Annotated in this window: 52 protein-coding genes and 1 pseudogene (2 of these 53 cut by a window edge); 38 read left to right on the top strand and 15 right to left on the bottom strand. The window is 43.2% G+C overall.

What is annotated here, in order from left to right:
* The 18 genes and pseudogenes from rplF to EJN84_RS04425 all read left to right on the top strand — a co-directional run.
* Positions 1-129: the final stretch of a 50S ribosomal protein L6 gene (rplF, locus tag EJN84_RS04510; protein ID WP_129594305.1), read on the top strand. 426 nt of this gene lie to the left of the window's left edge; the window shows 129 of its 555 coding nt (coding positions 427-555); its start codon lies off the left edge, out of view; the stop codon is at positions 127-129.
* Positions 130-151: 22 nt separating this feature from the next.
* Complete coding sequence (gene rplR, locus EJN84_RS04505; protein WP_101486270.1) at positions 152-496, top strand: 50S ribosomal protein L18; 345 nt, start codon at positions 152-154, stop codon at positions 494-496.
* Positions 497-501: 5 nt separating this feature from the next.
* Positions 502-1,020, top strand: a complete 519-nt coding sequence (rpsE, locus tag EJN84_RS04500; RefSeq protein WP_101486269.1) for a 30S ribosomal protein S5 — start codon at positions 502-504, stop codon at positions 1,018-1,020.
* Between the two features lie 20 nt (positions 1,021-1,040).
* Positions 1,041-1,217, top strand: coding sequence for a 50S ribosomal protein L30 (gene rpmD / locus EJN84_RS04495; protein WP_129594304.1), 177 nt, complete (start codon positions 1,041-1,043; stop codon positions 1,215-1,217).
* Between the two features lie 30 nt (positions 1,218-1,247).
* Positions 1,248-1,697, top strand: a complete 450-nt coding sequence (rplO, locus tag EJN84_RS04490; protein WP_129594303.1) for a 50S ribosomal protein L15 — start codon at positions 1,248-1,250, stop codon at positions 1,695-1,697.
* 1 nt (position 1,698) lies between these two features.
* Positions 1,699-3,021 carry a preprotein translocase subunit SecY gene (gene secY, locus EJN84_RS04485; protein ID WP_129594302.1) on the top strand — a complete coding sequence of 441 codons (1,323 nt, stop codon included), beginning with the start codon at positions 1,699-1,701 and terminating at the stop codon, positions 3,019-3,021.
* A gap of 27 nt (positions 3,022-3,048) precedes the next feature.
* Positions 3,049-3,837: a type I methionyl aminopeptidase gene (gene map, locus EJN84_RS04480; protein ID WP_129594301.1), complete on the top strand. Its 789-nt coding sequence runs from the start codon at positions 3,049-3,051 to the stop codon at positions 3,835-3,837.
* Positions 3,838-3,872: 35 nt separating this feature from the next.
* A complete protein-coding gene (infA, locus tag EJN84_RS04475) occupies positions 3,873-4,091 on the top strand; it encodes a translation initiation factor IF-1 (protein ID WP_045089302.1) in 219 nt (72 codons plus the stop codon).
* Between the two features lie 69 nt (positions 4,092-4,160).
* A complete protein-coding gene (ykgO, locus tag EJN84_RS04470) occupies positions 4,161-4,277 on the top strand; it encodes a type B 50S ribosomal protein L36 (RefSeq protein ID WP_101486264.1) in 117 nt (38 codons plus the stop codon).
* Positions 4,278-4,315: 38 nt separating this feature from the next.
* The gene (gene rpsM, locus EJN84_RS04465; protein ID WP_101486263.1) at positions 4,316-4,696 is read left to right on the top strand and encodes a 30S ribosomal protein S13; all 381 of its coding nucleotides are present in this window, start codon (positions 4,316-4,318) and stop codon (positions 4,694-4,696) included.
* Positions 4,697-4,706: 10 nt separating this feature from the next.
* Entirely contained in the window at positions 4,707-5,096 is a 390-nt protein-coding gene (gene rpsK / locus EJN84_RS04460; RefSeq protein WP_101486262.1) for a 30S ribosomal protein S11, read from the top strand.
* 120 nt (positions 5,097-5,216) lie between these two features.
* Positions 5,217-5,825 (top strand): 30S ribosomal protein S4, encoded by a 609-nt coding sequence (gene rpsD / locus EJN84_RS04455; RefSeq protein WP_129594300.1) that lies wholly within the window; start codon positions 5,217-5,219, stop codon positions 5,823-5,825.
* A 4-nt stretch (positions 5,826-5,829) separates the two neighbouring features.
* The gene (locus EJN84_RS04450) at positions 5,830-6,831 is read left to right on the top strand and encodes a DNA-directed RNA polymerase subunit alpha (RefSeq protein WP_129594299.1); all 1,002 of its coding nucleotides are present in this window, start codon (positions 5,830-5,832) and stop codon (positions 6,829-6,831) included.
* Positions 6,832-6,836: 5 nt separating this feature from the next.
* A pseudogene (gene rplQ / locus EJN84_RS04445) lies at positions 6,837-7,307 on the top strand (50S ribosomal protein L17); the annotation flags it as partial.
* Between the two features lie 306 nt (positions 7,308-7,613).
* Positions 7,614-10,145, top strand: coding sequence for a DUF5916 domain-containing protein (locus EJN84_RS04440; RefSeq protein WP_129594297.1), 2,532 nt, complete (start codon positions 7,614-7,616; stop codon positions 10,143-10,145).
* A 348-nt stretch (positions 10,146-10,493) separates the two neighbouring features.
* Positions 10,494-11,264 (top strand): DUF5040 domain-containing protein, encoded by a 771-nt coding sequence (locus EJN84_RS04435; RefSeq protein ID WP_129594296.1) that lies wholly within the window; start codon positions 10,494-10,496, stop codon positions 11,262-11,264.
* A 93-nt stretch (positions 11,265-11,357) separates the two neighbouring features.
* Positions 11,358-12,452: a Nif3-like dinuclear metal center hexameric protein gene (locus EJN84_RS04430; RefSeq protein WP_129594295.1), complete on the top strand. Its 1,095-nt coding sequence runs from the start codon at positions 11,358-11,360 to the stop codon at positions 12,450-12,452.
* A 142-nt stretch (positions 12,453-12,594) separates the two neighbouring features.
* Complete coding sequence (locus tag EJN84_RS04425) at positions 12,595-13,374, top strand: zinc ribbon domain-containing protein (protein WP_129594294.1); 780 nt, start codon at positions 12,595-12,597, stop codon at positions 13,372-13,374.
* Between the two features lie 122 nt (positions 13,375-13,496).
* Here EJN84_RS04425 and EJN84_RS04420 read toward each other — a convergent pair whose 3' ends face one another.
* The 6 genes from EJN84_RS04420 to trmB all read right to left on the bottom strand — a co-directional run bounded on the left by EJN84_RS04420 (position 13,497) and on the right by trmB (position 21,013).
* Positions 13,497-15,233: a TonB-dependent receptor gene (locus tag EJN84_RS04420; protein ID WP_129594293.1), complete on the bottom strand. Its 1,737-nt coding sequence runs from the start codon at positions 15,231-15,233 to the stop codon at positions 13,497-13,499.
* Between the two features lie 24 nt (positions 15,234-15,257).
* Complete coding sequence (locus EJN84_RS04415; protein WP_129594292.1) at positions 15,258-18,248, bottom strand: tetratricopeptide repeat protein; 2,991 nt, start codon at positions 18,246-18,248, stop codon at positions 15,258-15,260.
* 51 nt (positions 18,249-18,299) lie between these two features.
* Positions 18,300-18,812: an NUDIX hydrolase gene (locus EJN84_RS04410; protein ID WP_129594291.1), complete on the bottom strand. Its 513-nt coding sequence runs from the start codon at positions 18,810-18,812 to the stop codon at positions 18,300-18,302.
* Between the two features lie 62 nt (positions 18,813-18,874).
* A complete protein-coding gene (locus tag EJN84_RS04405; protein ID WP_129594290.1) occupies positions 18,875-19,984 on the bottom strand; it encodes an Mrp/NBP35 family ATP-binding protein in 1,110 nt (369 codons plus the stop codon).
* Positions 19,981-20,250, bottom strand: coding sequence for a four helix bundle protein (locus EJN84_RS12530; protein WP_394343081.1), 270 nt, complete (start codon positions 20,248-20,250; stop codon positions 19,981-19,983). Before EJN84_RS12530 ends, EJN84_RS04405 begins: the two co-directional genes overlap by 4 nt.
* Positions 20,251-20,257: 7 nt before the next feature.
* Complete coding sequence (gene trmB / locus EJN84_RS04395; protein WP_129594288.1) at positions 20,258-21,013, bottom strand: tRNA (guanosine(46)-N7)-methyltransferase TrmB; 756 nt, start codon at positions 21,011-21,013, stop codon at positions 20,258-20,260.
* A gap of 334 nt (positions 21,014-21,347) precedes the next feature.
* Here trmB and gdhA point away from each other — a divergent pair, with 334 nt between their 5' ends.
* Positions 21,348-22,685, top strand: a complete 1,338-nt coding sequence (gene gdhA, locus EJN84_RS04390) for an NADP-specific glutamate dehydrogenase (RefSeq protein WP_129594287.1) — start codon at positions 21,348-21,350, stop codon at positions 22,683-22,685.
* Between the two features lie 189 nt (positions 22,686-22,874).
* Positions 22,875-25,772 carry a PD-(D/E)XK nuclease family protein gene (locus EJN84_RS04385; protein WP_129594286.1) on the top strand — a complete coding sequence of 966 codons (2,898 nt, stop codon included), beginning with the start codon at positions 22,875-22,877 and terminating at the stop codon, positions 25,770-25,772.
* 9 nt (positions 25,773-25,781) lie between these two features.
* On the opposite strand, the gene EJN84_RS04380 is transcribed toward EJN84_RS04385, so the two are convergent.
* Together EJN84_RS04380 and metG are read right to left on the bottom strand one after the other, a co-directional pair.
* Positions 25,782-28,292 (bottom strand): YfhO family protein, encoded by a 2,511-nt coding sequence (locus EJN84_RS04380; RefSeq protein WP_129594285.1) that lies wholly within the window; start codon positions 28,290-28,292, stop codon positions 25,782-25,784.
* A gap of 262 nt (positions 28,293-28,554) precedes the next feature.
* Positions 28,555-30,615 (bottom strand): methionine--tRNA ligase, encoded by a 2,061-nt coding sequence (gene metG / locus EJN84_RS04375; RefSeq protein WP_129594284.1) that lies wholly within the window; start codon positions 30,613-30,615, stop codon positions 28,555-28,557.
* A 185-nt stretch (positions 30,616-30,800) separates the two neighbouring features.
* On the opposite strand from metG, the gene EJN84_RS04370 reads away from it, so the two are divergent.
* Together EJN84_RS04370 and EJN84_RS04365 are read left to right on the top strand one after the other, a co-directional pair.
* Positions 30,801-31,589 (top strand): SDR family oxidoreductase, encoded by a 789-nt coding sequence (locus EJN84_RS04370; RefSeq protein WP_129594283.1) that lies wholly within the window; start codon positions 30,801-30,803, stop codon positions 31,587-31,589.
* 237 nt (positions 31,590-31,826) lie between these two features.
* On the top strand, positions 31,827-32,873 hold the full coding sequence (locus EJN84_RS04365) for an NADH:flavin oxidoreductase/NADH oxidase (protein ID WP_129594282.1): 1,047 nt from the start codon (positions 31,827-31,829) through the stop codon (positions 32,871-32,873).
* A gap of 161 nt (positions 32,874-33,034) precedes the next feature.
* Here the strand turns inward: EJN84_RS04365 and arsM are convergent, their stop codons facing one another.
* The 4 genes from arsM to EJN84_RS12215 all read right to left on the bottom strand — a co-directional run bounded on the left by arsM (position 33,035) and on the right by EJN84_RS12215 (position 35,255).
* Entirely contained in the window at positions 33,035-33,856 is an 822-nt protein-coding gene (arsM, locus tag EJN84_RS04360; RefSeq protein WP_129594281.1) for an arsenite methyltransferase, read from the bottom strand.
* Between the two features lie 11 nt (positions 33,857-33,867).
* Complete coding sequence (locus EJN84_RS04355) at positions 33,868-34,224, bottom strand: DUF3147 family protein (protein WP_238943923.1); 357 nt, start codon at positions 34,222-34,224, stop codon at positions 33,868-33,870.
* Positions 34,225-34,289: 65 nt separating this feature from the next.
* Positions 34,290-34,631 (bottom strand): ArsR/SmtB family transcription factor, encoded by a 342-nt coding sequence (locus tag EJN84_RS04350; RefSeq protein ID WP_129594280.1) that lies wholly within the window; start codon positions 34,629-34,631, stop codon positions 34,290-34,292.
* A 474-nt stretch (positions 34,632-35,105) separates the two neighbouring features.
* The gene (locus EJN84_RS12215) at positions 35,106-35,255 is read right to left on the bottom strand and encodes a hypothetical protein (RefSeq protein ID WP_165004074.1); all 150 of its coding nucleotides are present in this window, start codon (positions 35,253-35,255) and stop codon (positions 35,106-35,108) included.
* 202 nt (positions 35,256-35,457) lie between these two features.
* Between EJN84_RS12215 and EJN84_RS04345 the strand changes: the two genes are divergently transcribed.
* The 10 genes from EJN84_RS04345 (at position 35,458) to EJN84_RS04300 (ending at position 49,056) form a co-directional block, all read left to right on the top strand.
* A complete protein-coding gene (locus tag EJN84_RS04345; protein ID WP_129594279.1) occupies positions 35,458-36,267 on the top strand; it encodes a hypothetical protein in 810 nt (269 codons plus the stop codon).
* Positions 36,268-37,443: 1,176 nt separating this feature from the next.
* Positions 37,444-39,369, top strand: coding sequence for a peptide-N-glycosidase F-related protein (locus EJN84_RS04340; protein ID WP_129594278.1), 1,926 nt, complete (start codon positions 37,444-37,446; stop codon positions 39,367-39,369).
* 11 nt (positions 39,370-39,380) lie between these two features.
* Entirely contained in the window at positions 39,381-40,175 is a 795-nt protein-coding gene (locus EJN84_RS04335) for a carbohydrate-binding family 9-like protein (RefSeq protein ID WP_129594277.1), read from the top strand.
* Positions 40,176-40,221: 46 nt separating this feature from the next.
* Positions 40,222-41,928 (top strand): alpha-L-fucosidase, encoded by a 1,707-nt coding sequence (locus EJN84_RS04330; protein WP_129594276.1) that lies wholly within the window; start codon positions 40,222-40,224, stop codon positions 41,926-41,928.
* Between the two features lie 48 nt (positions 41,929-41,976).
* On the top strand, positions 41,977-43,068 hold the full coding sequence (locus EJN84_RS04325; protein ID WP_129594275.1) for a glycoside hydrolase family 10 protein: 1,092 nt from the start codon (positions 41,977-41,979) through the stop codon (positions 43,066-43,068).
* Between the two features lie 469 nt (positions 43,069-43,537).
* Positions 43,538-44,032 carry a DoxX family membrane protein gene (locus tag EJN84_RS04320; RefSeq protein WP_129594274.1) on the top strand — a complete coding sequence of 165 codons (495 nt, stop codon included), beginning with the start codon at positions 43,538-43,540 and terminating at the stop codon, positions 44,030-44,032.
* Positions 44,032-45,705, top strand: a complete 1,674-nt coding sequence (locus tag EJN84_RS04315; RefSeq protein WP_129594273.1) for a Gfo/Idh/MocA family oxidoreductase — start codon at positions 44,032-44,034, stop codon at positions 45,703-45,705. The genes EJN84_RS04320 and EJN84_RS04315 overlap by 1 nt, the downstream gene beginning before the upstream one ends.
* A gap of 41 nt (positions 45,706-45,746) precedes the next feature.
* Positions 45,747-47,216, top strand: a complete 1,470-nt coding sequence (locus tag EJN84_RS04310; protein WP_129594272.1) for a Gfo/Idh/MocA family protein — start codon at positions 45,747-45,749, stop codon at positions 47,214-47,216.
* A gap of 95 nt (positions 47,217-47,311) precedes the next feature.
* The gene (locus EJN84_RS04305) at positions 47,312-48,082 is read left to right on the top strand and encodes a 3-keto-disaccharide hydrolase (protein WP_129594271.1); all 771 of its coding nucleotides are present in this window, start codon (positions 47,312-47,314) and stop codon (positions 48,080-48,082) included.
* 68 nt (positions 48,083-48,150) lie between these two features.
* The gene (locus EJN84_RS04300) at positions 48,151-49,056 is read left to right on the top strand and encodes a sugar phosphate isomerase/epimerase family protein (RefSeq protein ID WP_129594270.1); all 906 of its coding nucleotides are present in this window, start codon (positions 48,151-48,153) and stop codon (positions 49,054-49,056) included.
* A gap of 282 nt (positions 49,057-49,338) precedes the next feature.
* Here EJN84_RS04300 and EJN84_RS04295 read toward each other — a convergent pair whose 3' ends face one another.
* Together EJN84_RS04295 and EJN84_RS04290 are read right to left on the bottom strand one after the other, a co-directional pair.
* Complete coding sequence (locus EJN84_RS04295; RefSeq protein ID WP_129594269.1) at positions 49,339-50,535, bottom strand: VLRF1 family aeRF1-type release factor; 1,197 nt, start codon at positions 50,533-50,535, stop codon at positions 49,339-49,341.
* A 458-nt stretch (positions 50,536-50,993) separates the two neighbouring features.
* Entirely contained in the window at positions 50,994-51,986 is a 993-nt protein-coding gene (locus EJN84_RS04290; RefSeq protein WP_101487984.1) for a class II fructose-bisphosphate aldolase, read from the bottom strand.
* A gap of 448 nt (positions 51,987-52,434) precedes the next feature.
* Here EJN84_RS04290 and EJN84_RS04285 point away from each other — a divergent pair, with 448 nt between their 5' ends.
* The 6 genes from EJN84_RS04285 to EJN84_RS04260 all read left to right on the top strand — a co-directional run bounded on the left by EJN84_RS04285 (position 52,435) and on the right by EJN84_RS04260 (position 57,339).
* A complete protein-coding gene (locus tag EJN84_RS04285) occupies positions 52,435-52,749 on the top strand; it encodes a DUF3467 domain-containing protein (protein WP_101487979.1) in 315 nt (104 codons plus the stop codon).
* A 42-nt stretch (positions 52,750-52,791) separates the two neighbouring features.
* Positions 52,792-53,901 (top strand): alanine dehydrogenase, encoded by a 1,110-nt coding sequence (gene ald / locus EJN84_RS04280; protein ID WP_129594268.1) that lies wholly within the window; start codon positions 52,792-52,794, stop codon positions 53,899-53,901.
* Positions 53,902-53,951: 50 nt separating this feature from the next.
* Positions 53,952-54,194 (top strand): DUF4492 domain-containing protein, encoded by a 243-nt coding sequence (locus EJN84_RS04275; protein ID WP_238943922.1) that lies wholly within the window; start codon positions 53,952-53,954, stop codon positions 54,192-54,194.
* Between the two features lie 31 nt (positions 54,195-54,225).
* Positions 54,226-55,791 carry a cytochrome ubiquinol oxidase subunit I gene (locus EJN84_RS04270; RefSeq protein WP_129594267.1) on the top strand — a complete coding sequence of 522 codons (1,566 nt, stop codon included), beginning with the start codon at positions 54,226-54,228 and terminating at the stop codon, positions 55,789-55,791.
* Between the two features lie 25 nt (positions 55,792-55,816).
* Positions 55,817-56,971 (top strand): cytochrome d ubiquinol oxidase subunit II, encoded by a 1,155-nt coding sequence (gene cydB / locus EJN84_RS04265; protein WP_129594266.1) that lies wholly within the window; start codon positions 55,817-55,819, stop codon positions 56,969-56,971.
* A 200-nt stretch (positions 56,972-57,171) separates the two neighbouring features.
* Positions 57,172-57,339: a DUF362 domain-containing protein gene (locus EJN84_RS04260; RefSeq protein ID WP_101487985.1), complete on the top strand. Its 168-nt coding sequence runs from the start codon at positions 57,172-57,174 to the stop codon at positions 57,337-57,339.
* Positions 57,340-57,536: 197 nt separating this feature from the next.
* Here the strand turns inward: EJN84_RS04260 and EJN84_RS04255 are convergent, their stop codons facing one another.
* Positions 57,537-57,671, bottom strand: partial view of an MlaD family protein gene (locus tag EJN84_RS04255; RefSeq protein WP_129594265.1) — the 3' portion only. It continues 906 nt past the right edge of the window; the window shows 135 of its 1,041 coding nt (coding positions 907-1,041); its start codon lies off the right edge, out of view — the gene reads right to left on this strand; the stop codon is at positions 57,537-57,539.

Here is a 57,671-nt window from a genome sequence, read left to right as displayed (position 1 = left end):
AAACAATTGCTTGGTCAAGTTTGTGCCAAAATTCGCTCTTTCCGTAAACCCGAACCATACAAAGGAAAAGGAGTACGTTTTGTTGGCGAACAGATACGTCGCAAATCCGGTAAAACTGCAGGTAAATAATCTAACGTAAACAGAAACGACTATGTTAACAAGAGAACAAAGAAGATTGAAAATCAAAGCTCGCGTTCGCGGAAAAGTGCATGGCACACCAGATTGTCCGCGCCTTTCGGTGTTCAGGAGTAATAAGCAAATATATGCACAAGTGATCGACGATACAACAGGCAGAACACTCGCTTCGGCCTCTTCGCTAAAAATTGAAGAAAAACTTCCGAAAAAAGAAATTGCAGCCAAGGTCGGCGATCTTATTGCAAAAAATGCCAAAGAGGCCGGAATCGAAAAAGTGGCTTTCGATAGAAACGGATTTCTTTATCATGGACGGATAAAAGAATTGGCTGATGCCGCTCGTAAAGGAGGACTTAAATTTTAACAATCATGGCAAGAATAAACAACAAAGTAAAATCGACGAACGATATAGAGTTAAAAGACCGATTGGTAGCTATTAACCGTACGACGAAAGTTACCAAAGGAGGACGTACATTTACCTTTGCCGCTATGGTTGTAGTGGGTAATGAAGATGGTATCGTAGGTTGGGGACTTGGTAAAGCAGGTGAAGTAACAACGGCTATTGCCAAAGGAGTAGAAGCTGCAAAGAAGAATCTGGTAAAAGTGCCCGTGTATAAGGGAACAATTCCTCACGAACAAACCGCACATTATGGAGGTGCAGAAGTGTTTCTGAAACCGGCATTCACAGGAACCGGTGTAAAAGCAGGAGGTGCTATGCGTGCTGTTCTCGAAAGCGTAGGGATCACCGATGTATTGGCAAAATCAAAAGGTTCGTCCAATCCTCATAATCTTGTGAAAGCTACCATTCTTGCGCTGAGTGAAATGAGAGATCCCATAACTGTTGCTCAAAACAGAGGCGTGAGTTTGGATAAAGTTTTCAATGGTTAAAAATTTGGAGGAACACTAATATGGCAACTATCAAGATCAAACAAACAAGAAGCCGAATCGACTGCCCAAGAGTTCAGAGAAGGACGTTGGATGCTCTCGGACTTACTAAAATCGGGCGTGTTGTTGAACACGAAGATACTCCGGCTATACGTGGCTTAATTGCAAAAGTAAGCCATCTGGTTACTGTGATCGATTAAATTAGTTTATAACGATAAAAATACACAATAATGAATTTATCGAATTTAAAACCGGCAGAAGGATCAACCAAAACTCGGAAAAGAATAGGTCGAGGACCCGGATCGGGTAAAGGTGGAACTTCTACCAGAGGACATAAAGGAGCTAAATCACGTTCGGGTTACAAACACAAAATCGGATTCGAAGGTGGGCAAATGCCTTTACAGCGCCGACTGCCAAAGTTCGGGTTTAATCCTTTGAAAAGGACGGAATACAGAGCTATTAATTTGGACAAACTTCAAGAGATTGCCGATTCGCAAAATGTATCGAAAATAGATATCGAGACATTGATAAATGCTGGTCTGATTTCTCCGAAACATTCGGTGAAAATACTCGGCAAAGGCTCGTTAACTGCCAAATTGGAAGTCACAGCTCATGCCTTTTCTAAATCGGCTGAAGCGGCTATTATTGCTGCAGGTGGAAATGTTGTAAAAATCCAATAAGATGAGATTTATCGAAATTCTAAAAAATATTTGGAAAATTGAAGACCTTCGTCACCGGCTTATCATTACGGCTTCCTTAGTTGCAGTGTACAGGTTCGGTTCCTTTGTGGTTCTTCCCGGAATTGATCCTGCTTTGTTGACTGTTCTGCAAAACAATGCAAGCTCGGGGCTTCTGGGTTTGTTGGATATGTTCTCGGGAGGTGCTTTTTCAAACGCCTCTATATTTGCATTGGGAATCATGCCATACATTTCGGCCTCTATCGTTATGCAATTGTTGGGCATCGCAGTTCCTTATTTTCAAAAATTGCAGCGTGAAGGCGAAAGCGGACATACAAAAATGAATCAATACACACGTTATTTGACTGTTGCGATTCTTGTACTGCAAGGGCCTGCATATATCTACGGGGCATTACAGGGAGCTATACCCGGCGGGTTTTGGGATTGGGTTCTTCCCTCTACCATTATTTTAGCCGCCGGAAGTATGTTCGTATTGTGGTTGGGTGAAAGAATTACCGACAAAGGCGTTGGAAACGGAGTCTCGTTTATCATTCTTATAGGTATCATTGCTCGTTTGCCTCATGCTTTGGTTGCCGAAGTCGATCGATTGCTCAATGCACCTGGAGGTTTGCTCGTGCTGCTACTCGAGATTCTCTTCCTGATGGTAGTTACGGCATTTGCTATCATGCTTGTTCAAGGTACTCGAAAAGTTCCTGTGCAGTATGCTAAACGTATCGTTGGTAACAAACAATATGGCGGAGTACGTCAGTATATTCCTCTTAAAGTGAATGCTGCCAATGTGATGCCTATCATTTTTGCTCAGGCAATCATGTTTATCCCCATCACGATTGCTCAGTTTACGGCGCAGGGAGGTGGAGGTTTCTTCGGATCGCTCATGAACTCAAACAGTTTTTGGTATAATTTCATCTTTGCGTTGCTGATTATCGCATTTACGTATTTTTATACTGCAATCACAGTTAATCCTACGCAAATGGCTGAAGATATGAAACGTAACAATGGATTTATTCCCGGCGTGAAGCCCGGTAAAAAAACGGCAGAGTATCTCGATACGATTATGTCGCGAATTACACTTCCGGGTTCTATTTTTTTGGCTATCATTGCCATACTACCGGTATTCGCTAATCTGATGGGAATCAACAGCCAGTTTTCTAACTTTTTCGGAGGAACCTCTTTGTTAATTCTTGTGGGGGTCGTATTGGATACTTTACAGCAAATCGAAAGTCATTTACTGATGCGACATTATGACGGATTCCTGAAGTCCGGACAAAAAATAAAAGGTCGAACCGGATCTATTGCAGCTTATTAAGACCGTAAGGAAAGTTTTCTTTGATTGATGAGAAGCGAAAGAGATATTATATTGAAAACGGACGAAGAAATCGAATTGATGCGCGATGCCAATCGTTTGGTTGGAATGACGTTGGGTGAATTGTCTAAACATATCAAGCCCGGAGTCACTACCCTTCAACTCGATAAAATCGCCGAAGAATTCATTCGCGATCATGGAGCATACCCCACTTTTTTGGGATATGGAGGGTTTCCAAATTCCATTTGTACTTCGGTCAACGAAAACATCGTACATGGAATACCCAACAATACCCCTCTAAAAGAGGGCGACATTATTTCGATTGATTGCGGCACTACCAAACGTGGATATACAGGTGATTCTGCTTATACTTTTTGCGTTGGAGAAGTAGCTGATGAGGTGAAGATGTTATTGAAAATAACTTTGGAGTCGCTTTATCTCGGAATCGAGCAAGCTCGCGAAGGTCATCGTATTGGTGACATCGGTTACACCATACAGCAATATTGCGAGAAACATGGATATTCGGTTGTTCGCGAATTAGTCGGGCACGGAATTGGCCGTGAGATGCACGAAGCACCCGAAGTTCCAAATTACGGTAGAAGAGGCACCGGCCCTATTATCAAAAATGGGATGTGTATCGCGATTGAGCCGATGATAAATATGGGAAGCAAGAATGTGGTATTCGAAAACGATGGTTGGACAGTTCGGACTAAAGACCGAAAACCGGCCGCTCATTTCGAGCATACGATTGCAATACATCACGGAAAGCCCGATATTTTATCGACATTCGAATTTATTGAAGAAACAACAAATAACTAACGAACAAACAAACAATAAGAATATTGATTTCTTTTATGGCAAAACAGGCAGCAATAGAACAAGACGGAACTATCGTCGAAGCATTGTCTAATGCAATGTTCCGAGTAGAACTCGAGAACGGACACGAAATTACCGCTCATATTTCCGGAAAGATGAGGATGCACTACATCCGAATATTACCCGGAGATAGAGTCCGTGTTGAGATGTCGCCATATGACCTTACTAAGGGAAGAATTTCATTTAGGTATAAATAAAGAACAAAAAACAGATTTTGGCTGAACAATTATTTATCCTCAGCCGGTCTAAAATAAAAAATAGAGAATATGAAAGTTAGAGCATCTATTAAAAAGCGTACGGCCGACTGCAAAATAGTTAGACGAAAAGGTCGTTTATATGTGATCAACAAAAAGAATCCCAAATACAAACAACGTCAGGGATAAAATTACTATCTTTGTAATCAAATAATTAAAAATCTTATATGGCAATAAGAATCGTAGGAGTCGATCTGCCGCAAAATAAGCGAGGTGAAATTGCACTCACTTATATCTATGGCATCGGACGCAGTGCAGCAAACAGCATTTTAACGAAAGCACAAGTTGATAGAGATATCAAGGTAAAAGATTGGACAGACGATCAGGCTGCCCGCATTCGCGAAATTATTTCCACCGAATATAAAGTGGAAGGGGACCTTCGCTCTGAAGTACAACTCAATATTAAGCGATTGATGGATATCGGATGCTATCGTGGCATTCGTCACCGTATCGGGCTACCCGTTCGCGGACAAAGCACCAAAAACAATGCCCGTACACGCAAAGGCAAAAAGAAAACTGTTGCTAACAAGAAAAAAGCTACTAAATAACAGATAAGACATGGCAAAAAGAACAGTTGCAGCTAAAAAGAGAAACGTAAAAGTGACAGCCCAAGGACAGGCTCACATCTCTTCATCGTTCAACAACATTATTGTTTCACTCACAAACGAAGACGGAGAGGTGATAAGTTGGTCGTCAGCCGGCAAAATGGGATTCCGTAGCTCAAAAAAGAATACGCCCTATGCCGCACAGATGGTAGCACAAGATTGTGCCAAAGTGGCTTTCGATCTTGGTTTGCGTAAAGTGAAAGCGTTTGTAAAAGGGCCGGGTAACGGTCGCGAATCAGCTATCAGAACGATTCACGGAGCGGGCATCGAAGTAACCGAAATTATTGATGTTACACCGATTCCGCACAACGGATGTCGTCCTCCTAAAGCAAGAAGAGTTTAATCGACAATTATTTAAGTTTCATTACATCGAAACTTGAGCTGTGATTTTGATTACAATATTCACTTCTCTGTAATCGCGGCTGCACAGTTTAGGCTTCAGTAAAAAAGTTTATTTTAAAAAATGGCAAGATATACTGGTCCAAAAACAAAAATCGCCCGTAAATTTGGCGAGCCTATTTTCGGCCCCGATAAGGTTCTTTCGAAAAAGAATTATCCTCCGGGTCAGCACGGAAATTCACGTAGAAGAAAAACGTCGGAATACGGCATACAGTTGCGTGAAAAACAACGTGCAAAATACACCTATGGTGTTCTGGAAAAACAATTCCGCCTCACATTCGAGAAGGCAAGTCGCAGCCGTGGCATTACAGGTGAAGTATTGTTGCAGCTTCTCGAAGCCCGCCTCGACAATGTCGTTTATCGATTGGGAATTGCTCCGACACGAGCTGCTGCTCGTCAGTTGGTTTCTCATCGTCATATAGTCGTTAATGGTAAAGTAGTAAATATTCCTTCCTACGAGGTGAAACCGGGGGACATTGTGGGCGTGAGAGAGAAATCGAAATCGCTCGAAGTCATCACCAATGCACTCAACGGCTTTAACCACAGCAAATATCCATGGCTCGAATGGGATAGAACCACATTCAGCGGAAAGTTGCTTCATTTGCCCGAAAGAGCCGACATTCCTGAAAACATCAAGGAACAATTGATCGTAGAATTATATTCTAAACAATAATTTCATGGCAATATTAGCATTTCAGAAACCCGATAAAGTAGTTATGTTGCAGGAGGATGCTTTCTTCGGGAAGTTTGAATTCCGTCCGCTCGAACCGGGTTATGGTATTACTATTGGTAATGCCTTACGCCGAATTCTACTTTCTTCACTCGAAGGATTTGCCATTACATCTGTCAAAATAGAGGGTGTGGATCACGAGTTTTCGACCATTCCCGGCGTTATTGAAGATGTAACAGGTATTATTCTTAATCTGAAGAAAGTTCGTTTCAAACGGATCGTGGAAGAATTCGAAACCGAAAAAGTTGCCCTTCACATTTCGGGAACGGAAGTGTTCAAGGCCGGTGACATCAGCAAGATTCTGACCGGATTCGAAGTTTTGAATCCCGAGTTGGAGATTTGTCATTTGAACAAGAAAGCCGAAATACGTATGGAACTTTCTATCAACAAGGGTAGAGGATATGTACCGGCAGACGAAAATCGCAGCTTGCTTGCTCCGGATGATGTGCAAACAATCGCCATTGACTCTATCTTCACACCCATCCGAAATGTAAAGTACGAGATCGAAAATTATCGTATCGAGCAGAAAACTGACTATGAGAAGCTCGTTTTCGAAATCTCGACCGACGGATCTATACGCCCCAAAGATGCGTTGAAGGACGCTGCCAAAATACTGATTCAACATTTCGCTTTGTTTTCCGATGACAACAAGATCATGATCGAAGCTACAGATACGGAAGACTTGGAGGAATTCGACGAAGAAGTTCTTCATATGCGTCAAATGCTCAAACGTAAATTGTCTGATCTGAATCTTTCGGTACGCGCTCTCAATTGCCTCAAAGCTGCCGATGTGGAAACCCTCGGACAATTAGTTCAACACAATAAAAACGATCTTCTTAAATTCCGCAACTTCGGAAAGAAGTCGCTTACTGAACTCGAAGAATTGCTCGACAGCCTTTCACTCTCGTTCGGTATGGATATTTCGAAATATAAATTAGACAAAGACTAACAGCAATGAGACATAATCATAAAATCAATCATTTAGGACGTACAAGCTCGCATCGCGAAGCCATGCTCTCGAACATGGCAACTTCGCTGATCATGCACAAACGTATTTTTACTACCGTACCCAAAGCAAAAGCATTGCGCAAGTTCGTTGAGCCTATTATTACCCGTTCGAAAGACGATTCTACCAACTCGCGAAGAGTAGTGTTTCGTGCTTTGCAAAACAAGCAGGCAGTTACCGAACTCTTTCAGGTAGTTTCGCAAAAAGTAGCCGACCGTCCGGGTGGATACACACGTATCCTCAAAACCGGATTTCGTCAGGGTGATAATGCTGCTATGTGCTTTATCGAATTGGTAGATTTCAACGAGAATATGCTTAAAGATAGCAGCTCGAAAAAGGCTAAAACACGACGCTCTCGTCGCAAAGCTGCCGATAAAGCTGCCGAACCTCAAGCTGCCGCAGGAGTAAGTACCGCAAAGAAAATGAAAGAAGTTTCCGAAGTTAAAGCCGAAGCAACAGAGGTTAAAGCCCCCGAAACAGATGATGCAATAAAAAATGATTCTGCTTCGCAGCAGAACGAAGATATCGCTGCGGAAGCGCCATCAGACGGCGAAGAACCAAAAGCTTAGCCGATGACGTCAACCACAGCGAAGCTGTGATTTTTAAAATGTTAAACATTGAGGAAAGCGCTGCGAGTGATTCGTCGCGCTTTTCCGTTTTATAAAAATCTTCATTTTGTAACCAAATTCCCGTTTGTTTCGTCTTACCTTAAACAACTTGCTTCCATGAAACAAATCTGCTTTTTTTTATTGTTTATATATTCGATTACCGTATTTTCTCAAACGAGAACCTACCTGTCGGAAAGAACAGCTAAGGCGCCCTATATCGACGGTCAACTTACGGATGATTGTTGGCTCAATGCTTCTTGGACGGGCTACTTCGTCCAATATGAGCCGAATTCCGGAGATGCTCCTTCGCAGCCAACCTTGTTTGCGGTTGCTTATGACGACAATAATCTGTATGTGGCTATAAAATCGCTCGACGATGAACCCGACAAAATAGTACGTCGCATTTCGCGCCGCGATGTCGCCGATGGAGATTGGGTTTCGGTGTCCATCGACAGTTATGAAGATAAAATCACGGCATTTGTTTTTCAGGTTTCGGCCTCAGGAAGCAAGGGCGATATGCTGAAAACAGAGGCCGGCGGCGAAGATTCGTCGTGGGATCCTATTTGGGAAGTGAAGACATCGATGCAGTCCGATGGATGGTATGCCGAAATGCGCATTCCGTATTCGCAACTCCGTTTTGGCAAAAAGCAGGATTATCGATGGGGATTCGAAGTTGCAAGATTTATCTATCGCAACCACGAAATGTCTCTTTGGCAGCCAATTGACAAGGCTTCGGCCAAATTCATCGGCAATTTCGGAACGCTGGAAGGGATTCATTCCATATCACCCCGAAAGGATATCGAAATCGTGCCGTTTGGGCTCACTCAACTGACATTATCCGAAAAAGAAGATGGGAATCCTTTTGCCACCGGCCATCGAACTACTGCTTCGGTTGGCGTTGACGGAAAAATTGCCCTGACCAACGACATCACACTCAACTTCACTGTCAATCCCGATTTTGGACAGGTGGAAGCTGATCCTTCGGTTGTGAACCTGACCAATTTTGAAACTTATTTTGACGAAAAACGACCTTTCTTTGTCGAAGGAAGCAATATTTTTCATTATCCCTACGATATCACAAATAACGAGCGAAACAAACTTTTTTATTCGCGGCGTTTGGGGCGTGAACCTCATTTGCAATACGACACCACAGACGATGAATTTGTGAGAGAACCGTTTCGCACCACTATTTTGGGAGCAGCAAAGGTATCGGGCAAAACCCGAAACGGTATTTCCATCGGGATATTGAATGCCGTGACGAAGAAGATGTATAGCGAAATCGATCGCGACGGAGTGCAAAGCAAGTACGCCGTGGAGCCATTGACGAATTATTTTGTAGGGCGTATCGAACAGGATCTGGATAGTGGCAACATGATTGTCGGCGCCATGCTGACGGCCACCAATCGCAAGATTGATGAACACCAATTTCGTGTTTTGGCCGATGAAGCCTACACCGGTGGAGCAAACTTTTCGAAATACTGGAAAGATAAGTCTTTTTTTGTGACGGCACGAGCTTTTTACAGCCATTTGGGTGGATCTGCGGAGGCTATTGCGCGCTTGCAACAGTCGTCAGCCCGATATTATCAGCGTCCCGATGCAAATCACGTGGAGCTTGACACCACCCGCACCTCCCTCGACGGCTATGGGGCTTCGGTGAATGGTGGCAAAGTGTCGGGGCATTTCAACTTCATGTATTTTTCCTCGCTCAGTTCGCCAGGTTTGGAACTAAATGATGTCGGATTTAAACCGACGAGCGATTTCGTTATGAATGGATTTTGGATGGCTTATCGCGATTGGCGACCCAAAGGTATCATGAATGAATATCAAATTAACGGCGATATCTTTGCGATCCATAATTTTTCGGGCGAAAGGCTTGGAACGGGTATAGAACAGAACGGCTATATCATTTTTAAAAACTATTACGAATTGAGCGAGGGGTTCAATTACCAGTTCAACCAACTTTCGACGACCTTGCTGCGTGGCGGACCGGCCATCAAATTGCCGGCCGATTTCAATTATTGGATCGAATTGTCGTCTGATTCGAGAAAAAAGTTTCAGGCCGAAATCAATTTCAGTGGAAATATCGGCGCCGAAAATTCGGCTGATGGTATCGAGTACGGTCTGCATCTGACTTACAAGCCCAACAACAGGTTATCGGTGTCGGTGAATCCCGAATATTCGATATTCACCGATCGGCAACAATTCGTTCGGATGACACAAGAACCGGCTCCGACTTACGTTCTTTCAACTATTTGCAAGCACGCGGCGTCGATGTCGGTACGCATCAATTATGGCATTACTCCCGATATGTCGCTGCAGTGGTATGCCCTGCCTTACTTGTTTTCGGGAGAATATTCCGATTTCAAGACGGTAGTCAATCCTCGTGCCGACCGCTTTGAAGATCGTTTTCGCAAGCTGGAACAATATCCTTACGACAATCCCGATTTTCATTTTCTGCAATTTCGTTCCAATCTGGTCTATCGATGGGAGTACAGGCCGGGATCGGTGCTCTATTTGGTTTGGTCGCAAGGGCGCACGGTGCATGATGTGGGCGGGTCGTTTCGTTTTGGCGATTATTTTGGGGATTTGTTTCATTCTGTTTCACAAAACGATTTCTTGCTCAAGGTTTCGTATGCATGGACATTTTGAACCATTCATCGTGCAAAAATTCCGTCAGAGAGCAATTTTTTGCTATGCGGAGGTGCAAAGCACCCGAATAGGGTTGATCAAGTACTTTGCAGACGTGTAAAGCACCGGAATAGGGTTGATCAAGTACTTTGCAGGCGTGCAAAGCGCCGGAACAGGGTTGTTTAAGTGCTTTGCAGACATGCAAAGCATCGGAACAGGGATGAACAAGTACTTTGCTGACATGCAAAGCACACAAATGTTAAATAAGTATTCTGTTGCAGCTTCCAATTTATGCGGATAGGGTGGGGTTTCTTCAAATCGTTTTCGTAAATTTGTCTGAAATATGAAATCTATAAGCAGCAATTAACAATGAAACGATTGACATCCCTGTTTTTCATCCTCATCGCTTGTGCAGCGAACCTTGCCGCACAGAGCACTAAACAAAATTCATACACTTTTCTGCTTACCGGAGCCTCATTTGCTTCGCCCAACAACGGTTGGTTCGAGATTGGCTGTTCACTGGTAGGTGCCACGCCCATCAATCGCGCCATAGGGGGCGAAGCCATTGCTGATGCCGCCAATCGGATGAATGCCGGCACACTCTACAGTCGCGAGGAATTGGAAAAAATAGATGCGCTGGTTATTATGCAGGTTCACGACAAGGATGTTTGCGATTCAACTCAAATTCTTCCGCGCTACACCGATTACCGAACACCTTTCGACCGAAGCAATTATGCGGCCGCATTCGATTATGTAATCAAACGTTACCTGACCGAGTGCTACAATTTGAAGTTCGACCCTCGGTCAGAGTACTACAATTCCAAATACGGAAAGCCGGCCGTCATTGTTCTCTGCACCGACTGGCACGATGGGCGCGTAACCCACAATACTTCCGTGCGTAAGCTGGCTGCCAAATGGGGATTCCCGCTTGTGGAATTCGATCGGTATATCGGATTTTCGCGTAATGCTCTTCATCCGGCTACGGGACAACAAATCAGTCTTTTGTTCACCAACGACAAGCAGGAAATCGACGGGCAGACTTTCGGCTGGCATCCCGAAAATGGCACAAATGCCTATATTCAGCGCCGAATGGGTGCGATATTTGCCGATACGATGCGTAGAATTTTTCCGGTTGAATAACCGAGTCAGGGCATTACGAAAAAAACGTTCTGTTTCCGGGTGGGAGCAGACCGATTTTTTTTATTAAGTTTGCGTATTCAAAAAAAATCGAATATGCGCATAAAAGAAATACTTCAGGCCATCGAGCAGATAGCTCCCCTATCGTTGCAGGAGGATTTTGATAACAGTGGGGTGCAAGTGGGCGATATCAATCGAGAAATTACCGGAGTTCTGCTCTGCATCGACGTTACCGAAAATGTGATCGACGAAGCCCTTTCACTTGGTTGCAATCTTGTGATTGCACATCATCCGCTCGCATTTCGTCCGTTCAAGTCGCTCACCGGCCAAACGTATATAGAACGATGTATGATGAAGGCCGTCAAAAACGATTTGTGTGTGTATGCTTCGCATACCAATCTGGACAATGCCCGAAGCGGCATGAATTATAAAATTGCCGAATTGCTCGGTCTGCAGCAGGTACGTATATTGAGCCCGCAAAAGGGCAAACTTCTCAAGCTGGTGACGTTTGTGCCCGATGCTTATGCCGAATTTGTTCGCAATGCCCTGTTCAATGCCGGAGCGGGAAACATCGGCAATTACGATGCTTGCAGCTACAACGTAGTGGGCGAGGGTACGTTTCGCGCGGGCGAACATGCCAATCCGTTTGTGGGTGAAATAGGTGAATTGCATTTCGAAAAGGAAGTACGAATTGAAACCGTTCTGCCGGCCTATAAACAAGCTGATGTACTGCGTGCCCTCATTTCGGTGCATCCCTACGAAGAACCGGTTTGCGATTTTTATCCGCTTCGCAACGAATGGTCGCAGGCCGGCAGCGGAGTGGCGGGTATTTTGCCTGAACCACTGCCCGAGCAGGAGTTTTTGGATTTGTTGAAGGATGTTTTCAATTTGCCGATGATCAGGCATACCAAACTGCAAAATCGCGAAATTCGCGATGTGGCTTTGTGTGGCGGTGCCGGTGCTTTCCTGATTCCCGATGCCGTTGCCTATGGCGCCGATGCATTTGTGACGGGTGAAGCCAAATACAACGACTTCTTCGATGTAGAAGGACGTTTATTACTCGCCGTCATAGGTCATTACGAATCGGAAATCTGCACAAAAGACATTTTTTTCGACATTATTTCGAAAAAAAATCCTACCTTTGCCGTACATAAATCGGCATTCGACTCGAATCCCGTAAAATATTTGTAACACCAGCGGTACGACTTGATCCCGCCGTTACGGATGATGTAGTAAGAAGGGCGCTTCGGCGCGCGATTACTGCATTTTTTTATGGAACGAATCGATGTGTGGGATAGAAATTCAAATCATTTACAATTAATATCAACAAATTATGGCAACAAGAAAAAAAACAGCCGAACAACAAGAAGTGGCCGTTGAAGAAAAGCTGAAAATGCTTTACAAATTGCAGTCTTATCTTTCGGAAATTGACCGCATCAAGACACTTCGTGGCGAATTGCCACTCGAAGTAGCCGACCTCGATGACGAAATTGCCGGGCTCAATACCCGCATCCACAATTTCGAACTCGAGATTCAGAGTCTCAAGGAAGCTACCACCCAGCAGCAGAAAAAAATTGCGGAAAGCAAAGCCAAAATTGAGAAGTATAACAATCAGCTCGATAATGTGCGCAACAGTAAAGAGTATGATCACCTTTCGAAAGAGATTGAATTTGAAACGCTCGAAATTGAGTTGGCCGAAAAACACATTCGCGAGTATGCCGAACTAATCAAAAATACAGAGGAGCAGATTGCTGCCGCCAAGGAACAGCTGAAAGAAAAGAGTATAGATTTGGAGCAAAAGAAAAAAGAACTCGACGATATTGTTTCCGAAACCAAAGCGCAGGAAGAAAAGATTCGCGAGAAGGCCAAAAAGGCTGAAGCCGGTGTCGATCCGCGTTTGTTGGCGGCATTCAAACGTATTCGCAAGAATGCGCGCAACGGTTTGGGTATTGTTCCCATTCAGCGTGGAGCCTGCGGAGGTTGTTTTAACAAAATTCCGCCACAGAAGCAGATGGATATTAAATTGGGTAAGAAAATTATCGTTTGCGAATATTGCGGACGCATCATGATCGATCCCGAAATGGCAGGCATCGAGGAAAACGGGAAGAATTAGCAGTTCCCTTATTCATATTTCAGCCTGAGTTTCGTTCGAAAAGTTTCTTTCGGGCGTAGCTCAGGTTGATTTGTTTATTTGTGCGTGTAATAGGATGGTTTGTTTGTCGGATTGAGGCTGTGTCAGAACTTGAATGAAAACCCACCCATCGCATTAAATCCCTGTGCGGCGTAGCCGTACCAGATATCGTATTTCTGAGCCAACAGATTGTTGGCATTCAGGTGAATCGAAAAGGCATCGTTGATGCTATAAACGGCACCGAGATTCAAATCGTTGATGTTCTTCATTTTTACGTTCTGTTTTTCGAAATACGACCATCTGTCTCCTGCCAGATAATAGTTGAGCGTGAGTTTGATTTGCTGACTTACCTCGAATGAAGCCCTGCAATCGAGTTCGTATCCGGGTTTGTTATAGGCTTTAGCATCGGAAGCCGAAACGCCGTCGATGGAAATATCCTTTATCGAGTAAAAATTTTTGCTGAAACGTGCCGTTAGGTCGAGGGGTGACCATGTCGCGATTTGCAACATTGCGCCTACGTGCGAGCGCGACAGATTGCCATAAATCGGTGTCAGGTATTCGGCATGAATAAAGGTCGGAACGCTGCTTGTATTGTCGGATGTTTCACTTGCCAGCAAGAAATGTTCGTTGTCCGTTTGGCGATATCCCCCGAAAATATCGAATCTCACCCCGTTAGCCGAACCTATTTTGGCTCCTGCCTCGAGATCGACCAGTGTGAATGATGGTTTCACCTGCAACATCGGTTGCACGTATCGCGATTCGTTCATCATATCCAGAATCGTGTTCGAATCAAATCCTCCTTCGATGTTGGCATATAACGAAGAATGATCGGCTACCTTAACCGATAATTGCACGTTGGGAGCAACTCGCACTTTGTCGTCGTCGGCAAACTGAAACTGAACATTTGCTCCCAATCGGGCTTTCCAGTTCAGACCTTCGAATGAGATAAAGGGCGATGCATCGATGAGATGGTAGTTGTAGAGATCGATAGCGGGATTTTCGGATTTTGCAAGAAAAACGCCGTCCCATTTCCCTTCGACTCCTATTTTGGCATCCGATCCTGCCGCATCGAATGGCTTATCGAGTTCAACAGCCAATTTTGTTTGGTTGCCTCCCAATCCACTTTCATCGATTGTAGTGCCGAATTTTGTCGAAAAGTTTTTGATTTCGGCCCTTACTGCATAATTCAGATTATCCGATTCGGTAGATTGCAACCCGAGAAGCAAGTGGGCTAAGCCCAAAGTTTGATGTTTGTTGTCGAAAACGCGTTCATTCCCAAACGTATTGCCATAGTAATTGAAAGCCGAATGCGAATATCCGCCGGATATTTTGAAGGTGCCCTGAGCGAATCGATACGCGTAAGCCAATTGGCCGCCGTTATCCATCCGATAAGCCGTATTGCTCGATGGATCGGAATTCTGAACAAATTTGATATCTCCGTTTGTCGATTGGTGTAGAAACAGAAAGTTAAGTTTGCTGTTATCATTATCGATGATTCGATAACCCAATGCTCCGTTGATATTGGCATAATTGCCGGCGCTCATCGATATGTATCCCTTTTGCAGGCTGTAAGGAATTTCGGTGGCAATAGCAGCGGGTCCGGGAATGGCAATCTCTATCGGCGGATTCACACGTCCTGCCCATGTAGCATAGCTCGCATCGGCCTTTTTGATGTTGGGTACAGGTAAAGCCGGAAGCGAATTGATTTTATTTGCATCTTGCAATGTGGGGTTGAACTGTCGCTCCAATTCAAGTTGACGTCTCAGCAAAGTGTCGGAATTTTGAGCAAATAGTCCCGAACACAAAATTAAACCTGAAATGAGTAATATATTTTTTTTCATCGCTACTGTCATTTAATGAGAAATTTAGTTTTTCAGTCGTTCATCGATCATCTGCCGGATATCGGGTTCGTTTCCTTTGTAGTTTGCGTTAAGACTCTCGAGATATTGTCGTGCCTGAAAGTTGTCGCCTTTGGCAGCATAAGTGTCCGAAAGGACGATGAGTGCGCGTGCCATCCAATACTGGTGGGGAGTGCCTTTTTGCATGAAACTCTTTACCTGCGCTTCGGCCTTGTCGTACGATTTCCATTTCAAATACGTATCCGCGAGGATAAATTGAGCTTCGGCCCCGTACACACTGCGAGTGTCGTTGGCAATCGCCTGAAAGTCGGCCATAGCCTTGTCCACTTCGTTGATTTGCTGATAGGCTTTTGCCCGCAGATAGCGCGCTTCGGTGGCTATCTCCGGTGAAAGGTTGTCAGCAGAAAGCAAATCGGTAGCTGTGCGGGCGGCTTCGTGAAAACTACCGAGTTTGGATTGGGCGCGTACCATACCCATCAAACCGATTTGTTTGTTGGTTGAGCTTCGTGCCATGCTCGCCAGTTTAGAGTAGTCGGCGAGCGCTGTGCGGTAGTCTCCGCTTTCGAATTCGCTGTCCGCAGTATAAATGAGCGCGTTTTCCAAAAACTTGGGATTGTTTGCATCAATCACCTTGCGATAATAAGCAAGCGCTTGCGCTTTGTTGCCTTTTTCGGCTGAAATCACGGCCAGATAATAGTTGGCATCGCTGCTGTAAGCTCCATTCGGATAGTTTTGCAGATAACTCAATAAAGCCTGTTCGGCTTGAGATCTCGATCCACGCATGTATAATCCTTCAGCAGCCAAGTAGGTGAGCGAATCTTGTTTGGATGTCGAGATACGCATTCCACCCGGAAGAGAATTGGCGTAGTTTACATAAGATTGGATGTCGTTCATGTCGCGATAAACCGATTCCATCGAAACGAGTGCGGTTTTGGCATCATCTGTTCCGGGAAAATGTTGTATTACATTTTTATAGGCATCAATACTTCGTTTGTGTTCACCTAAGTTATAGTAGAGTTGACCGAGTTGAATACCTGCCTGGCTTGCGAGTGAACTGTTGGGGAATGAAGAAACCAACCGTTCAAGCACGGAAATAGCCTCATTTTCGCGGTTGAGCATGGTGAGGGCACGGCTTTTCTCGAAGAGTGCATCATCAAAATATTGAGAATTAGGAAAGCGCCGCATCAAATCGTCCAATGCAGCAATTTTTCCTTGATAGTTGTGTTGCAATCCCATTACGAAGGCTTTTTGGTAGGCTGCATAATCCGCTACCGATGGATTCAATTCGGCTGCTTGAGCGTAATATCGTTCAGCATCCGAGAAAGCACGATTGTAGTAATAGGTGTCCCCAATCCGATTGTAAGCGTCGGCAACTTCAGGCCTGCGCTTGTCATTTTCGGTCGAAATATATCTTTGAAAAGCATTTTGGGCTGAGGCATATCGATTTTGCTTAAATCTTGCATAACCCAGATTGTACCACCCGAGTGCATAATTCTCGGAGGAAGGAGAAGCTGTCGAAGTAAATGTGTTGAAATCCGATTCGGCGTTGGTATAGTTTCCCAAACGATAATGTGATTCTCCCCGCCAGAAAAAAGCGTTGTTGCGTGCATCACGGTCATAATTGCCCATGCTGATGCAGTCATCGAAATAAGATATGGCTTTGCCGAGATTGCCATCGATGAACTGTTGTGCGCCCAATTGGAATAATACCGCCTGCTTGGCCTCCAAGATTCGTCGCGATGGATTTGCGATTCGATTGATGGCTGAAAGTGCAGCCGAGTAATCCTTTGTTGTTAGAAATGTTTCGGCGAGGATATCGTTCACGCGGTCGGCGTAAACCGAGTTGGGATAACGCTTTAGAAAATTTTCGAACAACGTTATAGACTCGCTGAAAACCGAAAAGTTTGTTTCGTGCACAAGCAGAGCATAGTTGAATAATGCCGTTTCGCTTGCTTTTTCATCGAAATTGTATCGCGAGGCAGCTTCGAAGGCCATTTGTGCCGATTGTTTTTCTCCGGTTTTCAGAAACATCTGTCCAAGTTGCACCCAGGCATTTTGTGTCAGCATATCGGGTTCGCCCACGGCAAGTTGAAACATGCGAATGGCTTCGCGATATTGATTGGTTTCGGCATATCCCAATCCCATAAAATAGGCATCGCCGCGAAGCGGCTTATCGGCTTTTTCAAAATAGTGTTGATAGTTTGAAATGGCTTTGGTCGGTTGTCCAAGTCTGAAATAGGAATTCCCCAACACACGATACATTTCGGGATTGTGGTTGCTTTGAGGGTATTTTTCGACGAAGTTTTGTGCCAACTGAATAGCTTCCTGCAAATTCTCTTTGAAAAAAATTGCTTGGGCCGTATAAAAAGCTACTTCTTCTCCGAACTCGGGATGATTACGTAGTCGTTCAAAACGTTGCAGCGCTGCATCGTATTCGGCATTCGTATAGTCAATATAGCCCAGATAATAATCGGCTGCATCGCGATATTTCTTACTGTTTTGATACAGAAGTCCGAAATATCGTTGTGAGGATTGCTTGTCCCCCAGTTGTAAATCGGAATATGCCAGCCGGAAACTGTAATCTTCTTGCTCCGAAGTCGTCAAATAATCCAGATCAGACTGTTCCATCCAATGTTTGGCAATGGCCCATTCCTTTTTGTCGAAGTGGAAAGAACCTATCAAAAAATTTACCTGATGACGATGTACACTTTCGGGGTATTTATCCAAAAATTCTTTTAATCGATCTCCACTGTCGCCTGAACCGCGATAGAAGGAAGAAAGTGCGATCATGTATTCGGCTTCTTCCTCGAGAAATTCGTCGTCGCTTTCGGCTATGAATTTACCCAACAGGTCTTGAGCTCCGGCATAATTTTTCTCCAAAAACATTTCTTTGCCTTGGTTAAAAAGATTTTCCGGTTGAAAATGATAAGCCGTTCGTTGTGCAAAAGTGCTTTGCATCACGAGAAAAAAAAGTATGCCTAAAATATTTTTTTTCATGTCCTTAAGTATTTTACACTGCAATAGCGCCATTGCATTTTCGATAACAAACTATAAGAGTTTTTCAATTCCTTTACGTATCGAAACCAATCCGAAATCGGCAGGATGTAGGTTTTTTCGAGCCACGAATTGCAGCTGTGCAACATCATCTTTTGCATTCAAGTTGTTGAAATCGTTTATCTTGCATCGAAAAAAAAGATCCACAGTTTGCACTTCAAATCCCGAATATACATAAAGATTTGGAATTGAAAAAAGATATTCTGTAGAAACGACTTTCAGCGATGTTTCCTCTAATACTTCCCGTGCGACTGCTTCTTCGGCTGTTTCGTACATATCCACAAAACCTCCGGGCAGGTCGAGAGTCCCTTTTGCAGGATCTTTGGCACGGATGGCCACGAGCATTTCACCTTTCTCGTTTTCGATAACGGCAACAACTGCTGCCGATGGATTGAAATAATAGACAAATCCGCAATCGAGGCATTTTTTCGATTTGACGTTATGTTCCACAAATCGGTTCGATCCGCATTTTGGACAATAAAGAAATTGATGGAGAGGATGTTGCATGAGGTGATATGCTTTTTTAAAAAGAAAAAATATTTCTTTCGAAGGGCTTTTTCTCTAATTTCTTATTTTTTTGCTACTCCCACGATTTGAGTCGGAGGTAATTCTCGATTGCGCTTATCGACAGCAACGACCAGATGATCGGCGAGTTCGGCAAAGGCCATACCGGTTATGCTGTCGGCATTGAGTGCTACCGGATGACCTTCGTCCCCGCTTTCGCGGATACTTTGCACAATGGGAATCTGTCCGAGCAAAGCATAACCCAATTCCTCGGCCAGTCGTTTGCATCCGTCTTTTCCGAAAATATAGTATTTGTTTTCCGGCAGCTCCGCCGGAGTAAACCATGACATGTTTTCTACAAGTCCGAGGATAGGAACGTTCACTTTGTCACCGGTAAACATGCTGATGCCTTTTCGTGCATCGGCCAATGCCACTTCCTGCGGCGTGCTTACGATAATCGCGCCGGTGATGGGCAACGTTTGCACAAGCGTGAGATGAATGTCGCTGGTGCCGGGAGGAAAATCGATGAGAAAATAGTCGAGTTCACCCCAATCGGCATCGCCGATGAGCTGTTTGAGCGCATTGCTTGCCATCGCTCCACGCCAAACCACGGCATCTTCTTTTTTAACGAAAAAGCCGATGGAGAGCATTTTTACTCCATAGTTCTCGACGGGAACAATCAAGTCGCGTCCATTTTTGTTTTCGAGGACAGGACCTGCATCTTCCACGCCAAACATTTTCGGCACGGATGGTCCAAAAATATCTGCATCGAGCAGTCCGACTTTATAGCCTTTTTGTGCCAATGCCACTGCAAGATTGACGCAAACAGTACTCTTGCCGACACCGCCTTTTCCGGAGGCTACGGCAATGATATTTTTCACTCCCGGAAGCAAATCGGGGAGGACAGGGCGTGGTGGTTGTTTCGATTTCACCGTAATGTTGCCTTTGATGTCCACGTTTTTGTCCACATACGTCAGGATGGCCTGCTCGGCCATTTTTACAAGTGATTTGATAAACGGATCGTTGGCTTTTTCGGTGATGAGCGAAAAGCTGACTTTCATACCGTCGATGCGGATGTCTTCGCCTACCATTCCTGCCGAAACGATATCTTGTCCCGTTCCGGGATAACGCACTGTTTTGAGTGCATCGATAATAAGTTGAGGATAAAGTGTCATATGTTTTTAATAATGTTTCGATGTATTAATGTGCTGAAGGGATAGGAAGTTTGTTTAGATGTGTAAATGATTTTATTGATAATTTTCCGAATCTCTTTGAGTTTTGTAAATAAGCTTTCGTCAGACGGATAATTATTTGAGTGCTTGCAAAGGAGTATCCCATATTCTGTTTCTTCAGCTTCTTTGGCGGAAATTTTAAATTTATGAATAAAATCGGATTTGCTTTCGCAATTTTGTACCTGCCTAACATTTGCATATTTGCACATTTTCTCATTAGTGAATAGACTTATTGAAATTCGCATTGCGACCGAAACTGCGATAATCATCCTTTTCTATTTTAATATCCGGTTCTGTCCAGTCATTTTTGGGGGGACATGCGAACTGAATATACTTGATGTTTAAACCACGAGCACGCCATTGTTGTTCGTAAAATGTTTGAATTTGAAGAATAGTATCCTGCCATTCCGATCGGTATAAATCGTCGGTTTCGAAATACACGTCAAGATGATTTATTCGAATCATCTCCTTTGTGTAGGTGTAAAGAAAATTGCTGTCTGTTTTTAGATGAACGATTCCGTTTTCATTCAGCAGACGACTGTATTCTCTCATAAATCGTGTTGAGGTGAGGCGTTTATTGACCTTGTTCATCTGCGGGTCGGGAAAAGTGATCCAAATTTCCGATATTTCTTTTTCTGCGAAAAAATGACAAATCAATTCGATATGGGTTCGTAAGAAAGCTACATTTTTCAGATTTTGGCGAATGGCCTGTGTTGCACCACTCCACATGCGCGCACCTTTGATATCGATCCCGATAAAATTTTTCTCGGGAAAAAGTTTGGCCAATTCCACCGTATATTCGCCTTTGCCACAACCCAGTTCCAAAACAATGGGGTTTTCGTTCCGAAAATATTCCTCATTCCATCGTCCTTTCAAAGGAAAGACTTCGCTTTTGATTTTTTCGAAAGGATATTGAAACACGTTGCTGTACGAGGCCATTTCGGCGAACTTTGTCAATTTATTTTTTCCCATGTCGGTTTTTCGTTATAAATACAAAATTACGAAATTATCGCGTATCCGAAAAATTGCGAACAATCTGTTTGCTCCTATATTCTGTAAGTCGTAATTCGAATTCGAAAACAAATGCAACAATTATGTGTGAAATTGATATTATTATCTCTACACAATATCGAATTATAACTTAAATGTTTTCCTTTTGTCTTTTTCGATATATATCCTATTTTCAATGTATTGGATAATTAAAGAAATTATTTGAAAAAGTGAAATTTTTCTCTTTTATTTTTGTCTGAATATCGAATTATTACTTACCTTTGTCAAGTAAAACCGATTAAAATCGTTCTATATTATGAAAGTTAATGACATAATGACACAGCTTGAGGCCAAACATCCCGGTGAATCGGAATATCTTCAGGCCGTCAGGGAAGTACTTACTTCCATCGAGGATGTGTATAACCAACATCCCGAATTTGAAAAAGCCGCAATCATCGAACGGATTGTCGAACCCGATAGGATTTTCACATTCAGAGTGCCTTGGGTTGACGATCAGGGTAAAGTTCACGTCAATATCGGATATCGTGTCCAATTTAATGGAGCGCTTGGTCCATACAAAGGCGGAATTCGTTTTCATGCGTCGGTTACGTTATCCACACTCAAATTTTTGGGTTTCGAACAAACATTCAAAAATGCACTTACCACATTGCCGATGGGCGGAGGAAAAGGCGGATCGGATTTCTCGCCAAAAGGACGTTCTGATGCCGAAATCATGCGTTTCTGTCAGTCGTTTGTTACCGAATTGTGGCGTAACATTGGTCCTGATACGGATGTACCTGCCGGAGATATCGGCGTCGGTGGTCGTGAAATCGGGTACATGTTTGGAATGTATAAGAAATTGGCTCGCGAACACACCGGAACTTTCACCGGCAAAGGATTGAGCTATGGCGGATCGCGTCTGCGTCCCGAGGCAACCGGTTTCGGAGCTTTGTATTTTGTTTATCAAATGTGCAACGAACATCATATCGACATCAAAGGTAAAACGATTGCTTTGTCCGGTTTTGGGAATGTGGCGTGGGGTGCTGCCGTAAAGGCTACCGAACTTGGTGCCAAAGTTGTTACTATTTCCGGTCCCGATGGATATATTTACGATGAAGAAGGCATAAATACGCCCGAAAAATTTGCCTGTATGCTCGAGCTGCGCAATTCCGGAAATGATATTGTTGCCCCCTATGCGGATCAGTTCCCAAAGGCCAAGTTTTTCCCCGGAAAGAAACCGTGGGAATGCAAAGTGGATATTGCGCTGCCATGCGCTATTCAAAACGAACTGAATTTGGAGGACGCCAAACGCTTGAAAGAAAATGATGTGATGCTTGTTGCAGAGGTTTCGAATATGGGTTGCACGGCTGAAGCCGTCGATTTCTTTATTGAAAATCGCATGCTTTTTGCTCCCGGTAAGGCGGTTAACGCAGGAGGTGTGGCCTGCTCGGGATTGGAAATGACACAAAATGCCATGCATATTTCATGGTCGAACGAAGAAGTTGACAGCCGGTTGCATCAAATTATGGGTGACATTCACGAACAGTGTGTTTTGCACGGAAAAGAAGGAAATTACATCAATTATGTCAAAGGCGCCAATATTGCCGGTTTTATGAAGGTAGCCGACGCTATGATGGCTCAAGGCATAGTGTAAAAAATATATCTGATACAACTTGAAAAAAACCGCGGAAAGCCGGAAGAGCAAATGTCTCTTGCGGCTTTTTTAGTGGTCGTGTGTTCCTCGTGTACAGTATATGCCGTGAAATTAAATTTCTCTCAATCTGTGGACGCATTTCTCGAATCTCTGTTTTTTTGCGTATTTTTGACAAGCAATAAAATTGAAATGAAACCATTCCTATATCGGGTCGCCGACATTTTCTACTCACAGTTTGCAAACGAGCTCTACAAGCATACGTTTGTATTTCCGAATAAGCGTGCCGGCGTTTTTTTTCAAAAATATCTGTCGGAGATAGCGGGGAAACCAATTTTCTCGCCGGATATAGTCACCATTCAGGAACTTTTTGTAGGATTGTCACCCTATCAAACAGCCGATCGGATTGCTTTGCTGACAGAGCTTTATCGCTGTTATCAACAAATCGGCAATGCCGACGAATCATTTGACGATTTCTTGTTTTGGGGTGAAATGCTGTTGAATGATTTCGATGATGTGGACAAATATCTGATTGATGCGCGACAACTTTTTCGGAATGTGCGCGATTTGAAATCGCTTGAGGATGATAAATCTTACCTTTCGGCATCACAAATCGAAGCTATCCGGCGTTTTTGGAGTAACTTCATGTCCGGTGGGTTGAGCGATTCGAAGAAAAAATTTCAGGAGACATGGCAAATTCTTTTCGAGCTGTACACTTCGTTTCGTTCGGCGCTTGAAACAAAGGGTTGGGCTTACGAGGGAATGACGTTTCGATATGTTGCCGAAAAGGCGCTTGCCAAAGATGATTTTGTGTTGAATGCTCACTCGTATGTTTTTGTCGGGCTCAATGCGCTCACGCCTTCGGAAATAGCGTTGATGGAATATCTTCGAAACGTAGGCAAAGCTGATTTTTATTGGGATTACGAATCTCAGATGGTGAATGATCCACAAAACAAAGCTTCGTTTTGGATAAAGGATAATTTACGTCGTTTTCCTTCTCGTTTCGAGATCGAAAAAAATGAGAGGGATTGCGATAAACCTATTATAGAGCTTATCGGAGTGCCTTCGGCTGTGGGACAGGCAAAATATGTTTCGCAACTTCTTTCGCAGCTGATTGAGACCAATGCAATCACCGATCCTGACGAGGCAATTCAAACCGCGGTGGTTTTGCCTGATGAAAATTTGCTCCTCCCCATTCTGTACTCCATTCCTCCGGAAATCGGGAAAATCAACGTAACGATGGGTTATGCTATGTCGCACGCATCGGTTGCCAGTCTTGTGAATCATATTGCAGATTTGCAACACAATGTGCGCACTTCGCGTGACGGTGAAACTGTTTTTTATCACAGATTTGTAACCGCAATTCTCAATCATCCGCTTGTTAAGGCTTCGTCTAAAGATGAAGCTGAAAAGTTGAAAAATTATATTGTTGCGAATAATCGTGTTGTTGTTTCCTTGTCGGACATTCCTCAACAAGAATTGCTCCGGCTCATTTTCAAACCTATATCTGATTGGCGACAGATTCCGGGTTATCTGCAACTCATTATGCAAACTATTTACTCTTCGCTGACGACCGAGAAATTGCACATTGATGAGCCGAAAAATGATGCTTCGTCCATCGATCTCGAAAGAGAATTCGTCGTGCAATATTACAAAGCCATTACCCGATTGAGTGATACATTGAAGAATGTGGACAGTATATCTGTTGATGTCTATTTTCGTTTGTTGAAGCGTTTGGCACAGGGTATTAGCGTTTCATTCAGCGGTGAACCGCTTTCGGGATTGCAGGTGATGGGTGTCCTTGAAACGCGTGTGCTCGATTTCGAAAATATCATTCTTTTGTCGATGAACGAAGGTGTTTTTCCCGTGAAAAGTAGTGCCAATTCGTTTATTCCCTATACCCTCCGTAAAGGATTCGGAATGCCTACTTACGAGCATCAGGATAGCACCTATGCCTATCATTTCTATCGCATGATTGGTAGAGCAAGGCGCATTTTCATGCTCTACGACACACGCACCGAAGGTTTGCAAACGGGCGAAGTAAGTCGGTACTTCACGCAACTGAAGTTTTTGTACGGCGATGCATTCGATATTCGCGAACGCGTGGCTACTTATAATGTTTTCGCATCAGCTATGCCTTCAATTTCGATTGAGAAAACACCTTCTGTTATGCAAAAAATCGACAGATTCAGGGCCGGTGGTGATTTGTGGCTTTCGGCTTCACAGCTCAATAATTATATCAATTGCTCGTTGCAATTCTATTTTTCGGCGATCGAAGGGTTTTCGGATGAGGAAGTAGTGAGCGAGAAGGTGGAGTCGGATGTCTTCGGTTCGATTTTTCATCGGGTGATGGAGCAGATTTACAGACGATACGAAAACCAAATGGTAACACCCGACGCGTTGTCGGTTATTATTAAGGACGACGACTATTTGAACACTTTGATAGAAAAGGCTTTTGCAAGGTATTATTTCAGAGATGATGCAAACGTCCAACCGCTTGTTGGCGAAAATTATTTGATTGGTGAAGTCATTCGCAGTTATGTAAAGCAGACTCTCGAAGTGGACAAGTCGTTTACGCCTTTTCGTTACATTGGTTCAGAATACAAATTCGAAACTGCTTATCGGGTGAACGATGACTTGGTGGTTCAGTTCAAGGGCAGTATCGACCGCATCGATATGCAGGGAGATATCTATCGAATTGTCGATTACAAAACGGGAGCAGGTAGTACTGTGTTTTCCGAATTACCATTTCTCTTCGATACCTCACGCAATGCCGATTTGTCGAAGATTTTGCAGGTTTTCCTGTACTCGTTTTTTTATGACAGACAATTTCCCGGTCGAAAGTTGTCGCCTGCCTTATATTTTATGCGATCGATTTATTCCGAAAACTTTGATCCATTTATTTCTCTAAAGGCCGCCTCTTCAAGTAAACCCGAACGCGTGAGCGATGCTTCGGTTTATTTTGATGAGTTTACCGATTTGTTGAATCAATGTTTGTCCGAGATGTTCAATCCCGACGTTCCTTTCAAGCAAACCGACAACGAAAAAAATTGCCAATACTGTTCTTTCAAAACCCTGTGTGGACGATAACTAAAGCTATTAGTTTTTGGCTTTTATTCCTTTCATTTCTTTCCAGACGATCCATCCGGCAGTCAATAACATGATGAGTAGCGCTATGTACGCAATCGTGTCGGTAACCTTGATGCTCTTTGGTGCAAATTCGAAAACCACCGTGTGTTTTCCTTGCGGAATAGGCAGCGCGCGCAAAGTATAGTTTGCACGTAACATTTCAGTCGGTTTACCGTCAATGGTTATTTGCCAACCTTGCGGATAATATATTTCGGAAAATACGGCCAGTTCATCTTTCTTTGCATCCACGTTGTAAGTGAGTATGTTCGAATCGTAAGATGAAAGGGCAATGGTAGAGGCTGAATCTTTCGGCGTAACGTTAAATCCTTTTAGCAGTGGTTCGAACTTTTTGTCGGCTACCGCTTGTGTGCGCAGATCCATTTTTCCCAAAGCCTCAATCTCTTCGTCGGGCGTATTCGCGAAACGAATATCATTTACAAACCAAGCATTGCCCTGATTGTAGGGATTTGCTACCGGAAGCGTACTCCCTCCCTGTGCCGGCATGATAATCCATTTCGTATTCAACATGTTCAGCACCTTAAATCCATCTACATTCACCGAATCCATTTTTCCCTGCGTCTTTATGATATCGTTTTGCAGCGACATCATTTCCTTTGTCAGATACACATCGATCAAATCTTGATAGCGGCGAAGTTTAGCAGGGTGATATCCTCCGATGCACTTATGCCAATAAGGAGTGACACCGTCATTGAAAGTACTGGTAGCCATGTTGAGCACGCGATAATATTTTGTGGTGTCTTGATGTATGAGCTGATCGGTAGGCGTCTTGGCGAAAGTTTGACTTACGGTGGTCGGTTGTGTAAAATCGCTGTCGTTGAGGTAGCGTTTGTCCACCGACCATAAATCGATTAAACTCAATACCAGAATTCCCGACACTGCCATTTCGGGTTTTAGTTTTTTATTGATGAGTGCCCACAGTAAAATTGTTCCAATGGCAATGATGATCACGCTTCGCCATGCGTCAGCAGTGAACATGGCAACGCGCATCTCGGTGAGATTGTCGATAACTGCACGAACATGTTCTGCCGGAAGTGTTTGCAATTGTTGCATTTCGTATGCCGAAATGAACGAAGGAAAAAACATTTTCGGCGCTACGGCAAACAAAAGAGCCACTCCTCCGGTCAGCCCCAAACTGATATACAGATATTTCATGTTTTTCGTCAGCTTTTCTGGATGCTGAATCAACTCTTTAAGGGTGAGGGCTGCCAGCAACGGAATGCAGAATTCGGCAATCACGAGAATGGATGACACGGTTCGAAACTTGTTGTACATGGGAATATAATCGATAAAAAAATCGGTGAGTCCCATAAAGTTTTTCCCCCACGAAAGCAAAATCGAAAAAACTGTTCCTACCAGCAATGCCCATTTCACCGGCCCTTCCACAATGAATAATCCCAAGATGAAGAGCATCAAAATAAACGCTCCCACATATACCGGACCGGATGTCCCGGGTTGATCTCCCCAGTATTGACCAATTTGTTGGTATAGCTGTACGTATTCAGGACGAGCTTTTTTCATGGCTGTTTCATTTTCCGATAGTGGCACCGATGCACCTCCTTTGGTATTAGGAACAAGCAGCGTCCATGTTTCGCCAATGCCATAACTCCATGCGGTGATGTAGTCGCGCTCCAGACCGTTGTTGGTTTTGTTTCCGGCATCGTGATGCGACAGTTCCGATTTGCCGCGCATGGTTTCCTTTGAATATTCGTAGGTGTGATATAAATTTGAGGCATTGGCCAGTACGCCAATCAGACCTGCAATTACGATAACGCCCGTCGATTTTAGAAAATCGGGAAGTTTCTTTTTGCGAAGCGCTTCCACGAAAAAGGCTATCACAAAAAACAGCATTACGAACAAAAAGTAATAGCTCATCTGAATGTGATTGGCCGAAATCTGAAAAGCGACGAAAATCATCATGAGCAATCCGCCGAGCAGATATTTTTTTCGATAGGCATATACCAATCCCGCAATCGTAGGAGGTATGTAGGCCAAGGTGACGAATTTCCAAATATGTCCTGCTGCGATGAGGATGAGGAAATAGGACGACAAAGCCCATGCAATGGCTCCCAAAGCACTGATTAATGGCGATGCATCGAAAGCCCGCATCAGGATGTAGAAACCGAGCAGCATGATGAAAAGCAAATACATGTAATTGGGCAAAAAAAGCGAATACACTTTTTTTGCAAAATCCTGTGGCTTGGTCGAATCGTAGGTGGGCGACATCTGATAGGTGGGCATTCCGCTGAACATGGAATTGATCCAGCGCGTGCGCTCACCATTATGCCGTTCCATATAGTCGCGCTGTTCCTGTCCCTGACCAATGGCAGCCAGTGAATCATGTTGCGCAATAACCCTTCCGTCGAGAATGGCGGGGGCAAAATAGGCGAAAGAGAGAATTACGAATGCTATGATCGCGATCAAGTCGGGAAGCATCTTTTTGAAAGTGTCGTTTTTACTCATCTTGCAAAGACTTTACATGTTTGAAAACACAAATTTACAAGAATAATCGTTGATTTTTTGATTTCGGAGGTGTTTTTCTTAAAAAGAGAAAAGTGAAGCCGCAAGACTTCACTTTTCCCCAAAAGTATTATTTATCGTTGAAAATTAGAAATTCCTTTTTTTACTATTCTTCTTTGGCATCAGTGGTTGCATTACATAATAAATGACGGCTTGAAACATAAAAAGTTACGCCGTCATTTATTAAAAAAACAAAAATATCTTGTTATTTCACTTCACTTCCCGGATGAACCATTTTGGATGGTTCGACAAGTGCAAGCGAACCATCGGCATCTTCTGCCGAAAGAATCATGCCTTCCGACATAAATCCTCTGAGTTTTCGGGGTTCCAGATTGGCGATGAAGCATACCTGTTTCCCGACAAGCGCTTGCGGATCGGGATAATAAGCGGCAATACCCGATAATATGGTACGTTTCTGCAATCCGTCGTCCAATAAAAATCGCAAAAGTTTGTCCGACTTGGGAACTTTTTCACATTCCAGCACTGTCCCTACCCGAATGTCGAGTTTTTCGAATGCATCAAAAGCGATGGTTTCTTTCACGGGTTTCGCGTGGTAAGAGCTATCTTCGTTCGCTTTTTTTGTGTCGAGCAGTTTCTGAACCTGACGTTCGATCACGTCATCTTCGATTTTCTCGAAAAGTAATTCGGCGTTCCCCAATCGATGCCCTTCGGGCAAAAGATCGATACTGCCAAGTTTTTTCCAATCGATTTTGGGCAAGTTGAGGAATGATCGAATTTTTTCGGTGGAAAACGGCAAAAATGGTTCGAGCACAATTGTCAGGTTTCCGGCTATTTGCAGTGACAGATTCAGAATGGTCGCCGTTCGGCTCATATCTGTTTTAGCGGTTTTCCACGGTTCGCAATCGGCCAGATATTTATTGCCGATGCGTGCTAAATTCATCGCTTCCTTCAATGCTTCACGAAAACGGAACTGTTCGATGTTCTGTTCCACTGCGTTTTTTACTCCTTCGATGTTGCGAATGGTTTCGCGATCGTAATCAGAAAGATCGCCAAGAGCGGGAACCGCATTGTCGAAATATTTCTGCGTTAGCACTAGCGCGCGATTTACGAAATTGCCAAGTATGGCTACCAATTCGTTATTGTTGCGTGCCTGAAAGTCTTTCCACGTAAAGTCGTTATCTTTTGTTTCGGGAGCATTCGCAGTAAGTACATAACGAAGCACATCCTGCTTACCTGGAAAATCTTCGAGATATTCGTTGAGCCACACTGCCCAGTTGCGCGAAGTGGATATTTTGTCGCCCTCGAGGTTCAGAAACTCGTTAGCAGGCACATTCTCGGGCAGGATGAATAAACCTTCGGTTTTGAGCATGGTGGGAAAAACAATGCAGTGAAATACGATATTGTCTTTGCCGATAAAGTGGATAAGCTTGGTGTCTTGGTCGCACCACCATTTTTCCCAGTTCCCATATTTTTCGGGCTGTTGTCCGCAAAGTTCTTTTGTATTCGAAATATATCCGATGGGTGCATCAAACCACACATACAGCACTTTTCCCTCGGCATTTGGCAGAGGAACGGGAATTCCCCAGTCCAGATCGCGACTTACGGCACGTGGTTGCAACCCGAGGTCGAGCCACGATTTGCATTGACCGTACACGTTCGGTTTCCATTCTTTGTGCTCGTCCAGAATCCAGTGACGAAGCCATGCTTCGTGCCTGTCGAGTGGGAGATACCAATGTTTGGTACGGCGCATTACGGGTTTACTGCCGCTTATCGTCGATTTCGGATTAATCAGATCGGTGGGGTTGAGCGTCGAACCACACGCTTCGCATTGGTCGCCGTAGGCGCGCTCATTGCCGCATATCGGGCAGGTTCCGGTGATGTAGCGATCGGCCAAAAACTGCTGCGCTTCTTCATCATAATACTGTTCGGTCTCCTGTTCGACGAATTCCCCCTTTTCGTACATTTTCAGAAAGAAATCGGAAGATGTTTTGGTGTGAATATCTGATGAGGTGCGCGAATAAATATCGAATGATATTCCGAAATCTTCAAACGATTTTTTGATGAGAAAATGATATCTGTCCACGATGTCTTGAGGCGAAACGCCTTCCTTGCGGGCTTTGATGGTGATGGGAATCCCATGCTCGTCAGAGCCGCTGACGAAAAGCACTTCTTCGCCTTTGAGGCGCAAATAGCGGGCGTAGATATCTGCAGGTACATACACTCCGGCAAGATGACCGATGTGTACGGGACCATTCGCATAGGGCAGGGCTGCCGTGATGAGGGTGCGTTTGAATTGTTTTGACATATTGTGTGCTCTGTTTGTTTTACTCGAACCGTTGCATGTGGATGATTTTCTCAGATGCAAGGTATCGATTTTAACGTATCGAAAATGAAATGCAAAGTTACGAAAAAATGAGTTTTTTTCGCATAACTTGATAAAATTGAGCAACAACAATTCGCTTGAGATGTTATAAACAGAAAAAACAAACGATGAATTTCAATTTACGGGGAAAAACTGCTATTGTTGGCGGAAGCAGCAAAGGATTGGGAAAAGCGTGTGCTATTGCGCTTGCTCGTGAGGGAGTGAATGTTACCATTTGTGCGCGCAATGTTGATGCATTGCACGAAACGCAAAAAGAAATCGAAGCATTAGGTGTCGGAGTGTTGGCATTGAATGCCGACATGTCATCGGCAGACGATAACAGAAGGATCGTGGACGAAACGGTGAAAAAGTTTGGAACGATAGATATTTTGGTCAACAATTCGGGCGGTCCCAAGCCCGGCACTTTCCGCGAAATATCGGAAGACGATCTCGACGAGGCCTATCAGTCGGTGCTGAAGTACAACATCCGCATGATTAACCTCTGTCTGCCATATATGGAGCGAAGCGGTTGGGGACGCATTGTGAATATTGTTTCCACAAGTGTAAAAGAGCCGATGGAGAACATGGTTTTATCGAATATTTTTCGTTCGGCCGTTGTGAGTTATGCCAAAACCATCAGTAAGGAGTTGATTTCGAAAGGTATTACCATCAACAACGTTTGTCCCGGATCGTTCAAAACCGATCGCATTATCCGGTTGACGGAAGTACGTGCCAAAGCAGCCGGCATGACTGTTGAGGAGTTTGAGCAAAAGGCTGTTGCCGATTTGCCGCACAAGCGTTACATGGATCCTCAGGAATTGGGCGATTTGGTTTGTTATCTCTGTTCCGATAATGCACGTTCCATCAACGGAACTACCATCCAGATCGATGGAGGAATGATCAGCGGGCTGTTTTGAGAAAACGACTTTTGGGTCGTTAAAAGAGAAGTTTTTACCTAAAAAATGAGCATATACTGTTAATCAGAGTATTAAATACACTTTAATCGACAAAGGTTTCCCGAATAACGTTTTTTACTTTTTTAATTTCTTTGTCGGTTAAGTTATCTATTTCTGTCAGATGGTCAATAGGTCTCTTCTTGCAACACGAAAACATTTCCTCTATTTCACTTGTTTTGTATTTGCAAAAATATCATCATGAATTTATATAGAGAATCACTCAAAATCAAATCCATTACGATTAAGAACCGTCTAGGCATGTCGCCAATGTGTATGTATTCGGCTACGGACGGAATGGCAAACGATTGGCACTTTGTTCATTATGCCACCAGAGCCATTGGAGGCGCGGGATTGATTATTCAGGAAGCTACCGCTGTTTCACCCGAAGGACGCATTTCCCCATACGATTTGGGGCTTTGGAAAGACGAACAGATTGAACCGTTGAAAAAGATAACGGCGTTCCTCCGCTCGCAAGGTTGCGTTCCTGCAATTCAATTGGCTCATGCCGGACGAAAAGCTTCGCACGACAAACCTTCGAATGGTGAAAAACAGTTACTTCCTTCCGAAGGCGGTTGGCAAACAGTTGCGCCATCTCCTATTCCGTATTACGACAACGAGTTACCGCCTGAAGAGCTTACGGAGGATGGAATTTCTCGAATTATAAACGATTTTAGAGAAGCAGCATTAAGAGCATCAAAATCCGGTTTTCAAGCTGTGGAAATTCATGCAGCGCACGGCTATCTTATTTCTGAATTTCTTTCTCCGTTAACGAATAAGCGTACTGACCGTTTTGGAGGAAGTTTTGAGAATCGAGTTCGGTTACTACTAATGATTGTTGATGCCGTCAAAACGGTATGGGATAACGATCTCCCGATCATAGTACGACTATCGGCAACCGAATGGGCAGAAGGAGGCTGGGACATTCGTGATACGGTGAAACTCGCCGAAATTCTGAAAGAGAGAGGCGTTGACATCATCGATTGTTCGTCCGGAGGGAATATCCCTACCCAACAAATACAAATAAAACCTCTTTATCAAGTACCTTTTGCCGAAGCGGTACGAAAAACAGGAATTGGTGTTGCTGCGGTAGGATTGATTACTCAACCGGAGGAGATCGAACGTATTTTGCAAAACAAACAGGCAGACATGGTACTCTTGGGTCGTGAATTGCTCCGGAATCCCTACTTTCCGCTTAATACAGCGGGTATGCCTTTTCCTGAACAATATAAAAGAGGGAAAAGATAGACAATGATAGACAATGATCGATGCACAATGAATCATCGTTGAGGCTTGTAGCTGACGATATAGCCATTGAATGACAAACTTACCCCCTAATATAAGCCGATCCGTAGTTTGACAGGGAAAAAATGGAACGGGAGGTGTAAGAAAATAAATCTTGACACAGGTTAATTTATGCTGCCTTCAATCGCTTTCTCTCCTGCAACGGTGATGCTGAAAATTCCGATTTCCTTTTGATTAAACTGCCGAATTTCCTCTTCGTTGAGGTATTTCTGTAAAATTTCCTGTGGCAGTTGCACCTCCTTTTGTTTGTGAACGGTAACCGATTGAAACCCTGCTTCCTGAATAATGTCCAAATAGTCCTGCATCTCAATAGCTCCCGAAACACAACCGGCATACATTTCTGCATCGTTTTTCAATTTTTCGGGAAGATTGCCTTTTACGACTACATCCGACACACAAAAATGACCGCCGGGTTTCAATACCCGTTTGATTTCGTCGAAAGCCCTCCGCTTGTCGGGAACAAGATTCAATACGCAATTGGAAATCACCACGTCAAACTGATTGTCTTCCAACGGCATATCCTCAATATCTCCCTTGACAAATTCCACATTTCGAAAACCCAGTTTGGCATTGTTTTTATATGCTTTTTCCAGCATGGCATCGGTAAAGTCAATACCGACCACCTTACCGGTTTCCCCTACGATGGCACGGGCAACAAAACAGTCGTTACCCGCTCCACTGCCCAAATCGAGTACACTGTCGCCCTCTTTGATGGACGCAAATTGGGTAGGTATGCCGCATCCCAATCCCAAATCGGCATCTTCGTGATAACCTTTCAGTTGGCGGTAGTTTTCACTGAAAACGGCGTAATCGACAGTAGAACAGCATCCGCCAACGCCGCAACAGGAAGTTTCGTTCTGTTCTTTCGATTGCTTGGCGATCAATGTGTACGTGTCTTTGACAACGGATTTGATATTTTTTTCCATATTATTGAATTTTAGAGTTGTATTCCTGATTTTTTGAGAATAAATAGCATGATGAAATAGGCTATAATAGTTAGTGCCAACGAAATAGCAAGTGACAGCCAAAAATTGAGACTCCTTTTCAGCAGCACGGGCAACACGATAAAAAAGACGAGTGAAGGGATCACGAGCCAGAAAATTCCGCTGGACAACGAGGCAATTTGTGCCGTGTCTTTGGTATCGATATACAGCCAAATGATGGCCAACAGCGAAACCAGCGGGATGGAAGCCAATATACTGCCCATAAAAGTACTTCGTTTGGATATTTCGGAAACGGCTACCAGCACAATGGACGAAAGCAGCACCTTGACAATGGTGTAAATCAGATTCATGGCTGTAAATTATCTTGATAAAATTAGTAGAATTTTTCTTTTATTTCGTCTCTTAATCCGGACAATTAATTTTCGTGATTACAACAAACTTCTTTGGATTGAATGTTCGAGAAGAATTGCCGGAAAGCTTCATTGGCTTTTTCCCAATTCTCCTGATCGATGCAGTATCTCACTTTGGGCGGTTCGATTTCGCCTCTGATTAATCCTGCGTTTTTCAGTTCCGTCAAGTGTTGCGAAACGGTAGCTTTTGCAATGGGAAGTTCCTGACAAATATCGCCAAAAAAACAACTGTCCATGGAAGCCAAGAACCGAAGAATGTTGATGCGGGCGGGATGTCCCATCGCTTTGGCGAAACGTGCCAACTCTTCGGTATCGATGTCGTATGCTTTATTTTTGGGGTAAACCATAGTTGTAATGATTATCTCAATTTGTTGTTCGCAAAATTACGAATAATTCTCGCAATACAAAATAGCGATGAAGATGTTTTTTGAAAATCCGTATCAATCGTTCATTATCACATTCTTGCTTCAAAAATATTGTCGGAAAGACAAAAAACTTATGGCTTCCTTTTGATTTCTCATATTCAATTGGATGAAAACGAGAATTAAGCTTTCATTTGGCTGAAAAAGTGGGACGGAAACCGTCCCACACGTGATAGACGTCAGTACGACGAATCGAACCGAAGCCTTCATTTGGCTTGGACAAAGATAAAGTTTTTTTAAATTAGTTCTGGACCACTTACCTCATCATAATCATATAGTTTACATGATAATAGATGTTAGGTTATTATGAATGAGAATTTATTCTGCCTTTCAGGCAGATTATATCGGTTGATTCTCTTCTCCGCAAAATGAATTCTGCGGTTATGAAAATTCGGCTTTTCAAGCCAAAACTATGCCGAAAAACGATGTGTCGCTTCCTTCGGCAATAAGGCAGCCTTTGCCTGAAAGGCAATATCCTCTTTTTTGTCTTTGGATACCCGGTTCACTTTTTCCGCTCTCGTTATTCGTCCCGGAATCGTTTTTTTTCATCGAATTTCGTTCTTACTTTAGCCGTTTTTTTAGTTTATGATTATACTCATATTAAATATATATAATACTTATATATCATTTATTTGATACATACTTTTTAAAATATGTATTATCTATGTTTTATTTCAGTTTTATTCTTGATTTTCGGACAATTTATTATTATCTTTGTCCTATTCGATACAATACGTAATACATTCATGCTATGGCTGTACTTAAAGGCGGATTCGAAATTGAAGGGAACGTGGGTGGACTCAGTTTCTACAAACGGCGGGGAAGCGATAAGATTATCGTCAGAAGCAAAGGGGGTGCTTCAAAGCAAACGATTAAAAATTCTCCCAAATTCGAAAAGTTGCGTTTGCAGCAAAACGAGTGGAAGGGTTGCACGCGGTTTGCCTCATGCGTTAAAAATGCTTTTGGCGGATTGCAACGGGTTGCCGACTACAATCTTACCTCATCGTTAAATGCATTGGCTAAAGCTGTTCAAAAGGCGGATGCCGAAAATGAGGTCGGCACGAGGAATATCCGGCTTTCTTCCTGCCGTCAGGCTTTGAGCGGCTTTAATTTCAACCGGAACTATTCGTTCAATTCGGTACTGAAGGTGTCGACAGGTGTCGAAATAGAGAGGGAGCATTTGAGGGCGGTCGTGCATATTCCCCGCATCAACACATCGTTCGATTTGCTGAATATTCGGCGATTACCGTTCTTCCGAATATCGATAAGTCTGGGTAGTGTATCGGATATGGTTTATCGGGAAGATTTGAAACAATACGTTCCCGCAAACGAAAAGCTGAACGGGATTTTCCGGACCTTCACCGGCGAATGGATTCCGGCCGTGAATATTCGGGAAGGACAAATGGTTGAAGTTGGGTTGAACGAATCGCTGCGCGACGATTTAACGGAGGAGGTTACTTTGATTGTTTCGGCTGCGGTGGAATTTGGAGAAGTGGGTTTTGACGGCAAACCGCAGGAGGTGAAGTATGCTGGCAGCGGTAAAGTTCTGATTTGCGGTTGACGTTCTCTCGGGAGTTTTGCCTTACAGTTTGTCGAGTGACGAATGCTTTCGCAGGGACAGGTGAATGCGGATGCAGGGGAAAAGGACAGGGAACATTTTTTTTCTGAAGGATAATTAGTTCTGCCTTTCAGGCAGGGTGAGAGCAGCCGATTCACCCCGCAGAATAAATTCTGCGGTTATGAAAATTCGGCTTTTCAAGCCGGAAATACCTTCGCAGTGGAAGCCTTCAATTCACCGCCTAGCCTTTGCCTGAAAGGCAGAACTATTGCAGCTGCATCGAGAAATATCTACTCCGGCGAAAAGGAACAAACGAAATGAAAATTCGTAATTTAAAATTCTTATTTCTCTACTTCCCATTTCTCTATTTCTTGTTAATTCTCAATTACGGAATTACACCATCTAAACAGTCCCCTTAAGATAAGGGGACAAGCACTGCCGCCAGGCAGTGCAGGGGTTATGATATTTCTTCACTTCTAACTTCTTTTCTTCTCTCACACTCATCCACTCTCCCTTATTTTCCCGACCTCATCTCATCATCGGGGTACCCGATCTGCGCAGGGAGCGTGCCGTCAGGCAAAAGACAAGCTGTTTGAGCCGCCGTCAGGCGGTGAGTTATTTGTCTTTTAGCGAACAAGCAGCTATCGGGTCGATGAGGAGATGTAGTCTTGATTTTTTTTTGCATACTTTTTTGCATCAAGGCAAAAAAGAATGTGGGGTTTGGGGCAACGCCCCAACAATCAATGGATAATGGATAATGCACAATGTACAATTGATTGATTTGATGATTTATCGATTTACTGATGAATTCCGATAATCTGACGACTTCGCGTCTTTGCGCCTTCGTAGCGAATAAAAGTCCTGCCTTCCGGGCAGGTTTCTGCCGACGATTCACCCCGCAGAATGAATTCTGCGGTTATGAAGATTCGGCTTTTCAAGCCGAAAAGACCTTCGCAGTGGAAGCTTTCAATTCACCGGCTAATCTTTGCCTGAAAGGCAATAACCTTCATAACCGCAGGTATGCGACCTGCGGACAAAGACAACAAGAGAATCCCTGCCTGAAAGTCAGAACATTCCTATTTCGGTTCAAAAAATCTCACAGGGTAGAAGAAAAATGATTAAGTTTGCAACGTGAAACCATAGGGTTGCCGTTTGTTAAAATTTAATTCACTAAGAACAATGAAAAGATCGATTTTCATATCATGTGCGATACTGATAATTTCGGCTATTTTTGTTAACCCAATATCTGCGCAAAACACTTTGAATATAACCACTCGTCGGAAAGTGTTTATCAATACCGACATGAAAGAAGGTAAAAAATCGTTCGTCGGTTGGGGCGTTTTCCCAACGACAAAAGAAAATATTCGCCGCATCACCATGCAGGTAACCCTGGCTCATCCCGATTCTACAGCCATTGCTCACTGGGACTACCTGGATTTTATCAATCTCCGTCGCACGGGAGGTAAAACGGGGAAGGATCACAATATCGAACTGAGTCGCTTAATCACTCCCTATGGTAGCAGTTTTACAAAGGACTGGAGCTTTACGTGGGAAGTGGACGCTACCGATTTTTCTTCTCTGTTGCGCGACAGTGTGGAAATCGAATATATCCATAGCGGCTATGAATCCGACAAACTTGGTTGGGCTCTCACGGTGAATTTTAAGATACAGACCGGTCCTGCCATTGCCGATCCTCTCTCCATTACCGAACTTTATAAAGGCCAATTCCCTTATGGAGACCAAAACGATCCTATCGAAAACTATCTCAAGCCTGTTGGCATTACTTTTGCCGATGCAGCCGCTTTCGGTAGGATACGTATTCAGCATACCGGTCACGGATTTGCTCCCCCAGACGGTTGCAGCGAATTTTGCAGTCGATGGCGTGAAGTCGTTTTCAACGGTAAAGTCATCGACCGAAGGGACCTTTGGAAAGATTGCGGCAGCAATCCGCTCTATCCGCAGGGCGGCACCTGGGTTTACGATCGGGGACATTGGTGCCCGGGTGATTTGCAAAATCCGGATATTTATGATGTGAAGGTTTTTCCGAAAGAAAGCATGATCGATATCAACATGATGCCCTACGTGGATTCGGTTGGAGAAGCACAAGCACGCGAGGCGATTACCGCTTATCTCATCCAATACAAAAAGCCCAATCATCGATATGATGTCGCTCTGGAAGAAATAGAAGCCCCGACCGACAAGCAATTCTATAATCGTCGCAATCCTTCCGTCTTTCGGCCGGTAATCCGATTCCGAAATGTTGGGAGCGAACCGTTGAAAGAGGTCGAGATCAAATACGGAACGAAAGGATTCAAAAGCAAAACGTATAGGTGGACAGGCTATTTGGGATTTTATGAAGAAACCACTCTTGTTTTGCCCGGCCCCATCGAATTCGGCGAAGGGGAAAATGTTTTTGAAGTCGAATTGGCAAAACCAAACGGCAAAAAAGATCAATGGAAGGCCGATAATGGAATGACTTCGACTTTCAAGTCACTCAAAACGCTTCCTTTGAATTTGGTAGTAGCGTATAAAACCAACAAGAAACCGGAAGAAAACAGGCTCTTCATGATTAACGAAAAGCAAGATACGGTTTATCAACGTAACCCCCAACAATGCAAACCCGATATGCTCTATACCGACACTATACACCTGAAGCCGGGATTGTATGAATTCGAATTGACTGACACTGGGGGCAATGGCCTTGAGTTTTGGGCAGAACCGGAGCAGGGATACGGATATTTGCGATTACTCGATGAGGAAGGTAATATTCTGCATCACTTCATCAGCGATTGCGGAAACGGACAATTCCTGGCTTTTAAGGCCGCTCCCGAAGCCAAATTGGATTCTGCCGTTTCGCAAAACGCCTTTTTCATCTATCCCAGACGGACGAAAGATAAATTGGAACTGGATGCTTTTCTGAAAAAGCCACAAAAACTGCGGGTGCAATTCACCGCTGACGAAGTTCCTGTGGAAACCCACGAATATAGCAATTTCAAATCAGGAACTTTCGAATACAATATCGATTATTTGCCCAAAGGGAGATATGTCGTAGAAATTTATGTAGATAACGTTTTGGTTCACAAAGACCGAATCAACCGCGATTAATTACGAGCAAAATGAATTTGATTTTTATTGCATTGTTTCAGCTCCTGAGCAGTTGCGCGGCCATTGATCCTTCGCCCAAGGGTATTCCCTTGAGTTATGAGTGTTACTACACTGTAACACCGCCACAGATCGACGGCACCTTAGATGACGAATGTTGGGAGAAAGCCCCTTGGACGGCATCTTTTCAAGATATTCGCGGAAAAGATTTTCCAAAACCTGTTTACGATACACGGGTAAAAATGCTTTGGGACGATCACTATTTTTACGTAGCCGCCTGGCTGGAAGAACCGCATATTCAGGGAACGATTACCCAACGGGATGCCGTTATTTTTCGGGACAACGATTTCGAAGTTTTTATCGATCCTGATGGAGATACCCAATTATATTACGAATTCGAAATAAATGCCCTGAATACCATTTGGGATTTGTTGTTGGTGAAACCCTATCGCGAAGGAGGCCCTGCTCTTAACGGTTACGATGCCAAAGGTCTTCGATCGGCGGTGTACATCGACGGAACTCTTAACGACCCGTCGGATACCGACAAGGCCTGGTATGTAGAAATTGCTTTCCCCCTCGATGTGCTTGCCGAATTGAACGGCAATCGGAAACCGTCAGCCGGCGATCAATGGAGAGTTAATTTCAGTCGCGTGGAATGGCATACCAACATTGAAAACGGAAAATATGTCAAGAAAAAAGATCCGGTATCAGGCAAGCCATTGTCGGAGGAAAACTGGGTATGGTCGCCTCAAGGGGTTGTAGATATGCATCGTCCGGAAATGTGGGGATTTGTTCATTTTTTGAGATGAGATCTGCAATTGAAAGTGTTGTCATTAAGTAATTTATCGATATGCTATGAAAAAAATAATCAGATTCCTTCCGCTTTTGCTTTTTCTTTCGCTTCCCGTTTTTTCACAGGAGAAAAAGGAAGAGACGGACAAGAAAATGGAATGGTTCAAAGACGCTAAGCTCGGCATTTTTGTTCATTATGGCATCTACGCCGTGAACGGAATAGACGAATCGTGGTCGTTTCACAACGGCTACATCACCTACGCCGATTATATGAAACAACTGAAGGGGTTCACCGCTTCGAAATGCAATGCCGAAAATTGGGTGAAACTCTTCAAAGCTGCCGGTGCAAGATATGCGGTGCTCACTTCCAAACATCACGACGGAGTGGCTTTGTGGAAAGGCAATTCCGATCATTATAATGTGGTCGATAATTCACCTGCGGGTCGCGATCTGATAGAGCCCTTTGCGGATGCATTGCGAAAGAACGATATGAAAGTAGGACTTTACTACTCCCTCATCGATTGGTCGCATCACGACTATCCTGCTTTCACACGCGACAGCGTTCGTTATCAAAACGATCCCGATCGTTGGGAAAAATTCGTAAAATTCTATTTCGGACAAGTCAATGAACTTTCCACTCGCTATAATCCCGACCTATTTTGGTTCGACGGCGATTGGGAACATAATGCCGACGAATGGAAAGCGCCCGCTTTGCGCAAACAGATATTGGATCATAATCCCAATGCAATCATCAATAGTCGTTTGGCCGGCTATGGCGATTATGGAACTCCCGAGCAAGGTGTTCCGGTAACCGTGCCCGAAAATCCTTATTGGGAACTTTGCATGACCATGAACGACAGTTGGGGATATCAGCCGAACGATCATAACTTCAAAACGCCCTTTCAGCTGATAGGAACTTTTGTCGATTGCATCAGCAAGGGGGGCAATCTGCTTCTCGACGTTGGCCCGAGGGAAGACGGAACCTTGCCTCAAGAGGAAATCGATATTTTGAAAGCTTTCGCCCGATGGACTTCTAAACATCAGGAAGCTATTTATGGAACGCGAAAAGGAATACCTGAAGGACACTTTTTCGGGCCTACGGCTTTGAGTAAAAACGGACGAACACTTTTTCTTTACCTCGATCATCTTCCCAATCAACCGGTTCGAGTGAAAGGACTCGATTCGGAAATAAAAAATGTCCGCATTGTGGGTACTGCAACCAAACCGATCATAAAAAAAGGAAACATCGCAGGAACATTCTCCATTTCGATACCCAAAAATGCTGCGGATCCGGTAATGACAGTCGTCGCTATCGATTTTGCCGAACCGCTGAAGCTCAAAAATCCCGAAGAAGAAATATCTTTGACGCAGTCATTCATCAATTATTTGCAACAAGACAATGTATGGGTGAAAAAGCACATGCCTTTAGTTGGCAATTGGCAAAAAGGAATCTCCACCCTCCATTATGCCGGTCCCTCGATGCTGTCGCAGGACAAGACTATCCTCTATTTATTGATGAATGGCAAACCTAATGGGCCTTTGGCAATCAAAGGGCTCAAAAATTCCATCAATCGCGTGTGGGTAGTAGGAAATGCCACCCGATTGAATTGCCAAATTCTGGGGAAACTTTATTGGAGCCAAGTTCCCGGCATAGTGTATATCGACATTCCCGAAAGCACACTCGATCCTCGTGGCACGGTGGTAGCCGTATTGCTCGACGGTCCCATCTCACTCTATACCGACGAAGGACAAGTGATTGAGAGCAATTAAAATCGATTGCCAAATACTTTTTATCATCACAAACAAATATTTATGAAAATGAAAAAAACGCTTATCCTCTTTTTCGCCCTGATGACGGTATCTGCTGTCATTCAAGCAAAAAAAATACCGGTGCATGCGTGGTTAGGCGGCCCGGGTAAAGCTACCGATCAGGAAATCGCCACCTATTTTGCCGATCTCAAATCCAAAGGAATTGATGCCCTAATGTACAATGGGGGACATGATCCTGCCACCTATGAACGCGTGGGAAAATTGGCTCACGAAGCCGGACTTGAATTCAATGCATGGATTCCGACGATGGTGCAGGCCTATTCCAATAAATTGGATTCGTCGTGGTACGCCGTCAATGGATTGGGCGAATCTGCCCTCACCCATCCGGCTTATGTAGCACATTACACTTTCCTTTGTCCCGATCGTGAAGGAGTTTATCGGTTTCTGGAGGATTTGTATGTTAACATAGCCAAAGTGCCTTACGTGGATGGTATTCATTTGGATTTTATCCGTTTTCCGGACGTCATTCTCGCGCGTGGATTGTGGAAAAAATACAACCTCGTGATGGATCGCGAATATCCTCAATTCGATTATTGTTATTGCGATTCGTGCGTTGCCCATTTCAAGGCACAAACCGGCATAGACATCCGTAGCGTGAAAGATCCGTCCGTCGTTCCCGAATGGAAACAGTTCCGCTACGACCAGATTACCCGAATTGTTAACCGACTGGCCGATGCCGTGCACAAAGAAGAGAAAAAAATATCGGCAGCCGTATTTCCGGGACCATCCATTGCAAAAAAAATCGTACGTCAAGAATGGAATAAATGGAATTTGGATGCCTTTTATCCCATGAATTATAACGATTTCTATCTTGAAGATGCCAACTGGGTGGGCAAAATGACAAAAGAAGAAGCGAAAGCCGTTAAAGGAAAAAGCATCGTTTACAGTGGCTTATTTATTTGCCCTAATCCCGCTAACAAAGCTCTTGAGCTCGACCCCGAAAACCATGGATTAACGCCCGAAGAACTTGGTAAAGCCATCAAGCTGTCCATGAAGAACGGAGCTGTCGGCGTTTGTCTGTTTACACCCGACCGAATGACGGAGGGACATTGGAAAGTATTTGCGAAAGCTATTCATTAATTTTTTTCTGAACAATGAAACCATTGATAAAATTATAGAAATTACCTGGAGCGAGGTGGGGTTCGATAGAGAATTTCCAAATGCCAATTATGGATTATCTGCAATATCAATTCACCTAAATCAGTTTCAAATAAACAACGATCGGAAATATCCTTGTCGATTTGTAGAATATGTGTCGATGAATTTTTGAACCCTTTAGATGAATTTCTCTGATCACGGAGCCCATCATGTGTAAGCGTAAATTTTCTTTTCCAAACGAATTGCTCTCGACAATCTTTATTTTCAGAAAGCAGTTGGATTCGATTCTGTGAAAATGTGCCGAATGAAAATGTAATTCTGTCAAATTTCACCAAAGATGGCATTTTCTTTGGCTTAATATTTCGTTTTTAAAATTTTAATTGTTATTTTTACGGCCATATTTTTAATGACTACAACGAAAAGTAATCGATCCAATATCGAAAATAAAGAAATGGACACATCGCAGTACACTAAAACACAACTCGTCTTGCTGGTTATACTTCGCGTCCTCATCGGATGGTATTTTTTATATGAGGGATTATCAAAAGTTTTTGCCCCAAATTGGTCGGCTTATGGGTATTTAATGGATTCGAAAGGCATTTTTGCGTCTTTGTTTACGGCTATAGCCGAAAACCCGACACTTCTTTCCATTGCCAATTTTGCGAATATATATGGCCTCATTCTTATCGGCCTTTCGTTGATATTGGGTTTGTTTGCCAATGTGGGGCAAATAGGGGCTATATTTTTTCTGGCTCTTTATTATCTTTCACATCCGCCATTGATCAATGCTACATATATATTGCCTGCCGAAGGTTCATATCTGTGGGTTGACAAAAATCTGATCATGATGTCGGCCCTGTTGGTACTGATGGTATTTCCCAATTCGGTATGCATCGGATTGGATCGTTTTTTAAAAAAAAATAGCACAAAAGCACAACGTTCATAATGGAAGACAATACTAAAGATATTAATCCCAATTCCTCCAAACCCGAAGATAAAGATAACAAAAAGAAACCTGTATCGGAAGGACGTCGTGATGCAATAAAAGCATTGGCCACAGTTCCGGTATTGGGTGCAATGGCTTACGGTGTTTACAAAAAAAGGAAAAGTGAGGTCAGATATAATGCTTCGTCGGAGATGTTCCGCTTCAAATCGGATGTAGCTCCTTTGCCTGCTGTTTCGGCAGATGACAAAATTATCCGTCTGGGCCTTATTGGATTTGGCATTCGCGGTAAACAACTCATGCAGGGACTGGGCTTTGCCACTCCTGAATTTGTTGAGGATCTTATTCAGCAATCAAAAAAAGATTCCTCAAACAATGCCTACAAGGATTTTGTCGAACAGGAAGATTTGCGCGTTGAGATAGTTGCCGTATGCGACATTTTCGATACATATGCCACAGAAGCAGTAGCTGCAGGCTCCAACATCCATAGAGAAGGTAAGAATGGAAAATTGGGTACTCCTCCCAAAAAATACCGCACTTATCAAGAATTGCTTGCCGATCCGGATGTGGATGCTGTAGTGATAGCAACGCCCGACCATTGGCACGGAACTATGGCAATGGCTGCAGCCAATGCAGGAAAGCACGTGTATGTAGAAAAACCCATGACGTGGACTGTTCCCGAAACCTACTTGCTGCGGGAGACGATCAAAAGAACGGGAATCGTTTTCCAATTAGGGCATCAAAATCGTCAGATTGAAGCATACGAACGAGCGAGACAAATCATCGAGAAAAATTTGTTGGGTAAAATCACGCTTGTTGAAACCGGTACAAATCGCAACGACCCGAACGGAGCGTGGGTATATCCCATTCACCCTGATGCCAACCCTAAAACGGTGGATTGGAAACAATTCGAAGGAGATCCGGAACGTATTAAGGAATATCTCGATTATATGACCTCGGCCAATCTTGCCGGTTATGTCGGACCCGAAGCACGGGATAAATTCAGTCTCGAACGATTTTTCCGTTGGCGTTGCTGGTGGGACTATAGCACGGGGTTGAGCGGCGATTTATTGACTCACGAATACGATGCAATGAATCAAATACTGAAACTCGGCATCCCTTCGTCGGCCTCCTCGTCCGGCGGAATCTACTTCTTTAAGGATGGTCGCACCGTTCCGGACGTTTTGCAAACGGTTTTTGAATATACCGATCGTGGATTGACGATGCTATACTCAGCCACATTAGCCAACCAGTTTAACCGAAGCCGAAAAATCATGGGACACGATGCTACGATGGAAGTCGGAAGCACTCTCACCGTTACGGTTGACCCTCAGTCTGATCAGTATAGAGAAAAAATAGACAAAGGAATAATAAAACCCGGCGAACCCTTCTACACCTATGTTCCGGGACGAAGTGTAGATGCCGTTACCACTGCTACGGAAAAATATTTTGCCGAAAGAGGATTGTTGTATTCTTTCATTGGAGGAAAAAGATACAACACAACCTTCCTCCATCTTAAAGAATGGTTGCAATGCATTCGCACCGGAGCTACTCCATCCTGCAATATCGATCGCGGATTTGAAGAAGCAATTACGGCGCACATGGGCACAAGAGCCTACCTGGAAGGACGACGGATGTATTGGGATAAAGAAAAAGAAGAAATAACAAGAGGATAAACACCAGTTATGTGATTTTTTAATCTTATTTACAAAAGCTTATGTCATCAAAAATTTCAAGAAGAAAATTTTTAGAAACCGGAGCGATAGCAGCTGCGGGTCTAACGGTAGTACCGTCATCGGTACTAGGTAAAAGTATGGGTCATACGGCACCGAGCGACAAGTTAAACATTGCCGGCGTAGGTGTTGGAGGAATGGGTTTTGCCAACCTGAAAAACCTCGAGAGTCAAAACATCGTAGGATTGGCCGACGTTGATTGGAAATACAGCAAACGCGTGTTTGACTATTTCCCAAACGCAAAAAAATACTACGATTATCGCAAAATGTTTGATGAAATGGGCAAAAGCATCGACGCTGTGGTTGTGGCAACTTCCGACCATACCCACGCAATAATTGCTGCCGATGCCATGACCATGGGAAAACATGTTTATGTGCAGAAACCATTGACTCACAGTGTTTACGAATCGCGCTTGCTTACCAAACTGGCTGCTAAATACAAAGTAGCCACGCAAATGGGTAATCAGGGTTCGTCAGGTGCCGGAGTTCGTCAGATTTGCGACTGGATTTACGACGGGCAAATCGGTGAAGTAACCAAAGTTGAAACATTTACCGACCGACCTATTTGGCCACAGGGATTGAACCGTCCGTCAAAAGTTGATCCAATCCCCAAAACATTGAATTGGGATCTATTTATCGGGCCGGCTCCGATGCGTCCATTCAACCAAATCTACACTCCGTGGAATTGGCGCGGATGGTGGGATTTCGGAACAGGAGCTCTTGGAGATATGGCTTGCCATATTCTTCATCCCGTTTTCAAAGGTCTGAAACTCGGCTATCCAACCAAAGCGCAAGGAACTTCGACTATGCTCTTGACCGACAGCGCCCCTGTGGCTCAGAAAGTGAAACTGGTTTTTCCTGCTCGTGAAAATTTGCCGAAAGTAGCTATGCCCGAGGTTGAAGTGCATTGGTATGACGGAGGTATCCAGCCTGAACGTCCGGCCGGTGTACCAGCTGGTAAAAATCTGAATGATGCCGGTGGAGCTTGCATTTTCTATGGGACAAAAGACACGCTCATTTGTGGTTGCTATGGTAAAGATCCTTGGCTGGTATCGGGACGCGTTCCTAATTCTCCGAAAACGCAACGCGAAGTTACCCTTTCTCACGAGATGGATTGGGTGCGCGCATGCAAAGAGAGCCCCGAAAACAGGGTAGAAACTGCATCTCCCTTCTCCGAAGCAGGACCTTTCAACGAAATGGTTGTAATGGGCGTGCTCGCTGTTCGTTTGCAGTCTCTTAATCAAGAACTGGAATGGGATGGACCCAACATGAGATTTACTAATATTCCGGCCGATGCAACGATTCGTACCATTGTAGAGGACGGGTTTAAGATTGTGGACGGTGATCCGCGGTTCGATAAAAAATGGACAGATCCGATCAACGCCAATGAGTATGCTCAACAGCTTATCAAGCACAACTACCGTGAAGGATGGAAACTGCCTGAAATGCCCTAACAGATACTTGAAACATTCGGTGAGGAAACGCAAGTTTCCTCCCGATTGTAGTTTTTATTATATTCAGTTTAATATTAAAAAAGGATGAAAGTTTTATGAAAAAGATTTTTTATTCAGTAAGTTTAATTGCTATGTCTGCAATGATGTTTACGGCATGTGGCAATGCCAACAAACAAGCAAACACAACAGAAGCCGCTGCAGACTCTGTTGCACAGCCACAAGAAGAATGGATCACGTTGTTTGATGGAACCAGTTTTAATGGTTGGCGCGGATACAACCGTACGGATATGCCCACGGCATGGACTATCGAAGATGGAGCCATCAAGATTAATGGATCGGGTATGGGTGAAGCCGGTGCCAAAGATGGCGGTGACATCATCTACGACCGTAAATTCAAAGATTTTGAACTCACCTTCGAATGGAAAGTTTCTCCTGGTGGAAACAGTGGCGTATTTTATCTGGCTCAGGAAATTCCCGGCAGACCTATTTATGAATCGGCCCCCGAGTATCAGATTTTGGATAACGAAAGACATCCCGACGCCAAATTAGGTAAAAATGGCAATCGCAAGTCCGCATCGTTGTACGATCTGGTTCCTGCCAATCCTCAAAATGCTAAACCGGCAGGCGAATGGAACACCGGAGGCATCATGGTTTATCAAGGTACCGTAGTGCATTCGCAAAATGGTGAAAACGTGGTAGAATATCATTTATGGACCGACGACTGGAAAAAAATGGTGGCCGACAGCAAATTCAAAGACTGGCCCGAATTTCTCAATGCCGGTGGCGAAAATCACGAAGGGTATATCGGTTTGCAGGATCATGGTAACGATGTATGGTTCAGAAACATCAAAATCAGAATTTTATAATCCAGACATCAAAGAGGCAGACCTTTTCATAAGGTATGCCTCTTTGTTAGTTAAAAACAAGAAAGATCATGAAAAAGCAATCGATATTTATTCTTGCCGCTTTAGTTATAGGCACAGTACTGTTTACAGGATGTAAGCAGGGACAGAAAAAAGCCGAAAACGCTACCGATTCGGTAACCGTAAAGAAAGAAATTTATCTGCAGCTTTATTCGGTTCGTGACGACATCAAAGCCGATTATCCGGGAACGATAGCTAAGGTGGCCGAAATGGGTTACACCGGCGTCGAAGCGGCCGGTTATGCCGACGGAAAATTCTATGACTTGACGCCACAGGAATTTAAAAAATCTATTGAGGATGCCGGAATGGTTGTTCTCTCCTCTCATGTCGGAAGGCCACTCGACGAGAATGTAAAGAAAATCAATTGGGATGAAGTTTGGAAATGGTGGGACACAGCCATTCAGGCACATAAGGATGCCGGAATGAAGTATATGGTATTTCCCTGGATGCCCGAACCTAAAACGATGGACGACTTGAAGGCTTATTGCGATTATTTTAATCAGATTGGCGAAAAATGTAATGCAGCAGGCATTCGCTTCGGATATCACAATCACAATTTTGAATTCAAGGAAATAGACGGACAAATTATTTACGATTATTTCCTGCAGAATACCGATCCGGCAAAAGTATTTTTTCAGATGGACGTTTATTGGGTAGGCGAAGGTGGTAAGGATCCGGTTGCATATTTCAATCAATATCCCGGACGTTTCGAAATTTTGCACATTAAGGACGAGACCGAATTGGGTAAAAGCGGAAAAGTTAATTTCGAAAACATCTTTGCCAATATCGACAAGTCCGGAGCCAAATACTTGGTTGTGGAAGTCGAACGTTATTCAGGCACTCCGTTTGAAGGTGTGAAAGAAAGCTATGATTATTTGGCCAATGCAACATTCGTAAAAGAAAGCTACGCCAATTGAATCGTCGTTTGAGCTTTATCGCTTGAAGAATTAAGTAGGAGGGAAACGGCAGTTTTCTTCCTACTTTCGTTTTCCGGCTTCGCTTTTTTTTGAGGCAAGATTTTTTGTTCGATTTGTCATTATAGTTAGCATAATTTTTTGCTAATCCGGATAGAAAGTGATCGTACTCCAAAATTCATTTAGGTTCGTTTAGTTATAAATGATAGGATATACCGGATAATCAAAAAAAGAGTGCCGGTTTCGGACACTCTTTTCCATCTAATAAGATTTATATTAACGGTTTTACCAACGCAATAGACCGGCAATTCCTTCCAATTCGTTATAAAGAATTTCTTTTGAAGCACCGTTTACAACTTCTATGCGGGTTGCATATTGCATCGCTATCTCGAATATTTCTTCTTTCATAGAAACTTCTTCATAAGGGCTATCATAATCAAGTGCTTCTTCTTTTGTGGCAAAAACTAAACCGTCATTACACTTGAAAACCCTTGCCTGCAGATCCCATGGCAAAATTAAAATTTGCAGTCTTCCCATTTGAAGAGCATCCAACACATTTTGTAATCCGCAGATTCCTTGAGGGCTTTTTGCCTCATTTATTATCTGCAATTCTTCGCGATCCTCAGCTTCTCTCAACATGGGAATAACCCGATCCAAAATATCTTTTGACGAAGGATTCTCAATAGATAGCGGATTGGAGGCATGACCAATTACCAACTCACGCAAAGGACGATTCAGATAATTTTCAAATAATTTTACCTGCCAATCGTCTCCCATCAAAATCAACCGTTCAATTTCCAATTCATGAACTGATTTTTCCATCATCTCGGCCAGTCTTCTATACAACTTATGCGTTAATGTCTGAAGTTTGGCCTTTTGTCTATCCTTGAATTTCAATTTATCGTTAAAAGTTCTTTCCTTCATTACGCCGGACTCGATGATTTTGGCGTTTTCATTAAATTCTTTCCATTCTTCCGGAGTAATTTCAGCAAAAGTTTCGGTAATTTCTTTTATTTCATTCAAAAATATTTCGTAAAAACCCCATCTACTGCCGCAAATATGCAACACTCCTATCCTGCGGTATTTGTCAAAAGCATAAAGAATAGGTAGTAAATAGGGTTTTCCGTAATGAGCCTCAATTCTCCCGCTCGCCAAATCTACCATCGGTAAATCTACCTGTAACTCAAAATGCTCAATCGACAACTTTTCTTTTTCGTTAATCCATGCAAATAGGGCCAATGTACGAGCTTCAGTTTGAATTTGATCAATGAAAGTCACAAGCTCATCGTAAAAAGTTTTTCCCTTTTTCAATCGAATATCAAGCTCGTCCATTTCTTTTAAGGTATTTTTCAATCTGATAAACCATCCCTTACCATAATTTTCAGGATTCGCAGGATTAACATTACAGTACACTGATAGTATGGGTTTGTCTGTACTGCCGACAATTTTCTTAAATTGTTGGATATCCTTCTTGCTTATCATAGTTGGTTAAATTTTTGACAATTAGACTTCTTTCATTTTATTTCCTGCAAAAACTATGCAATTGATATCGAAAAAATGTTATATTTCTATTTTAGTCGATTTTCCAAATGATCACTCAATCAGAGGAAAAGTAGTTTTGTGTTTTTCTTTTTTTCAACCTTCTTTTGCTACTCTTGTTTCGTACAATTTTGTCTTCTGCCGATTTCAAGGTATAAAGATCTGACAACTTAATACCAATCCCCAAAACCATCATTAGTGAAAATGTTCATCTTTACCGACCCATAAAGCAGTGAATGTTTTGCTGCTATAAAATTGCATATCACAACGTCACTGCCAACCTATTTAACATGAGCGATGAATAAAAAAATCCCCGTCATATAATGATCGGGGATTTTTCGTGATAAATATGTATATAAAAGTGAGTAGTAAAATGTGCTTTTGAAAAACTGTTGCTTCGATTAAGCTTTTCCTGCACTTCCCAGCACATTTTGCGTTTTATGCATGTAAAGCTTTTTGAGCTCTTCACGCGCCGGTCCCAAATATTTACGAGGATCGAATTCTTCGGGTTTTGTAGCAAGTACTTCACGAATGGCAGCAGTCATGGCAAGACGACCATCCGAGTCGATATTGATTTTGCAAACTGCCGACCGGGCGGCTTCGCGCAACTGTTCTTCGGGAATACCGATCGAATCTTTCAGCTTGCCACCGTATTTGTTGATTTTATCGACATATTCCTGTGGAACAGACGAAGAGCCATGTAGCACAATTGGAAATCCGGGAATGCGTTTTTCGATTTCCTTCAGAATATCGAAACGCAGCGGAGGAGGAACAAGACGACCATTGGCGTCGCGTGTGCACTGTTCGGGTGTGAACTTGAATGCGCCATGTGACGTACCGATCGAAATAGCCAAAGAATCTACACCCGTACGGCTAACGAAATCCACTACTTGATCGGGTTCGGTATATGTGTGATGCTCGGCTTGCACGTCATCTTCGATTCCGGCCAAAACGCCCAGCTCCCCTTCAACCGTGACGTCGTATTGATGTGCATAATCTACAACCTGTTTTGTGAGGGCAATATTTTCTTCATATGGAAGATGAGATCCATCAATCATTACCGATGAAAAACCATATTCGATGCACGATTTGCAAAGTTCCAAGCTATCGCCGTGGTCGAGGTGAAGAACGATGGGAATTTCATATCCTAATTCCTTTGCATATTGAACGGCTCCCTGAGCCATATAACGTAGCAGTGTCTGGTTGGCATATTTACGTGCACCACTGGAAACTTGCAATATAACGGGCGATTTTGTCTCGACACATGCCGAGATAATAGCCTGCAATTGTTCCATATTGTTGAAATTGAAAGCAGGAATGGCGTATCCCCCTTCAATGGCCTTTTTGAAAATTTCTCTTGAATTTACAAGGCCTAATTCTTTATAACTTACCATTGCTTTATTAATTAATTTGTGAATGAATAATTCGATGTTTAAATATCTACCGCAAAAATAAGAATTTATCCTTAGAATGCGAAACTTTTTGGACATTTGAAGCCCATTTGCATTTAAAATTGTGAATATGAAAGCGTATAACCCGTCAATTGTGAAGCTCTATTTAAAATACTTTTCGAAAATTGGAGCAAAAAAAACGATATTTCATTTTTTTATTCTATTTTTACGTGATGAAAATTTGCCCGTTTCCTATGTTGAACATTTAAACCGATTCGGTTTTTTTCGATGTGTTCCCCTCGCGGTGGAAATGGGTCTAAATCAACATCGAAAAAACATATACAAATAACAATTAATTGCAGCTTTTTGTTCCTTTTTATTTTTTGGGGATCAGGCAGAATTAATTATTGACGTACCGGTTTTAGTTTCACCACACAAAACTCTTATAAAAATGGAAAATAACATTGAAGAATCAAATCAAATACAGATAGAGTTATCAGAAGAAGTAGCTCAGGGTATTTATTCCAATCTTGCAATCATATCGCATTCCTCATCCGAATTTGTTGTCGATTTTATTCGAGTGGTACCCGGAGTACCGAAAGCAAAAGTAAAATCACGCATCATTCTCACACCCGAGCACGCAAAGCGTTTGCTCTTTGCTTTGAAAGAAAATGTGGACAAATTCGAAAAAAACAATGGGATCATACACTTGAATAATCAGCCTGGTGGTTTTTTTCCGCCCATTGGAGGGATGGGTCAAGCATAAACCTTTTATTAATAAACTATTATATACTTAATTTATTACTTTATGAAAATTGGAATTCCAACCGAAATCAAATCACAAGAGAGTAGAGTCGCCATGACGCCGGCGGGTGTGATGGAATTGGTGCACAGATACGGACATCAAGTGTACGTGCAAAAAGGAGCAGGTGCAGCCAGTCAATTTTCTGACGAGGCTTACATATCTTCGGGTGCAATTATGCTCGACACAATCGAAGAAGTTTATCAAACGGCTGAAATGATTGTGAAAGTAAAAGAACCCATCGAACGCGAATACCCTTTGATACGAAAAGGACAATTATTGTTCACCTATTTTCATTTTGCTTCGAGCAAGACATTAACCGAAGCTATGATGAAAAGTGGTGCTACCTGCATTGCCTACGAAACGGTAATGGAAAAAGACGGTTCGCTACCGCTGCTTACACCGATGAGTGAAGTTGCAGGACGTATGTCTATACAGCAAGGAGCAAAATATCTCGAGAAGCCACAAAACGGAAAAGGAATATTATTGGGGGGAGTTCCCGGTGTCAGGCCGGCCAATGTGGTCATTATCGGAGGTGGCGTTGTAGGAACGCAAGCAGCATACATGGCTGCAGGCCTTGGTGCAAATGTCACCATTCTTGATATCAATCTGCATCGACTTCGTTATCTCGACGACGTGATGCCGGCAAATGTAGTCGCTCAATATTCCAATAAATACGCTATTTCCGAACTGCTTCCAACCGCCGACCTGGTGATAGGGGCAGCTCTTTCGGTAGGAGCCAAAGCACCTCACCTGATCACACGTGATATGCTTAAACTAATGCAGCGTGGCACTGTGATGGTGGACGTTTCGGTAGATCAGGGAGGATGTTTCGAAACCACCCATCCAACCACGCACACCGATCCCGTGTACGAAGTGGACGGAGTACTTCACTATTGCGTTGCAAACATTCCGGGGGCAGTGCCGATGACATCGACGCGAGCACTGACAAATGCAACGCTTCCTTACGTTATCAAACTTGCCGAACTGGGATGGAAAGAAGCATGTAGAAAGTATCAGGATTTGAGATTCGGACTGAATGTAGTGGACGGAAAGATTGTATTTAAAGGGGTTGCGGATTCACTCGATTTGCCTTATACAGAATATACATTTTAATTTGATAGTAATAACATTTTATTAATCAACAGTTTTAAAAGTGATTTGGTATGAAAACAGAACTACAAACTTCCAAATTTAATTGGTTTGCGATGTTTTGGGACGGATTCACGCACATGACGTGGCTAGGGAAAACATTGTGGATATTGGTTATTCTCAAACTAATATTTATGTTTGGCATCATTAAACCCTTTTTTTCTCCTAATTATCTTGATTCTAAATTTAACACGGAGGACGAAAAGGCTACTTATGTATCCGACCAACTGCTCAATAGGCATCAAATTACGGAATAACAAACATTCATAACATTTTAAATTCATATCTATGGAACTATTAAGCACATCGTTAATTAACTGGTCAAGGGCACAATTTGCCATGACTGCGGCTTATCATTGGCTTTTTGTGCCCTTAACGCTCGGACTGGGTATCATCATGGCTATTATGGAAACAGTGTATGTACGTACCGGAGATGAAAAATGGAAGCATACGGCCAAATTTTGGCAAAAAATCTTCGGTATCAATTTTGCCATCGGTGTTGCCACCGGAATCATACTCGAATTTCAATTCGGGACTAACTGGTCAAACTATAGTTGGTTTGTTGGCGATATATTTGGAGCACCGCTTGCTATCGAAGGTATAGTGGCTTTCTTTTTGGAAGCAACATTTATTTCGATTATGTTTTTCGGTTGGAATAGAGTGAGCAAGAAAACTCATCTGGCTTCTACCTGGCTTACCATTATTGGGGCTACATTGTCGGCATTATGGATACTGATTGCCAACGCATGGATGCAATATCCGATCGGGATGAAATTTAATCCGGATACTGTTCGTAACGAGATGTACGACTTCTGGGCTATTGTGACTTCTCCGGTTGCCATCAACAAGTTTTTTCATTCTGTGCTTTCGGGATGGGGTCTCGGGGCTGCGTTTGTAACTGCTATCGGAGGATGGTATCTGATAAAAAAACGCAACGTCGATTTTGCACTTAAGAGCATCAAAGTTGGGGCAATTTTTGGGCTCGTATCTTTCGTTTTATTGGCTGTTACCGGCGACGGATCGGGTTATCAGGTAGCACAAAAACAACCGATGAAACTGGCTGCAATGGAAGGGTTATACGAAGGAAAACATGGGGCAGGACTGGTAGCTATCGGCATGTTAAATCCGGCAAAAAAATCGTTTGATGACGGTGTCGATCCTTACATTTTCAAAATAGAGATACCCAAATTGTTGTCATTGATGGGTTATCGTGATATCAATGCTTTTGTTCCCGGCATCAAAGATATTGTTGAAGGAGGTTATCCGACCAAGAGTGGAGAAGTTCCGCTTTCTTTTGAAGAGAAAAAAGAGCGAGGACAAAAAGCTATCGAAGCTTTGGCCAATTATCAAATCGCCAAAAAGGAAGGGAGAGATGCCGATGCAGCCAATTTTCAGAAAACACTCGAAGAAAATTACGCTTATTTTGGATACGGATATCTCGATAAACCGGAAGATTTGGTGCCGAACGTACCTCTCACTTTTTATACTTTTCATTTGATGGTTGCCATCGGGTTTTATTTCATTCTGATGTTTGCCGTAGTGTGGTATTTCGAGCATAAAAACAAAATTCAGAATACCAAATGGCTTCAATATGTTGCATTGTGGAGTTTGCCTTTGGCATATCTGGCCAGCCAGTTTGGTTGGATTGTAGCTGAAGTGGGTCGTCAACCGTGGACAATCCAAGACATCCTACCGGTAAATGCAGCTGTATCGAGTTTAGAAACAAGTTCAGTAATAATTACGTTTGCAATGTTCGCATTGCTATTCACGGTTCTGCTGATAGCCGAAGTTACGATTATGGTCAAGCAAATTAAGAAAGGACCGGATTATTCCGATAATAACATTGAAGCATAACGATAACAACTAAAACGACAATATTATGATTACATATTCATTTCTTCAACATTACTGGTGGTTCATTATTTCGCTACTCGGAGGACTTCTGGTTTTTTTACTTTTCGTGCAAGGGGGACAATCGATGTTGTTTTCCCTTTCGAAGAGTGATGATGAAAAACGATTACTGGTGAATGCTTTCGGTAAAAAATGGGAATACACATTCACAACTCTGGTAACCTTCGGTGGTGCATTTTTCGCATCCTTCCCATTATTCTATTCTACGAGTTTTGGAGGAGCCTATTGGGTTTGGATGCTCTTGCTGTTTTGTTTCACGATGCAAGCCGTTTCGTATGAGTTTCAATCGAAGCCGGGAAATTTTCTTGGAAAGAAAACCTATCAGGTATTTTTATTCATCAACGGTGTTTTGGGTACGTTTTTACTTGGTGTTGCTGTAGCTACATTTTTTACCGGCTCCGAATTTAGTGTGAATAAGGGTAACATAGCGGGTTTGGGAGCTGCAGGTCCGGTTATCAGTCAATGGCAAAATCCATTACATGGATTAGAGGCTTTGTTTAATCTGCGTAACTGGATGTTGGGGCTTGCCGTATTATTTTTGTCGCGAACCCTTGCTGCTCTATTCTTAGTTAATCGGCTCGATCATCCCGCGTTGGAAGAAAGGTCGCGGAAGTATGTTCTATACAACGGTTTGCCTTTCGTCGTTTTTTTCTTGATCTTTCTTATCTGGACATTAGTTTCGGAAGGTTATGCTGTTGATCCGGCTACAGGAGCTATATCTATGGAAAAGATGAAATACCTGAATAATTTGATCGAAATGCCGGTGATTATGGCCTTCTTTGTTTTGGGAGTTGTAGCGGTGTTATATGGAATTATTGCAACATTGTTGAAGCCAAAGTACAGCAAGGGAATATGGTTTGCAGGGATAGGAACTGTTGTTACCGTGACGATGCTTTTGTTGGTATCCGGTTTTAACAATACGGCCTATTATCCATCGAGTTACGATCTGCAAAGTTCGCTGACAATTCAAAACTCATCCTCAAGCGAATTTACGTTGAGTGTGATGGCTGTTGTTTCGTTACTCGTTCCTTTTGTATTGGCTTACATTTTTTATGCTTGGAGAGCTTTGGAGAAAAAACGACTTAGCCTTCAAGACCTCGAATCGGATGGTCATGCCTATTGACGAATAGTTTTTAAAGAAAGATCGGAAAAGTGTTCATGGAATCCGCGGATTGAGATATGGTATGGCATTAAGATGGTTTTTCGATCATTAATTGATTATATCGCGAAAATAAGGATTGCCATTCAAAAAATACTGCGTATCTTTGCGCAATAAATTCAAAGTAAAATCAATATATTTTTATAAATTCATTTTATTGTACTATGGCTTACGTAATTACTGAAGATTGTATTGCTTGCGGAACTTGCATCGACGAATGTCCTGTGAGCGCTATCTCCGAAGGAGATATTTATGTGATTGATCCGGACGTATGTACCGATTGTGGAACTTGCGCAGAAGTTTGTCCTACCGAAGCAATCCATCCGGCATAAAAAACTCTCAAAGCAATAACAAACAAAACTCTTCATCCCTCGAAAAATTATTTCGAGGGATGTCTTTTTTAGTATTTGCCCCACACTCATATCTTTGAGCAGTTCTGAGGTTTCAAAATTCGAAAATTAACAGGGATAAATTTTCGAACCTTATTTATGTTTTTTCTAACCCCACTTACATTGGCTTCTGAAAGAATTTATTTCGGACTAATATTTTTTCTGACTTCTGATCGTGTACTATCTATGATGACAGTATCGCCTGCACTCACGCTGAATTGCTGAACAGGTTGCTTTTTTGCTTCTTCGTCTTTCTTCTTGTTTTTAGAAAAGAG

The sequence above is a fragment of the Seramator thermalis genome (genome assembly GCF_004138125.1).
Taxonomy (GTDB): domain Bacteria; phylum Bacteroidota; class Bacteroidia; order Bacteroidales; family Dysgonomonadaceae; genus Seramator; species Seramator thermalis.
The sequence above is the reverse complement of the archived record's forward strand: the minus strand, read 5'-3'. Positions and strand labels throughout refer to the sequence as shown.

Bases quoted from the DNA above. Each gene is read 5' to 3' on its own strand.
- EJN84_RS04335 (WP_129594277.1), top strand. From the start codon at position 39,381: ATGAATTTGATTTTTATTGCATTGTTTCAGCTCCTGAGCAGTTGCGCG.
- EJN84_RS04310 (WP_129594272.1), top strand. From the start codon at position 45,747: ATGTCATCAAAAATTTCAAGAAGAAAATTTTTAGAAACCGGAGCGATA.
- EJN84_RS04325 (WP_129594275.1), top strand. From the start codon at position 41,977: ATGAAAAAAACGCTTATCCTCTTTTTCGCCCTGATGACGGTATCTGCT.
- ykgO (WP_101486264.1), top strand. From the start codon at position 4,161: ATGAAAGTTAGAGCATCTATTAAAAAGCGTACGGCCGACTGCAAAATA.
- EJN84_RS04290 (WP_101487984.1), bottom strand. From the start codon at position 51,986: ATGGTAAGTTATAAAGAATTAGGCCTTGTAAATTCAAGAGAAATTTTC.
- EJN84_RS04285 (WP_101487979.1), top strand. From the start codon at position 52,435: ATGGAAAATAACATTGAAGAATCAAATCAAATACAGATAGAGTTATCA.
- EJN84_RS12215 (WP_165004074.1), bottom strand. From the start codon at position 35,255: ATGAAAAAAAACGATTCCGGGACGAATAACGAGAGCGGAAAAAGTGAA.
- EJN84_RS04260 (WP_101487985.1), top strand. From the start codon at position 57,172: ATGGCTTACGTAATTACTGAAGATTGTATTGCTTGCGGAACTTGCATC.
- EJN84_RS04355 (WP_238943923.1), bottom strand. From the start codon at position 34,224: ATGAATCTGATTTACACCATTGTCAAGGTGCTGCTTTCGTCCATTGTG.
- EJN84_RS04295 (WP_129594269.1), bottom strand. From the start codon at position 50,535: ATGATAAGCAAGAAGGATATCCAACAATTTAAGAAAATTGTCGGCAGT.
- EJN84_RS04330 (WP_129594276.1), top strand. From the start codon at position 40,222: ATGAAAAAAATAATCAGATTCCTTCCGCTTTTGCTTTTTCTTTCGCTT.
- EJN84_RS04385 (WP_129594286.1), top strand. From the start codon at position 22,875: ATGAAACCATTCCTATATCGGGTCGCCGACATTTTCTACTCACAGTTT.
- EJN84_RS04415 (WP_129594292.1), bottom strand. From the start codon at position 18,248: ATGAAAAAAAATATTTTAGGCATACTTTTTTTTCTCGTGATGCAAAGC.
- EJN84_RS12530 (WP_394343081.1), bottom strand. From the start codon at position 20,250: ATGTGCAAATATGCAAATGTTAGGCAGGTACAAAATTGCGAAAGCAAA.
- rpmD (WP_129594304.1), top strand. From the start codon at position 1,041: ATGGCAACTATCAAGATCAAACAAACAAGAAGCCGAATCGACTGCCCA.
- EJN84_RS04420 (WP_129594293.1), bottom strand. From the start codon at position 15,233: ATGAAAAAAAATATATTACTCATTTCAGGTTTAATTTTGTGTTCGGGA.
- EJN84_RS04305 (WP_129594271.1), top strand. From the start codon at position 47,312: ATGAAAAAGATTTTTTATTCAGTAAGTTTAATTGCTATGTCTGCAATG.
- gdhA (WP_129594287.1), top strand. From the start codon at position 21,348: ATGAAAGTTAATGACATAATGACACAGCTTGAGGCCAAACATCCCGGT.
- EJN84_RS04270 (WP_129594267.1), top strand. From the start codon at position 54,226: ATGGAACTATTAAGCACATCGTTAATTAACTGGTCAAGGGCACAATTT.
- EJN84_RS04410 (WP_129594291.1), bottom strand. From the start codon at position 18,812: ATGCAACATCCTCTCCATCAATTTCTTTATTGTCCAAAATGCGGATCG.
- EJN84_RS04300 (WP_129594270.1), top strand. From the start codon at position 48,151: ATGAAAAAGCAATCGATATTTATTCTTGCCGCTTTAGTTATAGGCACA.
- EJN84_RS04275 (WP_238943922.1), top strand. From the start codon at position 53,952: ATGAAAACAGAACTACAAACTTCCAAATTTAATTGGTTTGCGATGTTT.
- rpsK (WP_101486262.1), top strand. From the start codon at position 4,707: ATGGCAAAAAGAACAGTTGCAGCTAAAAAGAGAAACGTAAAAGTGACA.
- EJN84_RS04370 (WP_129594283.1), top strand. From the start codon at position 30,801: ATGAATTTCAATTTACGGGGAAAAACTGCTATTGTTGGCGGAAGCAGC.
- EJN84_RS04320 (WP_129594274.1), top strand. From the start codon at position 43,538: ATGGACACATCGCAGTACACTAAAACACAACTCGTCTTGCTGGTTATA.
- EJN84_RS04440 (WP_129594297.1), top strand. From the start codon at position 7,614: ATGAAACAAATCTGCTTTTTTTTATTGTTTATATATTCGATTACCGTA.
- EJN84_RS04365 (WP_129594282.1), top strand. From the start codon at position 31,827: ATGAATTTATATAGAGAATCACTCAAAATCAAATCCATTACGATTAAG.
- rplO (WP_129594303.1), top strand. From the start codon at position 1,248: ATGAATTTATCGAATTTAAAACCGGCAGAAGGATCAACCAAAACTCGG.
- EJN84_RS04425 (WP_129594294.1), top strand. From the start codon at position 12,595: ATGGCAACAAGAAAAAAAACAGCCGAACAACAAGAAGTGGCCGTTGAA.
- EJN84_RS04340 (WP_129594278.1), top strand. From the start codon at position 37,444: ATGAAAAGATCGATTTTCATATCATGTGCGATACTGATAATTTCGGCT.
- ald (WP_129594268.1), top strand. From the start codon at position 52,792: ATGAAAATTGGAATTCCAACCGAAATCAAATCACAAGAGAGTAGAGTC.
- EJN84_RS04450 (WP_129594299.1), top strand. From the start codon at position 5,830: ATGGCAATATTAGCATTTCAGAAACCCGATAAAGTAGTTATGTTGCAG.
- EJN84_RS04405 (WP_129594290.1), bottom strand. From the start codon at position 19,984: ATGACACTTTATCCTCAACTTATTATCGATGCACTCAAAACAGTGCGT.
- secY (WP_129594302.1), top strand. From the start codon at position 1,699: ATGAGATTTATCGAAATTCTAAAAAATATTTGGAAAATTGAAGACCTT.
- EJN84_RS04435 (WP_129594296.1), top strand. From the start codon at position 10,494: ATGAAACGATTGACATCCCTGTTTTTCATCCTCATCGCTTGTGCAGCG.
- trmB (WP_129594288.1), bottom strand. From the start codon at position 21,013: ATGGGAAAAAATAAATTGACAAAGTTCGCCGAAATGGCCTCGTACAGC.
- rpsM (WP_101486263.1), top strand. From the start codon at position 4,316: ATGGCAATAAGAATCGTAGGAGTCGATCTGCCGCAAAATAAGCGAGGT.
- EJN84_RS04345 (WP_129594279.1), top strand. From the start codon at position 35,458: ATGGCTGTACTTAAAGGCGGATTCGAAATTGAAGGGAACGTGGGTGGA.
- rplR (WP_101486270.1), top strand. From the start codon at position 152: ATGTTAACAAGAGAACAAAGAAGATTGAAAATCAAAGCTCGCGTTCGC.
- metG (WP_129594284.1), bottom strand. From the start codon at position 30,615: ATGTCAAAACAATTCAAACGCACCCTCATCACGGCAGCCCTGCCCTAT.
- map (WP_129594301.1), top strand. From the start codon at position 3,049: ATGAGAAGCGAAAGAGATATTATATTGAAAACGGACGAAGAAATCGAA.
- arsM (WP_129594281.1), bottom strand. From the start codon at position 33,856: ATGGAAAAAAATATCAAATCCGTTGTCAAAGACACGTACACATTGATC.
- EJN84_RS04430 (WP_129594295.1), top strand. From the start codon at position 11,358: ATGCGCATAAAAGAAATACTTCAGGCCATCGAGCAGATAGCTCCCCTA.
- rpsE (WP_101486269.1), top strand. From the start codon at position 502: ATGGCAAGAATAAACAACAAAGTAAAATCGACGAACGATATAGAGTTA.
- infA (WP_045089302.1), top strand. From the start codon at position 3,873: ATGGCAAAACAGGCAGCAATAGAACAAGACGGAACTATCGTCGAAGCA.
- EJN84_RS04380 (WP_129594285.1), bottom strand. From the start codon at position 28,292: ATGAGTAAAAACGACACTTTCAAAAAGATGCTTCCCGACTTGATCGCG.
- EJN84_RS04350 (WP_129594280.1), bottom strand. From the start codon at position 34,631: ATGGTTTACCCCAAAAATAAAGCATACGACATCGATACCGAAGAGTTG.
- rpsD (WP_129594300.1), top strand. From the start codon at position 5,217: ATGGCAAGATATACTGGTCCAAAAACAAAAATCGCCCGTAAATTTGGC.
- cydB (WP_129594266.1), top strand. From the start codon at position 55,817: ATGATTACATATTCATTTCTTCAACATTACTGGTGGTTCATTATTTCG.
- EJN84_RS04315 (WP_129594273.1), top strand. From the start codon at position 44,032: ATGGAAGACAATACTAAAGATATTAATCCCAATTCCTCCAAACCCGAA.